The following is a 41,712-nucleotide window of genomic DNA, read 5'->3' on the forward strand; positions in this document are numbered from 1 at the left end:
TTTCCGCTTCGGGAAGGTCGAACGGGCCACGGTTACATTCTGCATTTCCGGCAATCAGGTAAATGATAAAAGCAATGACTGCAGGGATATGTCCCTTGAAGATGAACCAGCCGTCAGCCTGTCCTTCTACGATTTCAGAAAATTGCATGGTTCCCATCAGTACTACCATAGTCATGATACTCATACCAACAGAAAGTTCGTAACTGATAATCTGTGCACCGCTTCGCATGGCACCGATCAAAGAGAATTTGTTGTTACTACCCCAACCGGCCAGCAAGATGCCGACAACTCCAATGCTGGAAGCAGCCAACAGGAAGAACACGCCCACGTTAAAGTCGAGAATCGCTGCACCTTTATTAAAAGGAATACAAGCGAAAGTCAGGAATGAGGCGATAATCACCATGAATGGAGCGAGATTGTAAAGGAAATGGTCGGCACCCTTCGGCATGAAGATTTCTTTGGTCATCATTTTGAGTACGTCGCAGACCACTTGAATAGAACCCCATTTACCAACACGGTTCGGACCAAGACGACACTGGAAGAAACCGCAAACTTTACGCTCCATGTAGATCAATATGATAGCCAGGATGGCATATAGTGCTACGAGGCACACGCCGACAGCTACACATTCTATAAAGATGGCTAATCCCTCCGGCATAATGGAGAGTAGTAGCTCATGTATCCAGTTTGTTACTATACTAAAGTCGAACATATATTCTTAATAATTAAGTATTTTATCTATCAATATCCGGAACGACATAATCTATTGTTCCGCCAATAGCAATTAAATCGGCAATCTTTGCTCCCCGGCAGATGGTGTCGATTGCGGCAACAAGCGGTAATCCCGTAGCACGGTAGTGCAGGCGGTAAGGCATTTTGTCACCCTGGCTTTCAAGGAAGACACCAAATTCACCACGACTTCCTTCTACTGCAGCATAATAACTGCCTTCCGGAACACGGATAATAGGCTTCATCTTCTCCTGATAAGGTCCTTCGGGAATATTGTCTATTAATTGTTCGATGATGTTCAGACTTTCCATGATTTCATCCATACGCACCAGGTAACGGGCAAAGCAGTCACCTTCCGTATAAACAATTTCTTTGAAATCTACTTTGTCGTATACACCGTATGGCATTCGTTTACGTACGTCACACGCCCATCCTGAGGCACGGCCTGTACCTCCGGTACAACCGAAAGAGATGGCATCTTCACGGCTTAACACACCGACGCCTTTCATACGGCTTTGTGCGATGATGTTGCCCGTAAATATATCATGATATTCGTGGATGATTCCTCTCATATAAGGAATGAACTCTTTTACTCGTTTGACGAAGTTAGGATGAAGATCAGCCTGTACACCGCCAATTGTATTGTAGTTCATAATCAGACGTCCGCCACAAGTCTCTTCAAAGATGTCGAGAATCTTCTCACGGTCACGGAATCCATAGAAAAATGCCGTCAACGCTCCCAAGTCCATCGTCAGTGCAGAGTAGAACAACAAGTGAGAGTCGATACGTTGCAATTCATCCATAATAGTACGGATATACTTCACACGTTCGCTAACCTCAATACCCATAGCCTTTTCAATACACATACACAGTGCATGACGGTTCTGGTGTGCACCCAGATAGTCAAGACGATCTGTCAAGGCTAATGTTTGAGGGTAGGTAAGGCTTTCATTCATTTTCTCGATGCCCCGGTGGATATAACCGCAGTTCGCATCAATCTTACGAATGATTTCACCTTCCAGAGAAACACGGAAGCGCATTACACCATGAGTAGCAGGGTGTTGTGGACCGATGTTAACTACATATTCTTCTTCACCGAACAACTTCATCTCTTTATTTTTGATGGTTCCGTCCGGGTTCAGTTCTATTTCTTGAGTCGTATCAAACGTCTCTTCATTGGTCATACACAATGGGTTATCCTTTTCCGGATCATTATCTTTGCGCATTGGATAACCTATCCAATCGTTACGCAGATAAAGCCGGCGCATGTCAGGATGACCGATAAAAGTGATACCGTAATAATCGAAAACTTCACGTTCGTAGAAGTCGGCTATCTTCCAAATGTCGCTGACAGATGGAATTTCAGGTAGCTCGCGGTTGGTTGTCGCTGTTTTTAGTGCTATCCGTTCGCCTGTAATGGTAGATTCCAGATGGTAGACTACGCCTAAACCGCGGAGTTTTTCCGGAGCGTCTTTCTCATCGGCTACTCCCCAGTCCATACCGGTGAGGCTTTCGAGAAAGTCCATCTGTTTTTCATTTCGCAAGCGCAGCATCTCGTCGTGTAACGCTGCAGGAGCTATAAATTGTATTTCTTGCATAAATCCTTTAAATTACAGAATGTAGAATCATTCTTCATTTTTTAAATAATCCGGTTTCTTCTCTTTTCTGTTTACTCCACCAAAGAACTTTTCTATTTTCACTTTGCGTTGCAATTGCATCATGCCATAATAGAAAGCTTCAGGACGTGGCGGGCATCCGGGAATATATACATCTACCGGAAGAATCTTGTCCACTCCGTTTACCACATGATAGGACTTTTTGAAAGGACCTCCGCTGACAGCGCATCCGCCTACGGCAACCACATACTTCGGATCGGGCATCTGGTCATAGAGTCGTTTCAGTACCGGAGCCATTTTATTGGTGATTGTTCCGCATACCATAATCATATCAGCCTGGCGCGGACTGGCACGTGCTACTTCAAACCCAAAGCGGGCCATGTCATAACGCGCGGCACCCAGTGCCATAAATTCGATACCGCAGCAACTGGTTGCAAAGGTAAGCGGCCACAGTGAGTTACTGCGTCCCCAGTTGATAAAGTCGTCAAGAACTCCGAGAGCAACGTTTGCTCCTCCTGCATTAAGTTCCTTGACCAACTTTTCCAATGATTCATTGTCGATAAACTCATCATACGGAATAGATTTTATTTTTGGCTTTTTGGTTATTTCCATTCCAAAGCTCCTTTCCTCCAGGCATAAGCAAGACCCAGAACTAAAATGATAAAGAAGAAGAGAACACTAATAAGTCCCTGTGGTCCCATGTCGTGCATAACTACTGCCCATGGGAACAGTAAAGCAGTTTCGACATCGAACATAAGAAATAGGATGGCAAACAGGTAGTAGCCTACGCGAAACTGCATCCATGATTTACCACGTGTCGGTATACCACATTCATAAGCCTCAAACTTTTGCAGATTGTATGAACGGGGAGAAATAGCACGCGAAAGAGCTACTACTACACCGACAAAAGCAAGCGCTGTCAGTAGAACAACAACTAAAAATGTAAAATTCATAATTCAATAGCTGTTTAGATTGAATATTATATAGAAATAAACAATTAGTCTATTCGCCCTATGGAGAATAAAACCAACTGTAATAAATGACGAGTAAAAGAGTCTACTGTACTGTAGGCTAAATGACTATCTTTCTTAACCCATATATATAATAGGAGATAGGATCATAATAGCACGTTGGGGGATGAGAAGATGAAGAGTGATACGGTCTTTGAGAATTGTGATGTTCTCCGGAAAAAGCAACTGGCAACAGTACGCTTTTATTTGCCGGGACATGTGTGACGTCCGTATGACTCATATCACAAGATTGGGTAGCGTAAAGGTTGTAAAGACGTTCTAAAGCATTTTGTATCGGACGATCTTGCGACACATAGCATTTCTCCTGCCGATAAGTCGGGGAGGAAACTTTGCACATATCTTCCATTGCTCCGTTAGTTGCGCAATGGATGAGCAAAGCCAATACTAAAAGTAGTCCGAATTTTAAGTTTTGTTTCATCTTTCTCCTTTAACGGCTGCAAATATAGAACTAATATTTATACTTTTTGCAAAGTCCGAGTGGCAAAAAAGCTTTTTTTAACTCCGCTTCTTTGCGATTCGTTTTTGGGTCGGTACGGTTTCATGAAAAATTATTTTTGAATGAGACAAATCTTTCTCTTGTATTTGTTAAAAGATGCAATAAAAAGAACGATTTACTTCCTTTTTTACGAATTACACAAATAAAATACATTTTTTTGCAGACTAAGAAAGAATACATGATTATGAAACGCACACTTTGGTTTATATTTTTCCTTCTAAACTCTTTGTTTTACCTCTATGCAGATAGTGAGAATGATTCTTTGTTGAAGGTGTTGGACAAAGTGATTTCTGAACGTTTGATATATACCCAGAAGAAAGAAGCTACCATAAAAGAATTAAAGAAAAAGAAGGTTGGCCTTAATTCGTTGGAGGATATATATAATTTAAATAAAGAGATTATTCATCAATATGAGACTTTTGTCTGTGACTCGGCAGAACAATACATTCATGAGAATATTGATATAGCAAAAACAATCGGTAATAAAGAATATCTTTTGGATGAGCAGCTCCGGTTGGCTTTTGTCTATTCTTTATCCGGTTTGTTTATTCAAGCAAATGATATTTTTAAGTCGATTAAGTGTGCGGATTTACCCGATCATTTGAAAGCATCATATTGTTGGAATCGTATACGTTATTATGAGAACCTTATAAAATATACGGATGATATTCGATTTTCCAATGAGTATATAACAGAGAAAGAAGCTTATCGGGATACTGTGATGGGCGTTTTGGTTGAAGAATCGGAAGAGTATAAAAAAGAAAAAGCTGTGAAACTTCAGGATAAGGGTAGTATAAAGGAAGCTCTTCAGATATTAACGAAGATATATAATAAGCAGGAACTGACATCTCATGGATATGCAATGATGGCTATGGGGCTCGCAAGAGTTTATCGTTTGATTGGAAATGATGCGTTGGAAGAAAAGTATTTGATTTTGGCTGCTATGACAGATATAAAATTGGCTGTAAAAGAGAATGAAGCATTGTTGACATTAGCTGTCAATTTATATCAAAAGGGAGATATAGATAGAGCTTATAATTATATAAAAGTAGCATTGGACGATGCCATCTTTTATAATTCCCGCTTTAAGAATACGGTAATTGCCCGCATCCATCCGATTATTGAAAATACATACTTGATCCGGTTGGAAAAACAAAAGCAGAACCTTCGTTTCTATATATTTCTGACTAGTTTGTTTGTGGTAGCTCTTGCTATCACCCTGTATTTTACATATAAACAAACAAAAATTGTATCCCGGGCTAAACGGCATCTTAAAGCTATGAATGAGGAACTGGTCGGGCTGAATAAGAATCTCGACGAAGCTAATCTGATTAAGGAAAAATATGTGGGGTATTTTATGAATCAATGTGCCGTTTATATTAATAAACTCGATGAGTACAGGAAGAATGTGAACAGGAAAATCAAGACCGGACAGATTGATGATTTATATAAGTCATCCTCCCGACCTTTTGAAAAGGAACTTGAAGAACTATATCATAACTTTGATAAAGCGTTCCTTAAATTGTATCCTAACTTTGTGGAAAAGTTCAATTCTTTGTTGAAACCGGAGGAGCGTTATAAACTGGAAAAGGACCAACTGAATACAGAATTACGCATATTTGCATTGATACGGTTAGGAATTACCGATGTTGGACAGATTGCTGTATTTTTGCATTATTCTGTGCAGACAATCTATAATTATAAGAGTAAAGTGAAGAGAATGTCCACTCTTGATAGTAATATCTTTGAGGAGGAGGTAAAAAAGCTTGGTTCTTTGTCTCAAAAATGATTCTATCCGGTTTACCAAAATTAAAAAATGGTCTTATTATAAAATGTTGATTATTAGGTGTCTATATAATAATTGATCTATAAAACGTTTACTTTCCCGCCTACTTCCACTAAGAAGTAGGCTTTTTTCATCTCTATATTTGCATCACAAGATTTTTGATAACTGAATACTAATCTAAAGAAACACACAACTATGAGTTTTTCAGAATTGTATCTTATTTATTATCCCAAGCTAGTTCGGTTTGCAAAAGAATTTGTGATGTCGGAAGAGGATGCTGAGAACATAACGCAAGATGTGTTTACAGACTTATGGGAAAAGAGAGAGTCAATGAATCATATTGAGAATATGAATGCTTATCTTTTCAGACTTGTGAGAAACAAATGTTTGGATTATTTAAAGCATAAAGTATTCGAGCAAAAGTATGTCGAGAATGTGAAGGCTTCTTTTGAGATTGAGTTGAATCTGAAATTGCAATCTTTGGATCGTTTTGATGTATATGATATATCAGAAAGAAATCAGATGGAGAACCTGATACGGGATGCTATCAATAGTTTGCCTAAAAGATGCCGTGACATATTTTTGTTAAGCCGCATGGAAGGATTGAAGTATAGGGAAATATCCGAACGTTTGGGCATTTCGGTAAATACAGTGGAATGTCAGATGGGAATAGCACTAAAAAAGTTGAGAGCAAAACTCAATGTAACATTGGCTGCATAACTTTTTAATGAATTTATCGGTATTTTTTAGGGGTATTTATTGAGATAATCGTTCTTTGATAAAAAAGGACTGTGTATATGGAGAATTGTCTGAATAAATATTTTGCGGATGAATTTACTTCTGATGAAAAAACAGAGTTTCTCATAGAAGTGGAAAACAATGAAAGGCTGAAGGAAGAATTTATAGAAAATCAGACTTTGCTGGCACTCGTTGATTGGATATCTCCGGAATATGAAAATAATAAAGAAGTTGTCCAACATAAATTATATGAATTTATGTGTAGAATGGAGCAACACAAAGATAAATAGGTTTAGGATACCATGAATAAAATTTATATCATATTACTGACTGTTTTCTTTTATGCAAATGTTTATTCTCAACAAGCTTATTTTGCTGATGGGTATCATGGCGGGATATATGGACATTATCCGGTAAAGTGGAAAACTCAATTCATTGTGGATCATCTGGCTATGCATCCGGACTGGCGGATTTGTATGGAGATAGAGCCTGAAACATGGGATACAGTCAGAGTACAGACTCCGGAGGCTTATTTGCGTTTTAAAGAGATGGCTACTAGTAATCAGGTAGAGTTTACGAATCCTACTTATGCACAGCCTTATTGTTATAATATCTCGGGAGAGAGTATAATAAGACAGTTTCAATATGGTATTGCTAAAATAAACAAACATTTTCCGGGGGTCGATTTTGTAACCTATTCGGTAGAAGAACCTTGCTTCACAAGTTGCTTGCCACAAATCCTTAAACAATTCGGCTTTAAATATGCTGTATTGAAATGTCCCAATACCTGTTGGGGAGGGTATACTGCTGCTTATGGCGGAGAATTGGTTAATTGGGTGGGACCGGACGGGACTGCAATATTGACCGTTCCCAGGTATGCTTGTGAAAAACTAGAGCCGGGATCAACTTGGCAGACAACTGCTTGGGGAAATTCGGCTGCTTATTTAAAAGATTGCCGTAACGCAGGTATCAAACACCCCGTTGGTATGTGTTTTCAGGATGCGGGATGGAAGAACGGCCCATGGCTGGGAAGTGGAAAGAACACAAAAAATAACTCTATATATATGACATGGAGAGATTACATTGAAAATGTCTCCATCGGAAAAACGGATGATAACTGGTATTTTTCACAGGAAGATATACATGTGAATCTTATGTGGGGAAGTCAGGTTTTGCAAAAAATAGCGCAAGAAGTACGTGTTTCAGAAAATAGAATTGTCATGGCAGAGAAAATGTCTGTAATGGCTTATCTGGAAAATAAATATATTTGTCGACAGGCAGATATGGATGAGGCTTGGCGTACACTGATGTTGGCACAACATCATGATTCGTGGATTGTGCCTTATAATGGACTGAATAGAAAAGGAACATGGGCTGATCAGATTAAGCGATGGACAGATAGTACCAATCATCTTGCAGATGGAATTATTGAGGCATCTATGCAGAGCTTTAATGAAAAGTTTATTCCGCAAAATAATGCTCAACAGCAATATATACGTGTTTTTAATACATTAGGAATGAGAAGAAAGGAAATCGTAAGTGTTCTTCTGCCTACGGAATCTGAAAATGCGGATTTATGTGTTTATGACTGGAAAGGTAAAGATATAGGTTGTTTGGTAGAAAATGAAGGTAAAGAGATAAGATTATTTTTTGAGGCAGAGATTCCTCCCTTTGGTTATTCCACGTATTGTATAAAAAAGAAAGAAGCCGGTAAGAAAGAGGCTTCGGAGAGTAGATTCGTTTTGGAAGGTAATAAGGTGAATAAACAGGAATACGTGGTTGAAAATGATATGTATAAAATTGTTTTTGACTTATCAAAGGGAGGAACCATAAAAAGCCTGATAGCTAAAAAAGAAGGGAATAAGGATTTTGCAGGTAAAACGGAGAAATATGCTTTAGGGGAGCTACGAGGCTTTTTTTATGAAGAAGGCAAATTTCGTTCTTCTATAGAGACTCCGGCCAAGCTGACAGTAGTAAGGGATAATGTATATGAGCAAAAAATTAAGATAGAGGGTGAGATTGCTTCCCATCCGTTTACACAGGTAATCACTCTCACTAAAGGAACGAGACGAATCGATTTTGATTTGACGGTTGACTGGAAAAAGAATGTAGGTATTGGTGAATATAAAGAGGAACGTTGGCGTGATAATCGTCGGGCTTATTGTGACGATCGGTTTAAACTAAGTGTATTATTCCCGACTGATTTACATTCTCCCCGTGTTTATAAAAATGCACCGTTTGATGTATGCGAAAGCAAACTGACTGATACTTTCTTTGACTCTTGGGATCAAATCAAACATAATATTATACTTCATTGGGTTGACTTGGCTGAACAGGAAGGCGACTATGCTCTGGCTTTATTATCAGACCATACTACTTCTTATTCTTATGGAGAGGACTATCCGCTAGGACTGACTGCTCAATATTCGGGTGGAGGACTTTGGGGACCTGATTATAAAATAACACACCCTTTGAGGATGAAGTATGCAATTATACCTCATCGTGGCAAATGGGACAAAGCATCAATCGCAGATGATAGCGATTGTTGGAATGAACCATTGCTGCATTCTTGCTATCCAGTGGTAAAACCGGAATCGAAATCATTTATTGATTTACAGAATACTGGTTATCAAGTGAGTGCTCTTCAAATGAAAGATGGAAAGGTACTATTGCGCCTGTTCAATTCTGAAGGGGACGAAAAATTACAAAAGGTTACCATTGACATGCCATTATCCGGAGTGGAGGAAGTTGATTTGAATGGACAATGTATCGAAAGAAAGAAGATAAAAACACGTGCAGGTAAATCGGAAATGATGATTTCAATGCCTCGTTTTGGTATTAAGACTTTCGTTCTTAGTTTGACTTAAAATAATTAGATTATTGTTATGTATAAAGCGACTGCTAATCTTTTAATTGTTTGCTTTTTGTGTTGGATGACGGGTTGCTCATCAACCAATACCGTATCGGAAGATTTGGTTCCGACTGATTATGTAAACCCGTTTATTGGTGCCAGTACTAGTGTAGGGGCTGCCGGTGTTTATCACGGATTAGGTAAAACTTTTCCCGGAGCTACGACTCCGTATGGTATGGTACAGGTTAGTCCTAATACAATAACGGGAGGTGATAACGGTTCCGGATACAGTGATGAACATAAGACAATCGAAGGATTTGCCTTTACCCAGATGAGTGGTGTGGGATGGTTTGGTGATTTGGGCAATTTTCTTGTGATGCCTACAACTGGTGAATTATATAAAGTGGCAGGTAAAGAGAATAATGATAGTATAAAAGGATATCGTTCGGCTTATAACAAAGCCACTGAAACGGCTAAGGCCGGATATTATTCGGTAGAATTGACTGATTATCATATCAAAGTAGAAAGTAGCGCGACACCACACTGTGGAATTTTACATTTTACTTATCCTTCTAGTGACCAATCGCGTATTCAGATTGATTTAGCTCGTAGAGTAGGGGGAACATCTACTTCGCAGTATATTAAAGTTGTAGATGATTACACTATTCAAGGATGGATGAAGTGCACACCTGATGGTGGTGGATGGGGTAATGGTGAAGGAAAAGCCGATTATACCGTTTATTATTATGCACAATTTAGTAAACCTTTGACTAATTATGGCTTTTGGAGTGCAGATATTCCCGAACATTGGGTTCGGAAACGTGATGAAGTAGTGAGTATTCCTTATTTGACTCGTGTATCACAAGCTCCGGTTATAAAAGACAAGCAAGAACTGACAGGTAAACACCTGGGCTTTTTTACTGAATTTCCAACGAAGGAGGGAGAGACTGTAGAGATGAAAGTTGGTATCTCTTTTGTTGATATGGAGGGTGCTGCAAATAACTTTGAACAAGAAATAGCCTCTAAAAATTTTGGACAAGTAAAGCAGGAAGCTACTGAATTGTGGAATAAAGAACTTAATCGTGTCCGGATATCCGGTGGTACGGATGATGAAAAAACGATATTCTATACTGCCATGTATCATACGATGATTGATCCTCGTATCTATACAGATGTAGACGGACGTTATGTAGGCGGTGATTATAAAATACATACGGCTGACAGCACCTTTACAAAACGTACTATATTCAGTGGATGGGATGTATTTCGTAGTCAGTTTCCTTTGCAGACTATAATTAATCCGCGTTTAGTAAGTGATGAACTGAACTCATTGATTACTATGGCAGATCAGAGTGGGCGCGAATACTATGAACGTTGGGAATTGCTGAATTCCTATTCCGGCTGTATGTTGGGAAATCCTGCTTTGTCTGTTTTGGCAGATGCTTATATCAAAGGGATTCGTACGTATGATGCAGAGAAAGCATATCGTTATGCCATTAACACATCCCGTCGTTTTGGTAATGATTCATTGGGGTATGCTCCGGAACCATTGAGTATTTCAACCACTTTGGAGTATGCTTATACTGATTGGTGTATATCTCAATTAGCGAAAGCTATGGGGAAAGAAGACGATGCCAAATGTTTCTATGAAAAGGGACAGGCATATCATCATATTTTTGATAAAGAAAAGGGATGGTTCCGTCCCCGTAAAGCAGATGGTACATGGGTAGAATGGCCGGAGAATGCACGTCTTAAAGAATGGTATGGGTGTATAGAAGCAAACTCTTATCAGCAAGGTTGGTTTGTACCTCACGATGTTCCGGGAATGGTGAATTTGATGGGTGGCAAGGAGAAAGTTATTGCGGATTTAACAGATTTCTTTAATAAAACTCCTTCTAATATGCTGTGGAATGAATATTATAACCATGCGAATGAACCTGTGCACTTCGTTCCTTTTTTGTTCAATCAGCTTGAAGTTCCCTGGTATACTCAAAAATGGACACGCTATACATGTGAAAAGGCTTATGCAAACAAAGTTGAAGGGATTGTTGGCAATGAAGATGTAGGTCAGATGTCGGCGTGGTATGTGTTGGCTGCTTCCGGTATTCATCCTTCCTGTCCGGGAAATACACGTATGGAGATTACAAGTCCGGTTTTTGATAAAGTAGAGTTCAATCTTGATCCCAGCTATTATACTGGTAAGAAATTCACGGTGATAGCTCATAATAACAGCATAAATAACGTCTATATACAAAAGGCCTTGTTGAACGGTCAGGAATACAATAAATGTTATCTTGATTTTGCGGACATTGCAGCCGGAGGTACATTAGAGCTGTTTATGGGTGATAAACCTAATGTTGAGTGGGGACTTTGATTGAATAACATACTCTAAAACAAATTGTTACTTTAAAATCTTGATAGTATGATGAATAAACTTGGGCTTATCATTGTATCGGTTATATTGGCTCTAATCCAGACAGGGTGTGCAGAGCAGAGTACATGGATGTCTTTGAACAGCTCTAATCCTCGGATTATCTGGGAAGTGAAACCCCAGGCAGATTTAGAGAACATAACCGGAGAGCAGATTTCTACTCCGGAATTTAAAATGTCCGATTACGTTAAAGGTGTGGTTCCCGGAACTGTTTTTACTGCTTATGTTGAAGCAGGAATCGTTCCAGATCCTAATTATGCCGATAATATTTATAAAGTAGACGAAACGTTTTATAACCGTCCTTTCTGGTATCGTACGGAATTCGAACTCCCGTCTTCTTATTCGGAAGGGAAGCGGGTATGGCTTCATTTCGACAATACGAACCGCTTTGCCGATTTCTATTTTAATGGCGAGAAGATATCAGGAACAAAAACATCTACTAAAGATGTAAGCGGTCACATGTTACGTTCGAAGTTTGATGTGACCAATCTGATAAAGAAATCCGGTAAGAATGTGATAGCTGTTCTGATTACCGATGCCGATCAGAAAAAGACGCGTAAGGCTAAAGACCCGTATGGAGTTGCGTGTAGCCCCAGTTATCTGGCTGGTGCCGGTTGGGACTGGATGCCATACGTACCGGGACGTCTGGCTGGTATCACAGGCAATGCTTATCTTGTGGTAACGGGAGATGTAGTGATGGAAGATCCTTGGGTACGTTCAGAGTTACCGACCTTGCAGAAAGTAGAGCTTTCTGTCTCAACAGATATTAGAAATGCTTCTTCTTCCCCCAAAGATGTCGTTGTATCCGGAGTGATTCAGCCGGGGAATATTTCTTTCTCTAAAGACATTCGGGTAGAAGGAGGAACAACAGCCAGACTATCTATTAACAAAGATGACATAGCGCAATTGGTCGTTGACCATCCGAAACTTTGGTGGCCGAATGGTTATGGTGATCCCAATCTTTATACTTGTAAGCTGACTTGTTCTGTAGATGGAAAAGTGTCGGATGTAAAAGAAATGACATTCGGTATCAAGAAGTATGAGTATAAAATGGTCGATAATGTAGTGGGATATCCTGTTCTTACATTCTTTATCAACGGACAGAAGATCTATCTGAAAGGTGGAAACTGGGGAATGAGCGAATATCTGCTTCGCTGTCAGGGCAAAGAGTATGAAACGAAAATCAGACTTCATAAGGAAATGAATTACAATATGATCCGTCTATGGACCGGTTGTGTTACTGATGATGAGTTTTATGATTATTGTGATAAATATGGGATTATGGTATGGAATGATTTCTGGTTATATGTAGCATACAATGACGTGGCTCAACCGGAAGCATTTAAAGCGAATGCCCTTGATAAAGTCAGACGTCTTAGAAACCATCCTTCCATTGCTATTTGGTGTGGAGCAAATGAAACGCATCCGGCACCTGATTTGGATAATTACCTGCGTGAAATGATTGCGAAGGAGGACAATAATGACCGTATGTATAAGTCTTGCTCCAATCAGGATGGATTGTCCGGAAGTGGTTGGTGGGGAAATCAACCTCCAAGACACCATTTTGAAACTTCAGGCAGTAATCTGGCATTTAATACACCGGCTTATCCATACGGTATTGATCACGGTTACGGTATGCGTACAGAAATAGGAACGGCCACTTTCCCCACATTTGAAAGTATCAAAGAGTTTATCCCGGAAAAAGACTGGTGGCCTCTGCCTACTGATGAGCAGTTGAAGAATGATGATGACAATGTATGGAACAAACATTTCTTCGGTAAGGAAGCGTCTAATGCCAACCCGGTTAATTATAAGAATTCAGTGAACACACAGTACGGAGAATCATCCGGATTGGAAGAATTCTGCGAGAAAGCGCAAATGCTGAATATCGAAGTGATGAAAGGTATGTATGAGGCTTGGAACGATAAGATGTGGAATGATGCAGCCGGACTTCTGATCTGGATGAGCCATCCGGCTTATCCCTCGTTTGTATGGCAGACTTATGACTATTATTATGATCCTACAGGTGCTTATTGGGGAGCAAAAAAGGCTTGTGAACCTTTACATATCCAATGGAATGCTTCCAATAACAATATAAAAGTAATAAATACTACAGCAAAGGACTTGAAAGGTGCAATAGCTAAAGCTGCAATTTATGACCTGAATGGAAAAGAAGTGCCTGCATACGGACAGACAAAACAGGTCGATGTGGCAGCCAGCAACATTGCAGAAGCTTTTTCTTTGAACTTTAACCCTTTCAATCTGGCTTATGGAAAGAAGGCTGTAGCTTCTTCTTCAACAGGTGCCTCTAAAAGTGCTTCAATGGTTACTGACGGAGGAGCCGGAAGTCGTTGGGAAAGTGCATACAGTGATCCTCAATGGATATACATTGATCTTGGTAAAGAAGAAAAGATAGAAAAGGTTATTTTGAAATGGGAGGCAGCTTGTGCTAAGAAATACGAACTGCAAGTATCGAATGATGCGCAAGAATGGAAAACCGTTTATGCCAACAAAGATGGAAGAGGTGGTACTGAACAGATTGAATTGGAACCTGTTACAGCACGTTATGTGAAATTGGCAGGCATCAGCCGTGCCACACAGTTTGGATATTCTTTGTTCGAATTCGAAATCTACGGTGAGAAACCAAAAGAGATAGAAGAACTGACTCCGCTTCATTTTATCAAGTTGGAACTGATAGATGCCAAAGGTAATTTAATCTCTGAAAACTTCTATTGGCGGAATGGCGTGAGAGATCTTGACTATACATTGCTGAACACACTTCCGGAAGTTGCTTTGTCTTGCCGATTGGTGGATAAATCGATGTCTGACGGAAAGATAAATATAGCTGTAAAGAACAATTCCGAGACTGTGGCTTTTGCTAATCGGGTGAGGCTTGTTAATAAGGCTACGCAAAAACGAATACTTCCAATTATTATGTCCGATAATTATGTGACGTTGATGCCGGGCGAAGAAAAGGTTATCACTATGGAGGCGACTCCCGAACTGTTGAAAGGAGGCGTAAGTGTATTGGTGAAACAGTATGGGAAAGCAGAGAAGAATAAGCTGGATATAGCAGATTGATTGTTGTACGGTTATCTTTATGGTTTGATTAAAAGAATAAAGAAAATGGCTAATAGACTAAAAATGAGGATACTTTTGTTGTTATCTTTAGTTTATATAAATTGCGATTACTTACAGGCACAAACAACAATACCTCGGTTTGAAGAAGGGGAACGTGTGGTATTTGTAGGAAACAGCATTACTCACGGCGGACATTATCATTCATTTATCTGGTTGTATTACATGACTCGTTTCCCGGATAAACCGATTACTATCATGAATGCCGGAATTGGTGGAGAGAGTGCGTGGGATATGAAGGATCGTTTGGACTATGATGTTTTCAACAGGAAACCAACTTATGTGACTCTAACTTTCGGTATGAATGATACCGGTTATGATATTTACATGAAAGACGATGCAAAAGAACTGTCGGAACAACGGATTGCAAAGTCATTGGAAAGCTATCGGGAAATAGAAGAACGCTTACTGGCTAAAAATAAAATAAAGAAAGTTTTGATTGGTGGTTCTCCTTATGATGAGACTTCCCGGTTTAATAATTTTATATTGCATAATAAGAACAACGCCATTTTAAAAATCATAGATGCCCAACGTACATCGGCTAAAAAGAATGGCTGGGGTTTTGTTGATTTTAACCAACCGATGCGTGAGATAAGCAGAAAAGAGCAGGAGGCAGATTCTACATTTACATTCTGCAGGATAGATAGAATTCATCCGGATAATGACGGACAGATGGTCATGGCCTATTTGTTTCTGAAAGCACAGGGACTGGCTGGGGATGAAGTGTCATCAGTATCTATTGATGCATATCATTCATTTGTAATAACCCATAAGAACTGTAAGATTTCAAAACTAAAAAAGAGCGGAGCTGATCTGACTTTTGATTATCTGGCGTATGCTCTTCCTTATCCGCTGGATTCTATTTCTAGAAGTGGCTGGGGAAATAAAAGGTCACAACGTGATGCAATGCAGTTGGTTCCATTTATGGAAGAGTTTAATCAGGAACGTTTTCAGGTAACAAACTTAGAGAAAGGAATGTATCGGTTAACTATAGACAATCAGTTTATTGACAATCTCTCATCCGAAAAGTTGGCGAATGGAGTGAATTTGGCAGATTACCCGAATACTCCCCAATATCAACAAGCTGCGAAAATCATGTATCTGAATGAAGAACGGTTTGAAGTGGAGAAACGTTTTAGAGAATACTTGTGGACCGAATATTCATTCCTGAAAAAAGAAGGATTACTGTTTACTGATGATCAGAAAGCTATCGATAAACTAAAAGAATATTTACCTAAAGACGGGTTTCTTAGGATGAGCTACGATTGGTATATAAAAGCGATGAATCCTGAAATACGGGAGGTTTGGAGCAATTATATGAAGAGTCTTGTTGAAACAATTTATAAAATCAATAAACCTGTCACTCATAAAGTGAGGCTGGTAAGAGTTGAATAATAATAGAAGATGAATAGAATGAAACGATTGCTATGTTTAGGTTTAATTTGTTATTTCTGTTGTCTGTCGATGATAGTATATGGAAATGAGAAAACTTCGCCTTTCTATTTGGCGGAATTAAAATGTGAGAATCTTATTGATCCTTTGGGGATTGATAATGTAACTCCTCACTTTAGTTGGAAGTTAAAGGGGGACGGCTGGAAAGGCGGGCAAACTTATTATGAAATACAGGTAGCTTCGGATAGTATTCTGTTGGTGCAGAATAAAGCTGATTTATGGAATACCGGAAAATTGAAATCCAAAACTTCGGTTATGGTACCTTATCGAGGGAAGACTTTAACTTCTCGTTCTTTGTGTTATTGGCGGGTACGTGTTTGGGATGCTAAAAAACAAGCTTCATCATGGAGTCCTGTTGCCCGTTTTGGAGTTGGCATCTTGGATCAGTCACAGATGAAAGGAGAATATATAGGGGCTTCTGTTGAAGGTGGTAAGATTTGTGCTCCTATTCTTCGCAAAAAAGTGAAACTGACTCAAGGGGAGACTTCTTTCTTGCATGTAAATACGTTAGGTTATCACGAAATTTATATCAATGGGAGAAAGGTTGGGGAGGACGTTCTGACCCCTGCTGTATCACATTTATCTAAACGTTCACTAATTGTTACTTATGATATTACTCCTTATTTAAGAGAAGGAGAAAATGATCTGTTTATCTGGCTGGGACAAGGTTGGTATAAAACGACGACTTTCGGAGCAGCTTATGAAGGTCCGCTGGTAAAAGCAGAATTGGATGTGTTGAGAAATGGTAAATGGGAAGTCGTAACGAAGACAGACGGATCATGGTACGGACGTGAAAGTGGCTATTCTGATACAGGTACTTGGCGTGCTTTGCAGTTTGGAGGTGAGAGGGTGGATGGAAGGATTCTTCCACGAGATCTTTCAACACAGGCTTTAGACAAAATGAAATGGACTCCTGTTGTGAAAGTGAATGTTCCCGATCATATCACTTCCCCTCAAATGTGTGAGATAAACAAGATACATCAGATTTTGCAGGCTGTTTCTGTAAAGAAGCTGGGTGAAGGTCTCTGGCTGGTAGATATGGGAAAGGTTCAGACCGGATGGTTTGAGATGCAAATGCCTATATTGCCGGCAGGTCATGAAGTTATTATGGAATATAGTGATAATTTGACGAAAGACGGTGAATTTGACAAGCAAGGTGAAAGTGATATTTATATATCTGGTGGTAAGCAAGGAGAATACTTCAGAAATAAATTCAATCATCACGCTTTTCGATATGTGCGCGTCTCCAATCTTCCTCAAAAACCGGAAATAGGTGCTATGAAATCTCTGCAGATTTATGGAGATTATAAACAGACCGCAACTTTTGAATGTTCGGATGCCGACTTGAATGCTATTCACCAAATGATTCAGTATACGATGAAATGTCTGACTTTTAGTGGATATATGGTAGACTGTCCGCATTTGGAACGTGCAGGATATGGTGGTGATGGAAACTCCTCAACGATGTCTTTGCAAACGATGTACGATGTAGCTCCAACATTTGAAAACTGGGTGCAAACATGGGGAGACTCCATGCGTGAAGGAGGAAGTTTGCCGCATGTTGGTCCTAATCCGGGTGCCGGTGGCGGCGGTCCGTATTGGTGCGGATTCTTTGTACAGGCTCCCTGGAGAACGTATGTCAACTATAATGATCCCCGCTTGATTGAGAAATATTATTCTCAAATGAAAGAGTGGTTTAAGTATGTTGATAAGTATACAGTAGATGGTTTGCTGAAACGTTGGCCCGATACCAAATACCGTGACTGGTATTTGGGAGATTGGCTGGCACCCATGGGAGTAGATGCAGGTAATCAGGCTTCAGTGGATTTGGTAAGTAACTGTTTTATCAGCGAATGCTTGAGTACTATGTATAAGACAGCCTTAACATTAGGAAACAAAGAAGAGGCGGAAGAGTTTGCTATTCGTAGAGAAAAACTTAACAAGTTGATTCATCAGACGTTCTACCGTGCGGATGAAGGGATCTATTCTACCGGCTCACAATTGGATATGTGCTATCCTATGTTGGTAGGTGTTGTACCTGATTCTTTGTACAATAAAGTGAAAGAGAATGTTGTTATGATGACCGAAGAAAAACATAAAGGACATATTGCTGTTGGTCTGGTTGGAGTACCTATTTTGACAGAATGGGCTGTTCGGAATAAACAAGTGGATTTCTTCTATCAAATGATGAAGAAACGTGATTATCCCGGTTATCTGTATATGATTGACCATGGTGCGACAGCGACTTGGGAATATTGGAGCGGAGAACGAAGTCGTGTGCACAATTGTTACAATGGAATTGGTACTTGGTTTTATCAGGCTGTAGGAGGAATACGTCTTGACGAGGCTAAACCTGGATATCGTCACTTCTATGTCGATCCTCAAATTCCAAACGGTGTGACTTGGGCAAAAGTAACGAAAGAATCACCTTATGGCACAATTGCTGTTAATTGGAAGTTGAAAGATGATAATCAGTTGAATCTTCAATTGACAGTTCCTGCCGGAACAACGGCTACAGTTTGCATCCCTAATAATGCTGTCTCATGTAAAAAGAATAAGAAGAAAGTGAGCGTTAAGGAGCAGACTGTTGATGTAGAAGCAGGGCATTATGATTTTCTATTTAATTTGAAATAGATACCCTACTAGAGTGTATTTATGATTTTCATTTCTCATATTCTCATTCATTAATCATAAATGGCAGAAAACTAATAGGATAGACTATGAGAAATGATTTTTAAGATGGTATTTCTCATAGTTTTTCCGTCAAATACCCCGTATTTTACCTTATTTCTCATACTTGTTGGATGCATTTCTCATAGTGTTTTTCCAATCAACCTATACAAGAATAAAGAAACAGCTAGTCAACCATTATCAGGGAAGTACATATTCTCTTTGTCCCATATATTGTGGGAAAGTATTCCCTATTAACAGGGAAAAGATTCTCTTATTTTGTGGGAATAAATTCTCATAATATTAGGGAATATTTTCCCATAATATATGGAACAATCGGAACTACAGTTTATCTTCAACCAGAAAAAAGGAGAAGATAGTATTTAACTATGAGAAATACTCTGAAATACTATGAGAATAAGGTGAATTTTAAGCTAAAATAGAAGGTGTATTATGAGAAATGCCGTCTTAGAAAGTATTTCTCATAAGCTATTTATTTGACTATTTGTTGTTTATCAGTCACCTATGAGAATATGAGAAATGAAATTTAAAAATCTTCTCTAGAGACTGCTGAATTTTTTATTGATACATTTAAAAACGTACCGTAATAAACTAAATTATCATTTAATTTAAATCTGTGCAGAAACAAAATTAACTTTAGGAAAATTGTCTTGTGAATTAACTTGAAGTTAATCGCCTTGATTATTATTTTTATATGATTCTTTTTTAGTGGTTTCCCAAATTTCAAGCGTTCATAGGATAAAGTTCAATAGATATAGGTAAAAAGTTAGGAGTGATGTTTGAGTTTCCACAATATTCCTCCAGTTTATATATTCTCTTTTTATTAATTGGCTGGAGGAGTTGCTGGAAGTTTCGTTTGACTAAAGTGAAAAATATGATATCATGAAAAATGTTTTAGTAATGATTACGTGTGCCTTGATTTGCTTTTTATCAGCGTGCTCGAATGTAAAAGATGTGCTTTCTATAGTAACTATTGAAAAAGGCTTCCGAGAAATTCCCGATAGTATCCGAGTGGGATGTTATTGGTATTGGATTTCAGATAATATCTCAAAAGAGGGAGTGGTTAAAGATCTGTATGCTATGAAAAAGGCAGGGATCACCCGTGCATATATAGGAAATATTGATATAGGAGGAAATGCTTATGGAGATGTGAAGATATTTACGCCTGAATGGTGGGATGCTATACATGCAGCACTGAAAACTGCGACAGAACTGGACATAGAAATAGGAATGTTTAATAGTCCCGGATGGAGTCAGTCGGGAGGACCGTGGGTGAAGCCGGAACAGAGTATGCGTTATCTGGCAGCCACCGATACGATGGTGAAAGGTCCGCGAACTTTTTCGTACACAGTACCAGGATATTCGGATTCCATGCAGTTAGTTCGTATTATTGCTTATCCTGTCCAAAGCGACATGTTTCAAAAAGAATGGAAAGTGCAACAGAAAGGATATGAACCCGTAGTTTTTGAAATGCACCTTGATGAACCACAGCCGATTCGTAGTTTCATTTTTGCTACAAACAATTATGTCTGGACGAAAGCGGAGCTCCAAGCTAAAGTCGGTGATGCCTATAAAACGATCCGGAAGTTTGAGATAGACCGTACCAATGGTATGCGTTCTGTCGGATTTTTCACCAATGCTCCGGTTGTTCTTTCTCTTCCTGCAACGGAATCTGCGGACTTTCGTTTATTGTTGGATAAGCCGATTAATTCTTATGGGGATGTAGAAGCCACGGTCACTCTTTCTTCCGCAAGAACGATAGAACGATATCCGGAACAATCTTTGGCGAAGATGTATCAACGTCCCGATCCTAAATGGGATTCATATATGTGGACTAATCAGGATTGGTATAATGATTCGGAGGGCTTTGTGATACCACAGGATAAAGTAATAGATTTGACTGCTTTTCTTTCTTCCGATGGGACTTTGACTTGGAATGTACCGGAAGGTGACTGGATTATTTCCTGTTTGGAAATGAAAACGACAGGTGTGACAAATACACCTGCCACACCTGAAGCTACCGGACTTGAAGTGGATAAAATGAGTAAGCAACATGTCAACGCACACTTTGATGCTTATATGGGTGAAATTCTTCGTCGTATTCCTGAAGCTGATCGTAAGAGCCTGAAAATTGCAGTGCAAGACAGTTATGAGACGGGTAGCCAAAACTGGACGGATGATATGCTGGAGCGCTTCAAGAAAGCTTATGGATATGATCCACTTCCTTATCTACCTACTCTCTATGGTAAAGTAGTAGGGAATGAAGATATGTCTTCTCGTTTTCTTTGGGATCTGCGCCGTCTGATTGCAGATGGAGTTTCATACGATTATGTAGGTGGATTGAGAGATATTTGTCATCAACATGGGCTCACAACTTGGTTGGAAAATTATGGGCATTGGGGATTTCCGGGAGAGTTCTTGCAATATGGCGGTCAATCTGATGAGATTAGTGGTGAATTTTGGAGCTTTGGTGATCTGGGGCTAATTGAAAATCGTTGTGCTTCCTCTTGTGGGCATATTTACGGTAAAAAGCGTATTTGGGCAGAATCATGTACAAGTGGAGGACCTAATTTTACCCATTATCCGGGCAATATGAAAGCACGTATTGATCGTTTTTTCGCTGAAGGTATCAATGCTTCACTACTCCATTTGTATATTCACCAACCTTATGAAGATCGTAATCCCGGTGTGAGTGCTTGGTTTGGAAATGATTTTCATCGTAAAAACACTTGGTTTAGTCAAATGGATTTATTTACAGACTATCTGCGGAGGTCGAACTTCCTTTTACAGCAAGGTACTTATGTGGCGGATGTCGCTTATTTCATCGGTGAAGATGCTCCCAAAATGACAGGTTCAATAGATCCTCAATTACCAAAAGGATATTCTTTTGACTTTATTAATGCCGAGGTTCTTTTAACGAGGGCTATCGTTAAAGATGGTTGTTTGACCCTGCCTGATGGAATGAAGTACCGTTTACTGGTATTGCCAAATCAAAAATCAATGCGCCCCGAAGTACTGAGAAAGATTAGTGAATTGGTACACGATGGCTTGGCTGTTTATGGTGATACTCCTGAATATTCTCCTAGCCTGTCCGGCTATCCTGAAGCAGATAAGGAAGTATCACATATTGGTACAGAATTGTTTGCTAACGATCATTATGGAAAAGGAAGAGTGTTTCAACGGGGTATTATTTTACAAGATGTGTTGGATACACTGAATATACATCCTGATTTTAGGTGTGAAAAAGATATGCCAGTTTTGTTTATACATCGAACTCTACCAGATGCGGAAATTTATTTTGTATCCAATCAGCATAATGAGAAAGTGTTTTTTAACGGAGAATTTCGTGTGTCGCAGGAATTCTCTCCGGAACTTTGGAATCCTGTAACAGGAGAGATTCGTTATTTACCAGATTTTAAAAGTAAAAAAGGCTATATATCTTTACCTGTTGAGTTGGAAGGAAATGAAAGCGCCTTTATTGTTTTTCGCAAGACTAACAAAGTAACAGAAAAGAAAGATAATTTTCCGCAAAAAGCAATAGTTTATAAGATAGATACCCCTTGGAAGATCACATTTGAAGCAGGTAAACGTGGACCGAAGACCCCGGTAGTTTGGTCTCAATTGAAGGATTGGATGGATTCAGAGAATGATAGTATAAAATACTTTTCCGGACAGGCTGTTTATGAAACTACTTTCACATTGGAAAAACTTCCGCAGAAGAGCCTGTATATTGATTTGGGGAATGTAATGATAATGGCAAAAGTTACTTTGAATGGACACTATGTAGGCGGTGTGTGGATTAATCCATATCGTTTGAATGTGACAGACTATTTAAGGGAAGGTGAGAATAAATTAGAAATAACAGTCGTCAATAATTGGCAAAATCGTCTAATCGGCGATCAACGTCTTCCAGAAGATCAACGTCTGACGTGGACGACTATTAATCCTTGGAAAGCTGATTCTTCATTACAGTCTTCGGGGTTGCTTGGACCTGTAGAAATTCAGTTTTTTGATTATTAGTTATGAAAACATAATATTGATAAGAGAACTGTTGAAGAAAGAGACAATCGTAATCATAGTTTGAAAAATAAACTCTTTTTTAGTGGTATCCTTATTTATAATCGTTCATAATTTAAATATATTTCCGATATTATAAAATAGATTTATTAATTGCAAATTTAATGTGAAATGAAAAACATTCGTTTAATTTTTGCTTTTGTCACACTGTATTTGGCTTCATCATGTGCTGACAAAAGTTTTCTAGATGAAACGCAGACGACTGATTTAAGCAGAGAGACTGTATTTGCAGACAGTACTTATACTGCTGGCTTTTTGAATCAGATTTATGTGGACATAGGGTTTGATACCGATCCGGATCGTTTCTCGGAGTATCCATTTGGGATTAAGATAGGACACGGAGGTCTTCAGACAGCTTGTGATGAAGCGGAGTTCAAAATCTCTTCTTCTAACACGACAGATGTTATGTTTGCCACAGGTACTGTAAACCCTGTAACTGTATCTAAAGATGCATGGGAAAAATGCTATCGCAACATTCGACGTGTAAATGTATTTTTGAAATATGTTGATGGTAGCCCAATGATTGAAAGGGCTAAAACGACTTATAAAGCCGAAGCTCGCTTTTTACGTGCATGGTATTATTTTATTTTATTGCGTCATTATGGAGGTGTTCCATTGATTGGGGATAATGTATATGATGCGGAAGATGAAATGAAAACATCTCGTGATACGTTTGCAGATTGTGTAGATTATATAATTAAAGAGTGCCAAGCAGCTGGAAAAGATTTACCTTCTGTTACGACTGGTCGAAGCTCTGGGCGTATAAGCGATGCTGCATGTAAAGCATTGGTTTCCCGTGTACTGCTTCATGTAGCTAGTGATTTTTATAATGGTACTGATTTCGCTCCGGATGGATACCCCAAAGAATTATTAGGATATCCAGAAAAAAATGATGAGCGTTGGAAAGATGCCGCTGATGCTGCTAGAGCAGTTATAGCAATGAATTCTTTTAAATTGTTTGAAAGACATGTGGATCAAGATAATAATCCAGATAGGGGATGGGGATTTTATGCTGTATTTAAACCTAAAGATTTCGGTAAACCACAATATGCTGAATATGAGGGAGAGACTTATCCAGGAGGTGCTTATTGTGAATTAATTCTTGAAAAGAAAAGAGGTGATGGAAATGATTTAGAACAATTTTTCTATCCTCCATCACTTTCGGGAAATAATTATGGTGGTTATGCATATCATGATTTAGCAGAAGCTTTTCCAATGGCTGATGGTCTGCCAATTGGAGAAAGTAAATATGCTTATGATCCATTGAGTCCACAAGTAAATCGTGACCCACGTTTTAATAACACGATTATTTATGATGGTTGTCTGGTTGTGAATAATCCGAACTTAGATGGTTTACTTTATGTATATACATATCAAGGTAATAGTGCGACAGAAGATGCTATCCATAAGTGTACTTCTACTGGATATTATATTCGTAAACTAACTCATCATCAGGCAAGAGCAGCTATTATTGCTCCTCCACAATCACGTCCGTTGATTCGCTATGCAGAAATTCTACTCAATTATGCAGAGGCTGTCAACAGATATTATGGACCTCAATATACTGAAGTGATTGGTAGTGTGGAAATGGGTCCATTGGCAGCATTAAAAGCAATTCGTAAACGCGCAGGCATTGAGGCCGGTGATGATGGAAATTATGGATTGAATCCAAATATGACAAAAGTAGAAATGGAAGACGCAATTCGACTTGAACGTCGATTAGAACTTGCTTATGAGGGATTTCGTTTCTTTGATGTTCGGCGTTGGGGAATTGCAGAGCAAACAGATAATAAGGCTATGCATGGTTATGAAATTACAAAACAAATGAATGGAAACAGAGTCGGACGTGTGATAACTGTTCGTACACATGTATTTCGCCCCGCTATGTATTTCTGGCCGATACCTTATGATGAGGTAGTGAAATCAGAAGATTTGCTACAGAATCCTTATTATGAACAGTAAATGAGTAAAGACAGGTTAATTATGAGAATAAATATTAAGAATATATTTCTTTTTCTCCTTTTAATAGGAACCTTAGGAGCATGTGATACTTTTAAGGATGAGAATTCTAGCGATTATGTTGAATTGCCTAAAAATATACAGGGCACTTGGCAATTAATGGAAGTTACTAGGAATGGTATTGATATCTCCCAAAAGATGGGTTTTACGAATTTTCATTTATTGCTTAATAAAGATAATACGTATGTATTGGAAAATTATTTGCCTTTTGTAGTAAGAAAAAATGGTGTATGGAAAGTGGATGATCCAGAATACCCACATTTTCTAATTTTTACAGAGGATGATGCATCATATAATATTTCTTCTGCGATGAAATATCCAATTGCGAATGGAAAACGGCGAATTTCATTAACCTTTAGTACAGGGTGTGAAAGCAATGTATATACGTATGTATTTGATAAAATAGCAGATTGACTTTAAAATGATAGATTGATGAAAAATATAAAAAAATACAGAAAGAGGACATTATATGTTCTTTATATTCTCATGCTAGTAGCTATTGTATTTGCATGTGTTAATTTAGATCCGATTTCGGTGAAACAAAAAATGCCAGATGGATCTGAAGTTTCATGGGTGAAAGCTGGTGAGACAGCTACTTTTACATTGACAGGAAATATTGATTGTAAAGAAGATGGGCATAATGGTGTTCGTTTTGTTGTTGCTATGTTAGCTCCCAAAAGTTGGAATATACGTGAAAATGTGAAGATGACTTATAGATGTTCTATATTAGCTCCATGGGAAGAAGAATTTTCAATGTCTCCAATTCCTGAGGACATAGCTCCTAAAAATCGTCAAGGAATGTCATGGTCAGAGGCTTTAATGGGGGTGTTTGGTATAGGTCCTAATGTGCTGAACGATATGGAATGGGTTGCTTTTTGGACAAATGATACATGGGATATAGCTAATTACATGAATCCTAAATATGAAATTAATATTAAATGTAAAACTGGTTTACAAAATTTAAAGGCACATTTAGGCTTCTTTGTTAATCATACAGATGATGGTTTAAGTACAAGTACAGATCACTGGAAATGTCAATTTTCAGATGATTGTTTTGAGGTAGTAGAAGGGAGAGGGGCAGTTGTTGACTTCTGTGAGCTTCATGCTGCGGTGGTTGAACCTTTATCCGCATTGCAAAATGACTTTATTACATTTACTTTCCAAGGGGGGATTATTGAAAATGAACTGATAAACGCTGATGAAATATTTTTTGAAGCAGTAGCTCATACAGAAAGTGGTGTTTCTTATACGGTTAATGATAGAAATAATAAAACACGTTTGAAAAAGGAAGGAGCATTTACTTACAGTTTGACTATTTGGCCAGAAGATTTTTTTGGCATACCAAATGGAGAAATAATAACTGATATTGACTATTTGTTCACCAATAAGGACGGCTCTGTCACTATTACAAAAACTGATGATGAAATGGCTGGTAAGTCCGTGGTAGGACCTAAAGAAATGTTTAATTATGAACTACGGTGTGAATGATATTCATTTTATTAATGTAAAAAACAGATTGTATGTTAAATAAAGAAATCAACAGATATTGTTTTTTGTTTGCTACAACATGGATGTTATTTAGTCCGATCTGGCAACAGACAGCAAGTGCACAAAAAATAAAGAATTCTGAAAAAGTAATAAGAGTCGATAGTGTAAAAACTATTATTAGCGGAGTACATGCAGGTAAAGATAAAGCGTCTTTTTTAGGGGCGGAGAATACTGTGTATACCGATCAGTTAACCTCTACGATGGGAACAACAATTATACCTGCTTTGATGGGACGAATGCCGGGATTGAATATTTCACAGTATCGTGGTGCTCGTCTTCACCAATCTGCAGCTAATTATGAGGATATCATTTTTGGACAGCAGGCACCAAAATTCGGGTCAACTGTTTATAGTGATAATACAGAGTTTGATATTACGTCTCGTGGTAAAGCTCCTGTAGTTATTATTGATGGTGTTCAACGTGATCTTTATTCTATAGATCCTGAAGCAATAGAGTCTGTATCTATTCAGAAAGACGCTCTTTCTACTTTGTTTTTGGGAATGCGTAGTTCTCGTGGCGCATTGGTTATAACAACGAGAAAACCTGATAAGGAAGGATTTCATTTATCATTTACTGGTCGATTTGGTGTTTTAAGTTCTGTGAAAAAGCCTAAGCCTCTTCCTGCTTATCAGTATGCCTATTTGCTAAATGAAGCTTTACAGAATGATGGGAAGCAACCTTTTTATTCGTTTGATGATTTTGCAGCTTTCCGTAATCATACTAATGAGTTCACTCATCCGGATGTTAACTGGTATGATCAATTATTGGATAATAATACTACTGCACAATCTTATAATCTGAATGTTTCTGGAGGGAACAAATTTGCTCAATATTTTGTAAGCTTGGGATATACTAATGAGAAAGGTCTCTTTAAAACAAATTCAAATAATGATTATAATACTAATTTGAATTTCAACCGTTATTTTATTTCTTCTAGAGTAAATATAAATATCACAGATGATTTTACTGCTGATGTAACAATGATGGGACGTGTAGAAGAAGGAAACCAACCTGGTGGAAGTGGTAATGGTTATAGTGATTTATTGTTAAATATATATACAACTCCCAATAGCGCTTATCCTGTTAGAAATCCTAATGGAACATGGGGAGGTAATGTGTCGTACACAAATAATTTACTATCTCAAGCAGTGAATTCTGGTTATATTCTTGATGGTACTCGGGATGTATTAGGAAGCATCCGATTAAAGTATGATTTAGATAAGTTGGTTAAAGGATTAGCAGTTCGTATGGATGGTAATGTATCAGCACAGTATCGTTCAACTACCAATCGTACTAAAAGATCCCCGGTATATCAATATAAATTAAATGATGATGGAGGGGCAGGATATACGATGTATGGTTCGACTGATACACAGAGGAATACATTTACCGCAGTATCTAATTTCCAATACTTATATGGACAATTAGCTGTTGATTACGAACGTCAATTTGGTATACATGGTTTGAAAGCTTCTGTAACGGGTGATACTCGTCAGGTCCTGACAGATTATAATTTGCCGGAAATACCTTCTAACGTGATGGCTAATGCATCTTATGATTATGCAAAAAAATATTTTGCACAAGCTGCTGTAATTGGTAGCTATTATAATCGTTATGCACCGGGTAAAAGGTGGGGAGCTTTTTACGCATTTGGTCTAGGATGGGATATTAGCAAAGAAGCATTTATGGAGAATGCTGATTGTGTTGATTTGCTCAAAATTCGTGGTGTATTTGGTAAAACAGGTGATGGCATGGACAATTCTGGTTATTATGCTTATAGACAAACATTTGGTGAAAATCAGTTTAGTGGGTATCCTCATGGAACAAGTCAGGATTATGGATCATCTTTTATCGAAAATTCTCCTCTAGCCAACTTGAATTTAACATGGGAAAAAGCGCATAAATTAAATATTGGAGCAGATATAAATCTGTTTAATAATCGCTTACAAATTACAGCTGATTATTATAATGACAAGTATTTTGATATGTTGCAAAGCAGAGGGAAAAGTATAGAATTAATGGGTATTGCTTATCCGGCAGAAAATATAGGTAAAAGGCGTCATTATGGAGGTGAATTGTCATTGACTTGGCAAGATCGCATTGGATATTTTAATTACTATGTAACTGGTAATTGGAATTGTATGCAAACTAAACTTTTGTATATGGATGAACAAGATGTGCCTTGGGAGTATCTTCGTCAGACAGGTCAACCTACAGGTGCTGTATGGGGATTAGTAGCTGATGGTTTTTTTACTTCAGAGAAAGAAATAGCAGAGAGTCCTGTTATTGAAGGATTTGAGAATATTCGTCCGGGTGATATCAAATATAAAGATTTGAATGGCGATAAAGTGATTGATGAGTTTGATCGTACAATTATTGGCGGCGAGAAACCGATATCTTACTTTGGGCTAGATTTAGGATTCAACTATCGTGGATTAGAATTTTCTATGTTATGGCAAGGTGTTTATAATCGTGATATTTATTTGAGCGATTGGACGCTGTTAGAAGGATTTCAATCTAATAATCAACATTATGGTCAGGCTTATGAAAATATGTTAGGACGTTGGACTCCAGAAACTGCTTCAACAGCTACTTTCCCACGATTAACAGCTGGTGGAAATGAGTACAATAGAGGTAATGGTTGGAATTCTTCATTTTGGATGCGTTCAGGTAATTTTATTCGTTTAAAAAATGTTAGTTTAGCATATAGTCTACCTAAAATGTTTTGTCAGAAATATTTAGGTGGTATAGGAATTAAGATTTTCGTAAATGGTCAGAACTTGTTCACCAAAGCTGCATGCGATTTAGTTGATCCGGAAGTTAGTTTTACTAGTTATCCATTGCAACGTTGCATCAGTACTGGCATTAATGTTAAATTCTAAGAAAAGAAGAAATATTATGAAACGAAATATATATTTAACTTTCATCGGAGTAGGGATGTTGGCTTTCTCTTCTTGCGTTGATAGCTATGAAAAGCTTCCTGTGGAACAATTCACAATCGATTATGTGTTTTCACGTACAGACTCTCTAGGTAAAAAAGCTGTTGGCTTTTTGGATGAAATATATAATATGTTGGATTATGGTCATAACAGGGTTAATGGTGATTATTTGGATGCAGCATCAGATGATGCTATATCTATTGATGCATCAGATCCTGATGTATATAAAATGGTTATGGGGCGTTATACTGCTAACAGCCGTACCTCTGATATGGGATGGGGAGAATATTATGCTGGAATTCGCAAGGTAAATTTCTTAATAAACAATATAGATGTTGTCCCTTTTAACTTGACCTATAAAGATGCTTCTGGAAAAGTACGTCCATTAAATCATTCAATGAAAGCGGAAGCACGCTTTCTTAGGGTTTATGCTTACTTTGAATTATTAAAACGTTATGGTGGAATTCCTTTGATGGGAGATAAGGTATATCAATTAGGAGATAATATGGAATTGCCACGTAATACATTCGCTCAATGCGTTGACTATATGGTCAAAGAATTAGATGATATCAGAGGTGATTTACGTGCTTATCCCTTGGAGAATACTGCTTCTGATGCTCATGTTGCTACTCGTGAGGCTTGTGATGCAATGAAGTCAAGAATATTATTGTATGCGGCTAGTCCTTTGTTCAATGAGAAACCGATAGAACCGGGTAATGAGTTAGTAGGATATGCTTCGTATGATAAGGAGAGATGGAATGTTGCAGCCAAAGCTGCTAAAGCTTTTATTGATGCTTATGGGCCTGAAGGTAGTCAAGTCTTTGGGTTGACTTCAAATTTCAAGAGAATTTTTTTAGAATATTATAGCCCTGACTCTAATCCGGAAATAATTTTCTTTAGACAAGGTGGCAATAATAAGGTTGTAGAAACACAAAATGGTCCATTAGGATTTTCAGGTGAATCACTAGGTTATGGACGCACTAATCCTACGCAAAATCTAGTGGATGCTTTTCCTATGAAAGATGGAAAATTAGCTGCTGAGAGTTCTACACAGCCTTATGAAAATAGAGATCCACGTTTTTATTGTACTATATTGCATAATGGTTCTAGATGGCTGGGAAAAACGTTAGCTACTTATCAAGGGGGAGTTAATAACCCGACAGGTTCTGCTCAATATACACGTACTAGCTATTATATGCGTAAGTTTATGGGAGATTTTGAAGAGAGTGAAACTTATGGAAATAATTATCATTTATGGGTGATGTATCGATATGCTGAGATTCTGCTGAATTATGCGGAAGCTTTAAATGAATATGAGGAGAAACCGTCGGATGAAGTATATAAGGTACTAAGAGCACTAAGAAAAAGAGCAGGCATTGAAGCAGGCAAAGATAATAAGTATGGATTAGAAGATAATATGTCACGGGATGAAATGCGTTTGGTTATTCAAAATGAGCGACGTATTGAAATGGCTTTTGAGGAGCAACGTTATTGGGATATTCGCAGATGGCGTTTAGCAGAGAAAATCTTTGAAAAACCTCTACAAGGGATGTCTATTGTTAGTGGAGCAGGTTCTTTGTCTTTTGAGAGAGTCGATATACTGTCTGCAAAATTTGATAGTAGGAGATATTTATATCCGATTCCTTATTCAGAGGTTATTAAAAATAGAAACATGGTTCAAAATCCGAAATGGTAATACGTATGAAAAAGTTATTTTTAATATTAATAGGTATAAGCCTTTATACTTTCGCTTTTGGTCAATCGTTTGCATTAAAAGGAATAGTTTCATCTACAGATGGAGAACTGTTGCCTGGAGTTAATGTACGATTAAAAGGTGCGACAATTGGTACTATCACAAATTTAGATGGACAGTATCAGATCAATGTGAAGATTGGAGATGTATTGGAGTTTTCTTATATTGGTTTTAAGAAACAGGAGGTATCTATCAAAGGGAAAAAGGATTTGAATATTGTACTTTCTCCTGACCAGACAGATTTGGAAGAAGTAGTTGTAGTGGGATATGGCAAAGCGAAACGTTTGACATTAACAGGATCTGTCAGTGGAATTTCTGCTCGTGAATTGCGTACGGTACCAACCAGTAGTGTCCAAAATGCATTATCAGGAAAGCTGCCTGGATTTTTTAGCCAGCAACGTTCAGGACAGCCAGGTAAAGATGCTTCCGATTTTTTTATTCGTGGTGTCAGTTCGCTGAATGATGATGGTAATAAGCCTTTAATTATTGTGGATGATATACAATATACGTATGATCAATTGCAACAAATTAATGTAAATGAGATAGAGAGTATTTCTATCTTGAAAGATGCTTCTACTACTGCAATCTATGGTATAAAGGGAGCCAATGGCGTTTTAGTTGTTAAAACAAGAAGAGGGCAAGAAGGAAAACCTCAAATTAATGTGCGTTTAGAGGGTGGTATGCAGATTCCTGTTCGTACTCCTAAATTCTTAGATTCATATAATACTGCTATTTTAGTGAATGAGGCATATGAAAATGATGGATTACCAAGAAAATTCACAAAAAGGGATGTTATGGCTTTTAGAGATGGAACTGATCCATATGGACATCCCAATGTAAATTGGTATGATGAAATTTTCAAAGAAACAGCGACTCAGGCAAATACCAATATCGATATTTCAGGTGGATCTAAACGACTAAGATATTTTGTTTCTGGAGGTTATTTTTCTCAAAATGGTTTGGTGAAAGATTTTAGTAGTGAACAAGATGATGTAAATTCTAATTATTTTTATCGTCGTTTTAATTTTCGCACAAACATTGATTTTGATGTGACTAATAATCTGAATATGAGATTAGATGTATCTTCTCGTTTTATGAATATTAATGAGCCTTGTGGAATGAATGCTGTGGGTGAAATTTATGATTTTTCTAAAATGCATCCTTATTCAGCTCCCGTGTTGAATCCTGATGGTTCATATGCTTACCTATATGATGTTGAAGGATCTAAACCCACTTTAAATGCTCGTTTAGCAAATGAAGGCTACAAACGCACAAGACGTAATGATAATAATATTTTGTATGGTGCTACTTATAAAATGGATTTTCTGACAAAAGGGCTTTCTGCTAATTTTCGTTTGGCTTATTCTAGTATAGATGAAAATTATCGTCAGACATCTCGGGGTGAATATCCCACTTATCATTATAATTCGGATACGGAACTTTACACAATCAATCCAAATCGCAATTATGCCTTTGGTACTTATGGGGTAACTTCTAAAACAGAAAAAGCCGTTAAAGATCTGAATATTCAAGCGTCTTTAAATTATTCACGTGTTTTTAAAGAAGATCATGATTTAAGTGTGATGTTACTTTGGAATCGTCAAAGTAATACGGATGAAAAGGAAGCGAAAGTTCCTGCCAACTTTGAGGGATATACAGGAACCATCAGTTACAAATATAAAAATAAATATTTGATAGATTTTAATGCAGCTTATAATGGAACTGACCGTTTTGGAAAGGATAATCGTTTTGGATTCTTTCCTGCTGTTGGGGTAGGATATGTAATTTCTGCAGAACCTTTTTTTGCTGAACGTTTTAAAAATGTACAATTGTTGAAGATTCGTGCTTCTTATGGTATAGTAGGTTCAGATGTAACTACAGGTGATCGTTATTTATATCGCCAGGTGTATAATAAAGGTGATGCGTCTTATTTTGGGGAAGTTCCTCAGGCTTATGATTCATATAAAGAAGGAGATCTGGGAAATAATCATGTTACTTGGGAGAAAGCAAAGAAGTTTGATATTGGATTGGATATGAACTTATTTGATAAAATATCATTTACTATTGATTATTTTTATGATAAACGTTATGATCAGTTGGTTGCAAAAAATGATATTCCTTTGATCTTAGGTGTTGGGCTTGCGCCTACCAATGTGGCTAGAACTTCGAATAAAGGTATAGATGGACAGTTAGGTTTTCAAACACGTTTGGGACAGGTCGATTTTAATACAAATTTCGTATTCTCTTATGCAAAAAATAAGGTTGAATATAAAGCGGAGGCACAACAAAAATATCCATGGTTGGCTCAGACTGGAAAACCTATAGGACAAACCTTTGGATATACTTGTCTTGGGTATTATACACCAGAAGATATTGAAAAAATAAAAAGTGGGGCTGAAGATGCTCCAGCTGTTCCTAATCTAGATGTGCCCATTCAGGCTGGTGACTTGAAATATAAGGATTTGAATGGAGATAAAATTATTGATGACTATGATAAATCAGCCATAGGAAAGCCTAATTTGCCTAATACTACTTTGGGTTGGTCTTTTGGTGGATATTGGAAAGGATTTAGTTTCAATATTTTATTTCAAGGCTCTTTCAACTATAGCTTTAGTGTGGTTGGTACAGGTATTGAACCATTTAAAAGCCAATTCCAACCAATTCATACAAGACGATGGACGTTGGACCGTTATCAGAATGGTGAGGAAATCGATTTTCCTCGTTTGACGAGTAATCCTTCTACGATTAATAGTTCGGGTGCCTATATGTCTGACTTTTGGCTGGTTGATGCATGGTATATTCGTTTGAAGACCATCGATTTGGGATATCAGCTTGATAAAAAAGTGTTACCTAAATTTATTGATAATGTTCGATTTTATATGAGTGCTTATAACTTGCTTACATTTACAAACTATAATAAATATCAGCAAGATCCGGAAATTAGTACGAATACGGCAGGTGATGCTTATATGAATCAGCGTGTACTGAATCTTGGTGTGCAATTGACATTCTAAATAAATGATAAAATAGATAAGATTATGAATAAATATAGAATTGGAAAGTTGCTATTACTCCCTTTATTGTTGGGAACATTTGGGGCTTGTAGTGATTTTGATGCTGTACCTTTGGAATATAAGGAAGATCCAGCTTTTGATGTTGATCCTGCATGGGAACTAGAATTATTGGGTGGACAACCGGATGATCGTGTTGTTGTTTATAAAGATAAAAAATACGATAAACTATTTACCCGTACTTTGGGATGGAATGGCGGTGATGGAGTATTGACTACTCTGTTACCTGACGGAAATGCATTTTGGTCATTTAATGATAGCTTCTATGGAGTAGTGGATGGGGAAACACGTGCACGTGGAGATTGCAGTTTTCCTCGTAATAGCATAATGGTGCAAACTCCTGGAGATGAGGAAGAAAACCTGGTTTGGTTAGCTGATTTTGTACAAACTACCAACCCCGAGACTTCTCGTTATTATCAAGCACGTACTCATATTCGTCACCCCAAAGCTAGTTTGAGTGATGATAAGATCCAAGAAGGAGAAATTGATCAGGATTGGTTATATTGGGCAGGTGATGCTACTGTTTATAATAATCAATTGCAAGTACTTTGGAATGGAGTGGACAATACAGATCCTGATCCAAATAAAAAAATGAGACATGAAGGAATCTGTTTGGCTATATATAGTTTGGAGGGAAAACCGGGTGATGAAAACTATATGAAAATGCTGAGTGCAAATCATAATTTTAATCCGGTGGATATATATGGATTCGGTTCTACTTTATGGGAAGATGAAGATGGACATACTTATTTGTATGGTACATATAATAATTATGATATTGTAGTGGCTCGTTCTACAACACATGATTTAGATAGTCCATGGGAATATTATGTATGTGATGCATCGGGACAGTATATATGGCAACATACTTATCCTACTCAAGAAGAGATTTCTCGTTCAAGAATTCAAGAAACGGATTGTAGTATGCCTTGGGTATTCAAGAAAGGTGATAGTTATTATATGGTGGCACAGTCTAAATGGTTTGGGCATGAAATGTATATTTTTCGAAGTGATAAGCCGTATGGACCTTTTATCGAGCGAAAATCATTATTCAACATTCCAAATACTCTTGATAAGTTAGGACCACAAGAGTATGGTAACTTATATATGGTAAACTTGCATTCTCATCTATCGCGTAATGGTGAATTAGTCTTTTCTACTAATACCGATCCAAAAGATTTTTGGGATAATTTCAACGCTGTAGGTAGTGCAGACTATTATCGTCCTTACTTCTACCGTGTATATAATTGGGAGAAAGTTTATGAAGAATAGACTTTAGTCATTATAAATAATAAAAAAGAACCATTTCTTAGATTAGAATAAGAAATGGTTCTTTTTTATTATTTTAAGGGTAAAATGTGACATCAAGTTAGTGGCAAATGAACTTTTATTCGTTCATTAATTATACTTTTATGCTAATTAATAAAAATGAAAAACGGATATGAATAAGACTTTGATCTGTGTATTAGGGTGTTTGATGTGTGGAGGTAATGCTTTTGCACAGATAAAACTATCTCCGATATTCTCGGATAACATGGTGTTGCAGCAACAAACACAAGCTCCTATATGGGGTGAGTCTAAACCCGATAAGGAAATAGTAATCACTACTTCATGGGATCAGAAGAAATATACAGTTCAGGCTGATGCGCGAGGTAAGTGGAATACAAAAGTAACCACTCCGGCAGCTGGAGGACCTTATGACATTATAATTTCCGATGGGAAAAAAGTGAAACTTTCTAATGTGATGATCGGAGAGGTATGGGTATGTTCCGGCCAATCCAATATGGAAATGCAGGTAGAAGGTTGGGGTAAAGTGATGAACTATCAGCAAGAAAAAGAGGAGGCGGACAATTATCCGAATATTCGTTTCTTATTGGTAGAGAAAGCAACAAGTCCATTACCAATAAATGACATTAAAGCAGCAGGAAATGGTTGGCAGGTTTGTTCATCAAAAAGTGTAGCAGACTTTTCGGCAGCCGGTTATTTTTTCGGACGTGATTTACATAAGTATCAGAATGTGCCAATCGGCTTGATAGATACTTCTTGGGGAGGTACCTATATTGAGACATGGACGAGTAAAGAGGCTTTAGCAACAATGCCGGATATGCAGAAGAAACTTGATGTCTTGAAAGAACTTCCGATTTCATCCGAAGATCGTGAAAAGAAATTTCATTCAGATGTGGAAGATTGGAAAAAGGAGATTGAAAAGATTGATAAAGGATTTGTGGATGGCAGAGCCGTATGGACAGTTACAGACTTTGAAGACAGTGCATGGAAAACAATGAGAGTGCCTGGTTTGATGCAAGAGCAAGGTTTGAAAGGATTTAATGGTATCGTTTGGTTCAGAAAAACAATAGATATTCCGGCGAAATGGGAGGGCAAAGAACTGACGTTGAATGTCGGAGTAATTGATGATAATGATTTTACCTATTTCAATGGCGTGCAAGTAGGACACACCGAGGGATGGATGTCCCCTAGAAGCTATAAGATACCCAAAGAGTTGGTGAAAAGTGGTAAAGCGGTAATTGCTGTGCGTGTTATGGATACAGGAGGTACAGGTGGTATAAATGGAAGCCCTGAAAGTATTTCACTTCATCGTTCTCAATCAGATGTCATATCATTGGCCGGTGATTGGAAGTATCAGATTTCTTTGAATATTAAGGATATTCCACAGATGCCTGTTAATACAGCCAATGAACCGAATATTCCTGCCTTCTTATTTAATGCGATGCTGAATCCGTTGATTCCTTATAGTATAAAAGGGGCGATTTGGTATCAAGGAGAAGCTAACACAGGACAGGCATATCAATATCGTGAATTGATGCCATTAATGATAAAAGACTGGCGGGATCGTTGGGGATATGACTTCCCATTTTACATGGTGCAACTGGCAAGTTTCACAGCTCAACAGACAGCTCCAGTGGATGCAACTTGGGCTGAATTGCGAGAAGCTCAAACACGAACATTGCATCTTGCAAATACAGGAATGGTTGTGACAATTGATATAGGTGATGCTTTTGATATTCATCCGAAAAATAAGCAGGAAGTCGGCAGACGTTTGGCATTGGCTGCGCGGGCACAGACTTATGGTGAGAAAATACCATATTCCGGTCCAATGTATGATACGTATCAGATGGAAGGTAATAAGATCCGTATTTATTTCAAACATACAGATGGTGGGTTGAAGACTGCAAATAACGAAGTAATAAAGGGATTTACCATTGCCGGTGTTGATCATAAATTTCATTGGGCTGATGCTGTGATTGAGGGTAATACCATCGTTGTATCTTCACCGGAAGTTGGTTTCCCGATAGCTGTTAGATACGCATGGGCTGATAATCCGATCTGTAATTTGTATAATGGAGCCAATCTTCCGGCATCTCCATTCCGTACGGATGATTGGCCGGGAATCACTTTCGACAATAAATGATTCATTCAATCTATTTATCAGTAAAAATAGTACGTTACACATTAAAGAATAACCATGAGAAAACTAATTTATCTAGTAATCTTTCTTTTTATTTCGACAGGAATATATGCCCAAATGAAAGACCTTGTGCAATATGTCAATACACTGCAAGGTACCGACTCTCATTTCGGATTAAGTTATGGAAATACATACCCTACTACCGGTATGCCTTATGCCATGCATACGTGGTCTGCCCAAACAGGGAAAAATGGAGAAGGCTGGAAATATCAATATGCAGTAGATAATATTAGAGGATTCTGCCAGTCACATCAATGTAGCCCGTGGATGAGTGATTATGCGGTGTATTCCTTTATGCCGATGGTAGGGAAGTTAGTCGTTAATCAGGAGATGCGGGCAACGAAGTTCAGCCATGATAATGAAATTGCCAAGCCGCATTATTATAAAGTGATGCTGGATAATGGAATTACAACCGAGATGGCTCCAACTACTCGTGGTGTACATTTACGCTTTTCTTATCCCTCTACCGAAGACGCCTATCTGGTAATTGACGGATATACAGATATGAGTGAAATCAAGATTGATCCGGTTAAGAGACAAATTTCCGGTTGGGTGAATAACCAACGTTTTGTAAATAACTCTAAGACATTCCGTAGTTACTTTGTAGTGCAGTTCGATAAAGCATTTGAGGATTACGGTATGTGGGAAAATCAGAAAGATGAGATTTTCCCTAAAAAGTTGGAAGGAGAAGGCAAAGGCTATGGTGCTTATATCAAATTTAAGAAAGGATCGAAAGTACAGGCAAAGGCTGCTTCTTCCTATATCAGCGCAGAGCAGGCTGTGATTACACTGAACGACGAACTGGGTAAAGATAAGAATTTGGAAGCCACCAAAATACGTGGACATAAAACGTGGAATGAATTATTGAACCGAATCCAGGTAGAAGGTGGAACAGACGAACAAATGAAAACTTTCTACTCCTGCCTGTTCCGTGCCAATCTCTTTTCACGCAAATTCTATGAACGTAAAGCAAACGGAGAACCTTATTACTATAGTCCTTATGACGGTAAAGTATATGACGGATATATGTACACCGATAATGGATTCTGGGACACTTTCCGTTCTCAATTTCCATTAACTAATATTCTGCATCCTACTATGCAGGGACGTTACATGAATGCCTTGCTTGCCGCACAAGAACAATGCGGATGGTTACCTTCCTGGTCAGCTCCCGGAGAAACAGGAGGAATGTTGGGTAATCATTCCATTTCATTACTGGCAGATGCGTGGGCAAAAGGGATTCGGACTTTTGATCCGGAGAAAGCTTTGAAAGCATACGCACACGAAGCCATGAATAAAGGTCCTTGGGGAGGCGCCAACGGACGCGGTTTCTGGAAAGAATATTTTGAACTGGGATATGTTCCTTATCCGGAATCAATGGGATCAAGTGCACAGACAATGGAATATGCATACGATGATTTCTGTGGCTACCAACTGGCTAAGATGACTGGAAACAAACACTATCAGGAAGTTTTTGCCCGTCAGATGTATAATTATAAAAACGTATTCGATCCGTCTATCGGTTTTATGCGTGGAAAAGGCGTCGATGGTAAATGGCAGGAACCGTTTGATCCTTTGGAGTGGGGCGGACCTTTCTGCGAGGGTAATGCCTGGCATTATACCTGGTCTGTATTCCATGATGTAGAAGGTTTAATAGACTTGTTCGGAGGCGACCAAAGATTTACGACCAAAATGGATTCGGTATTCACCCTTCCCAGCACTATTAAACCGGGAACTTACGGAGGAGTGATCCATGAAATGAAAGAAATGGAATTGGCGGGTATGGGACAATATGCACACGGCAATCAGCCGATTCAGCACATGCCTTATTTGTATAGCTATGCCGGCCAGCCATGGAAAACACAGTATTGGGTACGCCAGATCGTTGAAAGATTGTATAATTCCACAGAAAGAGGATATCCGGGAGACGAAGACCAAGGTGGTATGTCATCATGGTATATCTTGAGCTCATTAGGCATTTATGCCGTTTGTCCGGGTACGGATGAGTATGTAATTGGCAGTCCGTTATTTAAGAAAGCTACTATAACGATGGAAAACGGCAATAAATTCGTGATTGAAGCGAACAACAATAGTAAAGAGAATCTCTATATCCAGTCTGCTACCTTAAATGGACGTGTGTTGGATAAGAATTTTATCAGATATGACGATATAGCAGACGGAGGAATCATCCGCTTCGAAATGGGAAGTCAGCCGAATAAAGAACGATGTACGTCGAAGTATGCCGCTCCTTTCTCTTTGTCGAAAGAATAAGAAACTAAAAAGTGTAACGAGAATACAGTATGAAAAATAAAGTTTTAACAGGTTTATTATTGGTTTTGATTGGAGGGTGGGGGAGTCTCTCGGCGCAGAGCGCCGGGAGTAATTATGCCCGTCAGGTGAATACACTGATAGGTACAAAAGGTGTGGGTCTGACTTCGGGATATCTTTATCCCGGAGCCACCTATCCTTATGGAATGGTGCAGTTTACCCCCTCTTACTTTTCTAAACGTTCCGGATTTGTCATCAACCAATTGAGTGGCGGCGGTTGCGAACACATGGGCAACTTCCCTACTTTTCCGGTAAAAGGCAAACTGAAGATGTCTCCGGACAATATTCTCAACTATCGTATCAATATCTCTGAAGAAAAAGGACATGCAGGTTATTATGAGGCAATGGTGCAGGAAGACATCAAAGCCAAACTGACTGTGACCGAAAGAACTGGTATGGCGAGTTATGAATATCCGGCAGATCAGCAATATGGTACGATTATTATCGGTGGAGGTATCTCCGCCACTCCGATCGAGCAGGCAGCCATCGTAATCACTGCACCGAATAAGTGTGAAGGATATGCAGAGGGTGGTAATTTTTGCGGTCTGCGTACACCGTATAAAGTCTATTTTGTTGCAGAATTTGATGCTGATGCCTTAGAATCGGGAACCTGGAAAAGAGATGAACTGAAACCGAACACAACTTTTGCCGAGGGAGAATATTCCGGAGTCTACTTTACTTTTGATGTAAGCAAGAAGAAAAATATCCAGTATAAGATTGGTGTCTCTTATGTTTCCGTAGAAAATGCACGTGAGAATCTGAAAGCAGAGAATACCGGATGGGACTTCTTACAGATTCAGAACCAGGCAGAATCCAAATGGAATCACTACTTAGGTAAAATCGAAGTAGAGGGCACTAATCCGGACCGGACCACTCAATTTTATACTCATCTGTATCGTTCGTTCATTCACCCGAATGTATGCAGTGATGTGAACGGAGAGTATATGGGAGCTGATTTCAAGGTGCATAAGTCCCGTTCGAAACATTACACCTCTTTCAGTAACTGGGATACCTATCGCACACAGATTCAATTATTGTCGATGCTCGATCCCGAAGTTGCTTCTGATATTGTGATTTCTCACCAACTATTTGCCGAAGAGGCTGGCGGCGCTTATCCACGTTGGGTAATGGCCAATATTGAAACCGGAGTGATGCAAGGAGATCCGACTCCTATCCTGATCTCTAATGCCTATGCTTTTGGTGCCCGTAATTATGATCCGAAGCCGATTTTCAAAATAATGAGAAAGGGAGCCGAAGAACCGGGAGCAATGTCGCAGAATGTGGAGGCGCGTCCGGGATTGAAACAGTATTTGGATAAAGGATATTATAATGCTTCCATTCAATTGGAATATACTTCTGCGGATTTTGCCATCGGACAGTTTGCATTGCACGCCGTAGGAGATGAATTTGCAAGTTGGCGTTATTTTCATTTTGCCCGTTCATGGAAGAATCTGTACAATCCGGAAACCGGCTGGCTGCAATCACGTAATCCGGATGGTTCGTGGAAACCTCTGACTGAAGACTTCCGTGA

At 38.4% G+C, this 41,712-nt stretch carries 24 protein-coding genes; 19 read left to right on the top strand and 5 right to left on the bottom strand.

Annotated elements, in window-relative coordinates:
• From ACT8YW_RS09205 to ACT8YW_RS09225, 5 genes are all read right to left on the bottom strand, one after another.
• Window positions 1-712, bottom strand: a 712-nt coding sequence (locus ACT8YW_RS09205) for a complex I subunit 1/NuoH family protein (RefSeq protein WP_444104698.1), incomplete at its 3' end; no start/stop codon positions are given.
• Between the two features lie 22 nt (window positions 713-734).
• Window positions 735-2,327 carry an NADH-quinone oxidoreductase subunit D gene (locus ACT8YW_RS09210; protein ID WP_009000380.1) on the bottom strand — a complete coding sequence of 531 codons (1,593 nt, stop codon included), beginning with the start codon at window positions 2,325-2,327 and terminating at the stop codon, window positions 735-737.
• A 27-nt stretch (window positions 2,328-2,354) separates the two neighbouring features.
• Window positions 2,355-2,957: an NADH-quinone oxidoreductase subunit B gene (locus tag ACT8YW_RS09215; RefSeq protein ID WP_004301465.1), complete on the bottom strand. Its 603-nt coding sequence runs from the start codon at window positions 2,955-2,957 to the stop codon at window positions 2,355-2,357.
• Complete coding sequence (locus ACT8YW_RS09220) at window positions 2,948-3,298, bottom strand: NADH-quinone oxidoreductase subunit A (RefSeq protein WP_004301466.1); 351 nt, start codon at window positions 3,296-3,298, stop codon at window positions 2,948-2,950. Before ACT8YW_RS09220 ends, ACT8YW_RS09215 begins: the two co-directional genes overlap by 10 nt.
• Before the next feature lie 118 nt (window positions 3,299-3,416).
• A complete protein-coding gene (locus ACT8YW_RS09225; protein WP_444104699.1) occupies window positions 3,417-3,794 on the bottom strand; it encodes a hypothetical protein in 378 nt (125 codons plus the stop codon).
• 262 nt (window positions 3,795-4,056) lie between these two features.
• Between ACT8YW_RS09225 and ACT8YW_RS09230 the strand changes: the two genes are divergently transcribed.
• The 19 genes from ACT8YW_RS09230 to ACT8YW_RS09320 all read left to right on the top strand — a co-directional run.
• Window positions 4,057-5,661, top strand: coding sequence for a DUF6377 domain-containing protein (locus tag ACT8YW_RS09230; RefSeq protein ID WP_444104700.1), 1,605 nt, complete (start codon window positions 4,057-4,059; stop codon window positions 5,659-5,661).
• Window positions 5,662-5,853: 192 nt separating this feature from the next.
• Entirely contained in the window at window positions 5,854-6,378 is a 525-nt protein-coding gene (locus tag ACT8YW_RS09235) for an RNA polymerase sigma-70 factor (RefSeq protein ID WP_004312117.1), read from the top strand.
• 77 nt (window positions 6,379-6,455) lie between these two features.
• Window positions 6,456-6,686 (top strand): hypothetical protein, encoded by a 231-nt coding sequence (locus tag ACT8YW_RS09240; protein WP_004312118.1) that lies wholly within the window; start codon window positions 6,456-6,458, stop codon window positions 6,684-6,686.
• A 12-nt stretch (window positions 6,687-6,698) separates the two neighbouring features.
• The gene (locus ACT8YW_RS09245; protein WP_444104701.1) at window positions 6,699-9,263 is read left to right on the top strand and encodes a glycoside hydrolase family 38 C-terminal domain-containing protein; all 2,565 of its coding nucleotides are present in this window, start codon (window positions 6,699-6,701) and stop codon (window positions 9,261-9,263) included.
• An 18-nt stretch (window positions 9,264-9,281) separates the two neighbouring features.
• A complete protein-coding gene (locus ACT8YW_RS09250; protein ID WP_444104702.1) occupies window positions 9,282-11,621 on the top strand; it encodes a GH92 family glycosyl hydrolase in 2,340 nt (779 codons plus the stop codon).
• Between the two features lie 48 nt (window positions 11,622-11,669).
• Window positions 11,670-14,759, top strand: coding sequence for a discoidin domain-containing protein (locus tag ACT8YW_RS09255; RefSeq protein WP_444104703.1), 3,090 nt, complete (start codon window positions 11,670-11,672; stop codon window positions 14,757-14,759).
• A gap of 45 nt (window positions 14,760-14,804) precedes the next feature.
• Window positions 14,805-16,211 carry an SGNH/GDSL hydrolase family protein gene (locus tag ACT8YW_RS09260; RefSeq protein WP_444104704.1) on the top strand — a complete coding sequence of 469 codons (1,407 nt, stop codon included), beginning with the start codon at window positions 14,805-14,807 and terminating at the stop codon, window positions 16,209-16,211.
• 9 nt (window positions 16,212-16,220) lie between these two features.
• Window positions 16,221-18,902 carry a family 78 glycoside hydrolase catalytic domain gene (locus ACT8YW_RS09265; RefSeq protein ID WP_444104705.1) on the top strand — a complete coding sequence of 894 codons (2,682 nt, stop codon included), beginning with the start codon at window positions 16,221-16,223 and terminating at the stop codon, window positions 18,900-18,902.
• 939 nt (window positions 18,903-19,841) lie between these two features.
• Window positions 19,842-22,979: a glycosyl hydrolase gene (locus ACT8YW_RS09270; protein WP_444104706.1), complete on the top strand. Its 3,138-nt coding sequence runs from the start codon at window positions 19,842-19,844 to the stop codon at window positions 22,977-22,979.
• 168 nt (window positions 22,980-23,147) lie between these two features.
• Window positions 23,148-24,998 carry a RagB/SusD family nutrient uptake outer membrane protein gene (locus tag ACT8YW_RS09275; RefSeq protein WP_444104707.1) on the top strand — a complete coding sequence of 617 codons (1,851 nt, stop codon included), beginning with the start codon at window positions 23,148-23,150 and terminating at the stop codon, window positions 24,996-24,998.
• A gap of 21 nt (window positions 24,999-25,019) precedes the next feature.
• On the top strand, window positions 25,020-25,469 hold the full coding sequence (locus tag ACT8YW_RS09280; protein WP_444104708.1) for a DUF5004 domain-containing protein: 450 nt from the start codon (window positions 25,020-25,022) through the stop codon (window positions 25,467-25,469).
• Between the two features lie 18 nt (window positions 25,470-25,487).
• Window positions 25,488-26,543: a DUF4961 domain-containing protein gene (locus tag ACT8YW_RS09285; protein WP_128858349.1), complete on the top strand. Its 1,056-nt coding sequence runs from the start codon at window positions 25,488-25,490 to the stop codon at window positions 26,541-26,543.
• A gap of 32 nt (window positions 26,544-26,575) precedes the next feature.
• Window positions 26,576-29,485 (top strand): SusC/RagA family TonB-linked outer membrane protein, encoded by a 2,910-nt coding sequence (locus tag ACT8YW_RS09290; protein ID WP_342382845.1) that lies wholly within the window; start codon window positions 26,576-26,578, stop codon window positions 29,483-29,485.
• A gap of 16 nt (window positions 29,486-29,501) precedes the next feature.
• Window positions 29,502-31,238, top strand: coding sequence for a RagB/SusD family nutrient uptake outer membrane protein (locus tag ACT8YW_RS09295; RefSeq protein ID WP_128858347.1), 1,737 nt, complete (start codon window positions 29,502-29,504; stop codon window positions 31,236-31,238).
• Window positions 31,239-31,243: 5 nt separating this feature from the next.
• The gene (locus tag ACT8YW_RS09300) at window positions 31,244-34,309 is read left to right on the top strand and encodes a SusC/RagA family TonB-linked outer membrane protein (protein ID WP_195366372.1); all 3,066 of its coding nucleotides are present in this window, start codon (window positions 31,244-31,246) and stop codon (window positions 34,307-34,309) included.
• Between the two features lie 24 nt (window positions 34,310-34,333).
• Window positions 34,334-35,638, top strand: a complete 1,305-nt coding sequence (locus tag ACT8YW_RS09305) for a DUF5005 domain-containing protein (RefSeq protein ID WP_444104709.1) — start codon at window positions 34,334-34,336, stop codon at window positions 35,636-35,638.
• A 169-nt stretch (window positions 35,639-35,807) separates the two neighbouring features.
• Window positions 35,808-37,796, top strand: a complete 1,989-nt coding sequence (locus ACT8YW_RS09310; protein ID WP_444104710.1) for a sialate O-acetylesterase — start codon at window positions 35,808-35,810, stop codon at window positions 37,794-37,796.
• Window positions 37,797-37,850: 54 nt separating this feature from the next.
• A complete protein-coding gene (locus ACT8YW_RS09315) occupies window positions 37,851-40,124 on the top strand; it encodes a GH92 family glycosyl hydrolase (protein WP_444104711.1) in 2,274 nt (757 codons plus the stop codon).
• Between the two features lie 29 nt (window positions 40,125-40,153).
• A partial coding sequence (locus ACT8YW_RS09320; RefSeq protein WP_444104712.1) for a GH92 family glycosyl hydrolase occupies window positions 40,154-41,712 on the top strand: 1,559 nt, incomplete at its 3' end.

Origin of the sequence: Bacteroides sp. (genome assembly GCF_052357945.1) — a bacterium.
Classification (GTDB): domain Bacteria; phylum Bacteroidota; class Bacteroidia; order Bacteroidales; family Bacteroidaceae; genus Bacteroides.

What these genes read in the sequence shown, in the direction of transcription:
- ACT8YW_RS09285 (WP_128858349.1), top strand. Translation starts at nt 25,488, where the DNA reads ATGAAAAATATAAAAAAATACAGAAAGAGGACATTATATGTTCTTTAT.
- ACT8YW_RS09275 (WP_444104707.1), top strand. Translation starts at nt 23,148, where the DNA reads ATGAAAAACATTCGTTTAATTTTTGCTTTTGTCACACTGTATTTGGCT.
- ACT8YW_RS09225 (WP_444104699.1), bottom strand. Translation starts at nt 3,794, where the DNA reads ATGAAACAAAACTTAAAATTCGGACTACTTTTAGTATTGGCTTTGCTC.
- ACT8YW_RS09280 (WP_444104708.1), top strand. Translation starts at nt 25,020, where the DNA reads ATGAGAATAAATATTAAGAATATATTTCTTTTTCTCCTTTTAATAGGA.
- ACT8YW_RS09220 (WP_004301466.1), bottom strand. Translation starts at nt 3,298, where the DNA reads ATGAATTTTACATTTTTAGTTGTTGTTCTACTGACAGCGCTTGCTTTT.
- ACT8YW_RS09310 (WP_444104710.1), top strand. Translation starts at nt 35,808, where the DNA reads ATGAATAAGACTTTGATCTGTGTATTAGGGTGTTTGATGTGTGGAGGT.
- ACT8YW_RS09295 (WP_128858347.1), top strand. Translation starts at nt 29,502, where the DNA reads ATGAAACGAAATATATATTTAACTTTCATCGGAGTAGGGATGTTGGCT.
- ACT8YW_RS09240 (WP_004312118.1), top strand. Translation starts at nt 6,456, where the DNA reads ATGGAGAATTGTCTGAATAAATATTTTGCGGATGAATTTACTTCTGAT.
- ACT8YW_RS09255 (WP_444104703.1), top strand. Translation starts at nt 11,670, where the DNA reads ATGATGAATAAACTTGGGCTTATCATTGTATCGGTTATATTGGCTCTA.
- ACT8YW_RS09270 (WP_444104706.1), top strand. Translation starts at nt 19,842, where the DNA reads ATGAAAAATGTTTTAGTAATGATTACGTGTGCCTTGATTTGCTTTTTA.
- ACT8YW_RS09210 (WP_009000380.1), bottom strand. Translation starts at nt 2,327, where the DNA reads ATGCAAGAAATACAATTTATAGCTCCTGCAGCGTTACACGACGAGATG.
- ACT8YW_RS09245 (WP_444104701.1), top strand. Translation starts at nt 6,699, where the DNA reads ATGAATAAAATTTATATCATATTACTGACTGTTTTCTTTTATGCAAAT.
- ACT8YW_RS09215 (WP_004301465.1), bottom strand. Translation starts at nt 2,957, where the DNA reads ATGGAAATAACCAAAAAGCCAAAAATAAAATCTATTCCGTATGATGAG.
- ACT8YW_RS09250 (WP_444104702.1), top strand. Translation starts at nt 9,282, where the DNA reads ATGTATAAAGCGACTGCTAATCTTTTAATTGTTTGCTTTTTGTGTTGG.
- ACT8YW_RS09305 (WP_444104709.1), top strand. Translation starts at nt 34,334, where the DNA reads ATGAATAAATATAGAATTGGAAAGTTGCTATTACTCCCTTTATTGTTG.
- ACT8YW_RS09265 (WP_444104705.1), top strand. Translation starts at nt 16,221, where the DNA reads ATGAATAGAATGAAACGATTGCTATGTTTAGGTTTAATTTGTTATTTC.
- ACT8YW_RS09300 (WP_195366372.1), top strand. Translation starts at nt 31,244, where the DNA reads ATGAAAAAGTTATTTTTAATATTAATAGGTATAAGCCTTTATACTTTC.
- ACT8YW_RS09315 (WP_444104711.1), top strand. Translation starts at nt 37,851, where the DNA reads ATGAGAAAACTAATTTATCTAGTAATCTTTCTTTTTATTTCGACAGGA.
- ACT8YW_RS09230 (WP_444104700.1), top strand. Translation starts at nt 4,057, where the DNA reads ATGAAACGCACACTTTGGTTTATATTTTTCCTTCTAAACTCTTTGTTT.
- ACT8YW_RS09235 (WP_004312117.1), top strand. Translation starts at nt 5,854, where the DNA reads ATGAGTTTTTCAGAATTGTATCTTATTTATTATCCCAAGCTAGTTCGG.
- ACT8YW_RS09290 (WP_342382845.1), top strand. Translation starts at nt 26,576, where the DNA reads ATGTTAAATAAAGAAATCAACAGATATTGTTTTTTGTTTGCTACAACA.
- ACT8YW_RS09260 (WP_444104704.1), top strand. Translation starts at nt 14,805, where the DNA reads ATGGCTAATAGACTAAAAATGAGGATACTTTTGTTGTTATCTTTAGTT.